The 57,671-nt window shown below is 47.8% G+C and carries 49 protein-coding genes and 1 pseudogene (2 of these 50 cut by a window edge); 7 read left to right on the forward strand and 43 right to left on the reverse strand.

Annotated features, from left to right (window positions below; all coding sequences use genetic code 11):
* Positions 1–446 carry the 3' portion of an ABC transporter permease gene (locus ACFPYJ_RS14055; RefSeq protein ID WP_379188780.1) on the forward strand. Its footprint begins 1,519 nt before the window's first position, so only the last 446 of its 1,965 coding nucleotides appear in the window; its start codon lies beyond the left edge, outside the window; it ends in the stop codon at positions 444–446.
* A 34-nt stretch (positions 447–480) separates the two neighbouring features.
* Here the strand turns inward: ACFPYJ_RS14055 and ACFPYJ_RS14060 are convergent, their stop codons facing one another.
* The 6 genes from ACFPYJ_RS14060 to ACFPYJ_RS14085 all read right to left on the reverse strand — a co-directional run bounded on the left by ACFPYJ_RS14060 (position 481) and on the right by ACFPYJ_RS14085 (position 8,975).
* Positions 481–1,482 carry a sensor histidine kinase gene (locus ACFPYJ_RS14060; protein ID WP_379188781.1) on the reverse strand — a complete coding sequence of 334 codons (1,002 nt, stop codon included), beginning with the start codon at positions 1,480–1,482 and terminating at the stop codon, positions 481–483.
* Positions 1,479–2,138 (reverse strand): response regulator transcription factor, encoded by a 660-nt coding sequence (locus tag ACFPYJ_RS14065; protein ID WP_379188873.1) that lies wholly within the window; start codon positions 2,136–2,138, stop codon positions 1,479–1,481. Before ACFPYJ_RS14065 ends, ACFPYJ_RS14060 begins: the two co-directional genes overlap by 4 nt.
* Before the next feature lie 176 nt (positions 2,139–2,314).
* On the reverse strand, positions 2,315–4,537 hold the full coding sequence (locus tag ACFPYJ_RS14070; protein WP_379188782.1) for an ABC transporter ATP-binding protein: 2,223 nt from the start codon (positions 4,535–4,537) through the stop codon (positions 2,315–2,317).
* A 37-nt stretch (positions 4,538–4,574) separates the two neighbouring features.
* Entirely contained in the window at positions 4,575–5,132 is a 558-nt protein-coding gene (locus ACFPYJ_RS14075; protein WP_379188783.1) for a DUF1854 domain-containing protein, read from the reverse strand.
* Entirely contained in the window at positions 5,129–7,402 is a 2,274-nt protein-coding gene (locus ACFPYJ_RS14080) for an ABC transporter ATP-binding protein (RefSeq protein ID WP_379188784.1), read from the reverse strand. The genes ACFPYJ_RS14075 and ACFPYJ_RS14080 overlap by 4 nt, the downstream gene beginning before the upstream one ends.
* A gap of 943 nt (positions 7,403–8,345) precedes the next feature.
* Positions 8,346–8,975 (reverse strand): thioredoxin family protein, encoded by a 630-nt coding sequence (locus ACFPYJ_RS14085; RefSeq protein WP_379188785.1) that lies wholly within the window; start codon positions 8,973–8,975, stop codon positions 8,346–8,348.
* 489 nt (positions 8,976–9,464) lie between these two features.
* On the opposite strand from ACFPYJ_RS14085, the gene ACFPYJ_RS14090 reads away from it, so the two are divergent.
* The gene (locus tag ACFPYJ_RS14090) at positions 9,465–10,583 is read left to right on the forward strand and encodes an NADH:flavin oxidoreductase (RefSeq protein ID WP_379188786.1); all 1,119 of its coding nucleotides are present in this window, start codon (positions 9,465–9,467) and stop codon (positions 10,581–10,583) included.
* Positions 10,584–10,674: 91 nt separating this feature from the next.
* Here the strand turns inward: ACFPYJ_RS14090 and ACFPYJ_RS14095 are convergent, their stop codons facing one another.
* The 13 genes from ACFPYJ_RS14095 to ACFPYJ_RS14155 form a co-directional block, all read right to left on the reverse strand.
* Positions 10,675–11,235, reverse strand: a complete 561-nt coding sequence (locus ACFPYJ_RS14095) for a GNAT family N-acetyltransferase (protein ID WP_379188787.1) — start codon at positions 11,233–11,235, stop codon at positions 10,675–10,677.
* A gap of 37 nt (positions 11,236–11,272) precedes the next feature.
* Entirely contained in the window at positions 11,273–12,889 is a 1,617-nt protein-coding gene (locus tag ACFPYJ_RS14100; protein ID WP_379188788.1) for a family 10 glycosylhydrolase, read from the reverse strand.
* A 207-nt stretch (positions 12,890–13,096) separates the two neighbouring features.
* Positions 13,097–14,503, reverse strand: coding sequence for a sulfatase-like hydrolase/transferase (locus ACFPYJ_RS14105; protein ID WP_379188789.1), 1,407 nt, complete (start codon positions 14,501–14,503; stop codon positions 13,097–13,099).
* Between the two features lie 30 nt (positions 14,504–14,533).
* A complete protein-coding gene (locus ACFPYJ_RS14110) occupies positions 14,534–15,415 on the reverse strand; it encodes a helix-turn-helix domain-containing protein (RefSeq protein ID WP_379188790.1) in 882 nt (293 codons plus the stop codon).
* 81 nt (positions 15,416–15,496) lie between these two features.
* A complete protein-coding gene (locus ACFPYJ_RS14115; RefSeq protein WP_379188791.1) occupies positions 15,497–16,927 on the reverse strand; it encodes a sulfatase family protein in 1,431 nt (476 codons plus the stop codon).
* Position 16,928: 1 nt separating this feature from the next.
* Positions 16,929–17,489: an adenylyl-sulfate kinase gene (gene cysC / locus ACFPYJ_RS14120; protein ID WP_379188792.1), complete on the reverse strand. Its 561-nt coding sequence runs from the start codon at positions 17,487–17,489 to the stop codon at positions 16,929–16,931.
* Between the two features lie 28 nt (positions 17,490–17,517).
* Positions 17,518–18,522 carry a Gfo/Idh/MocA family protein gene (locus tag ACFPYJ_RS14125; protein ID WP_379188793.1) on the reverse strand — a complete coding sequence of 335 codons (1,005 nt, stop codon included), beginning with the start codon at positions 18,520–18,522 and terminating at the stop codon, positions 17,518–17,520.
* Positions 18,515–19,930 (reverse strand): sulfatase family protein, encoded by a 1,416-nt coding sequence (locus ACFPYJ_RS14130; protein WP_379188794.1) that lies wholly within the window; start codon positions 19,928–19,930, stop codon positions 18,515–18,517. The genes ACFPYJ_RS14125 and ACFPYJ_RS14130 overlap by 8 nt, the downstream gene beginning before the upstream one ends.
* A gap of 132 nt (positions 19,931–20,062) precedes the next feature.
* A complete protein-coding gene (locus ACFPYJ_RS14135; protein ID WP_379188795.1) occupies positions 20,063–20,866 on the reverse strand; it encodes a sugar phosphate isomerase/epimerase family protein in 804 nt (267 codons plus the stop codon).
* Positions 20,867–20,965: 99 nt separating this feature from the next.
* The gene (locus ACFPYJ_RS14140) at positions 20,966–22,072 is read right to left on the reverse strand and encodes a Gfo/Idh/MocA family protein (protein ID WP_379188796.1); all 1,107 of its coding nucleotides are present in this window, start codon (positions 22,070–22,072) and stop codon (positions 20,966–20,968) included.
* Positions 22,073–22,196: 124 nt separating this feature from the next.
* Complete coding sequence (locus ACFPYJ_RS14145) at positions 22,197–23,261, reverse strand: Gfo/Idh/MocA family protein (protein WP_379188797.1); 1,065 nt, start codon at positions 23,259–23,261, stop codon at positions 22,197–22,199.
* Positions 23,262–23,420: 159 nt separating this feature from the next.
* Positions 23,421–23,714: an ABC transporter permease family protein gene (locus ACFPYJ_RS14150; protein WP_379188798.1), complete on the reverse strand. Its 294-nt coding sequence runs from the start codon at positions 23,712–23,714 to the stop codon at positions 23,421–23,423.
* Between the two features lie 6 nt (positions 23,715–23,720).
* Positions 23,721–23,873, reverse strand: a complete 153-nt coding sequence (locus ACFPYJ_RS14155; RefSeq protein WP_379188799.1) for a hypothetical protein — start codon at positions 23,871–23,873, stop codon at positions 23,721–23,723.
* A 487-nt stretch (positions 23,874–24,360) separates the two neighbouring features.
* Between ACFPYJ_RS14155 and ACFPYJ_RS14160 the strand changes: the two genes are divergently transcribed.
* Positions 24,361–25,308, forward strand: coding sequence for a ribose-phosphate diphosphokinase (locus tag ACFPYJ_RS14160; RefSeq protein WP_379188800.1), 948 nt, complete (start codon positions 24,361–24,363; stop codon positions 25,306–25,308).
* Between the two features lie 59 nt (positions 25,309–25,367).
* Here ACFPYJ_RS14160 and ACFPYJ_RS14165 read toward each other — a convergent pair whose 3' ends face one another.
* From ACFPYJ_RS14165 to ACFPYJ_RS14185, 5 genes are all read right to left on the reverse strand, one after another.
* The gene (locus ACFPYJ_RS14165) at positions 25,368–25,766 is read right to left on the reverse strand and encodes a VOC family protein (RefSeq protein WP_379188801.1); all 399 of its coding nucleotides are present in this window, start codon (positions 25,764–25,766) and stop codon (positions 25,368–25,370) included.
* A gap of 178 nt (positions 25,767–25,944) precedes the next feature.
* A complete protein-coding gene (locus ACFPYJ_RS14170; RefSeq protein ID WP_379188802.1) occupies positions 25,945–27,162 on the reverse strand; it encodes a GTP-binding protein in 1,218 nt (405 codons plus the stop codon).
* 68 nt (positions 27,163–27,230) lie between these two features.
* Positions 27,231–28,223, reverse strand: a complete 993-nt coding sequence (locus ACFPYJ_RS14175; RefSeq protein ID WP_379188803.1) for a metal ABC transporter substrate-binding protein — start codon at positions 28,221–28,223, stop codon at positions 27,231–27,233.
* A 24-nt stretch (positions 28,224–28,247) separates the two neighbouring features.
* On the reverse strand, positions 28,248–29,153 hold the full coding sequence (locus ACFPYJ_RS14180; RefSeq protein ID WP_379188804.1) for a metal ABC transporter permease: 906 nt from the start codon (positions 29,151–29,153) through the stop codon (positions 28,248–28,250).
* Positions 29,099–29,806, reverse strand: coding sequence for a metal ABC transporter ATP-binding protein (locus ACFPYJ_RS14185; RefSeq protein ID WP_379188805.1), 708 nt, complete (start codon positions 29,804–29,806; stop codon positions 29,099–29,101). Before ACFPYJ_RS14185 ends, ACFPYJ_RS14180 begins: the two co-directional genes overlap by 55 nt.
* A gap of 209 nt (positions 29,807–30,015) precedes the next feature.
* Here ACFPYJ_RS14185 and ACFPYJ_RS14190 point away from each other — a divergent pair, with 209 nt between their 5' ends.
* Positions 30,016–31,056: a CobW family GTP-binding protein gene (locus tag ACFPYJ_RS14190; RefSeq protein ID WP_379188806.1), complete on the forward strand. Its 1,041-nt coding sequence runs from the start codon at positions 30,016–30,018 to the stop codon at positions 31,054–31,056.
* Here the strand turns inward: ACFPYJ_RS14190 and ACFPYJ_RS14195 are convergent.
* From ACFPYJ_RS14195 to thrS, 11 genes are all read right to left on the reverse strand, one after another.
* On the reverse strand, positions 31,040–32,077 hold the full coding sequence (locus ACFPYJ_RS14195; protein ID WP_379188807.1) for a TIGR03943 family putative permease subunit: 1,038 nt from the start codon (positions 32,075–32,077) through the stop codon (positions 31,040–31,042). The genes ACFPYJ_RS14190 and ACFPYJ_RS14195 overlap by 17 nt on opposite strands.
* A gap of 41 nt (positions 32,078–32,118) precedes the next feature.
* Positions 32,119–33,144: a permease gene (locus ACFPYJ_RS14200; protein WP_379188808.1), complete on the reverse strand. Its 1,026-nt coding sequence runs from the start codon at positions 33,142–33,144 to the stop codon at positions 32,119–32,121.
* Positions 33,145–33,197: 53 nt separating this feature from the next.
* Positions 33,198–34,124 carry an endo-alpha-N-acetylgalactosaminidase family protein gene (locus ACFPYJ_RS14205; RefSeq protein WP_379188809.1) on the reverse strand — a complete coding sequence of 309 codons (927 nt, stop codon included), beginning with the start codon at positions 34,122–34,124 and terminating at the stop codon, positions 33,198–33,200.
* Between the two features lie 48 nt (positions 34,125–34,172).
* Positions 34,173–36,548, reverse strand: a complete 2,376-nt coding sequence (locus ACFPYJ_RS14210) for a hypothetical protein (protein WP_379188810.1) — start codon at positions 36,546–36,548, stop codon at positions 34,173–34,175.
* Between the two features lie 105 nt (positions 36,549–36,653).
* A complete protein-coding gene (locus ACFPYJ_RS14215) occupies positions 36,654–38,309 on the reverse strand; it encodes an extracellular solute-binding protein (RefSeq protein ID WP_379188811.1) in 1,656 nt (551 codons plus the stop codon).
* A gap of 46 nt (positions 38,310–38,355) precedes the next feature.
* Complete coding sequence (locus ACFPYJ_RS14220) at positions 38,356–39,252, reverse strand: carbohydrate ABC transporter permease (protein ID WP_379188812.1); 897 nt, start codon at positions 39,250–39,252, stop codon at positions 38,356–38,358.
* A 24-nt stretch (positions 39,253–39,276) separates the two neighbouring features.
* A complete protein-coding gene (locus ACFPYJ_RS14225; RefSeq protein ID WP_379188813.1) occupies positions 39,277–40,227 on the reverse strand; it encodes an ABC transporter permease in 951 nt (316 codons plus the stop codon).
* A 180-nt stretch (positions 40,228–40,407) separates the two neighbouring features.
* The gene (locus ACFPYJ_RS14230; RefSeq protein ID WP_379188814.1) at positions 40,408–42,108 is read right to left on the reverse strand and encodes a cache domain-containing sensor histidine kinase; all 1,701 of its coding nucleotides are present in this window, start codon (positions 42,106–42,108) and stop codon (positions 40,408–40,410) included.
* A complete protein-coding gene (locus ACFPYJ_RS14235) occupies positions 42,105–43,154 on the reverse strand; it encodes a helix-turn-helix transcriptional regulator (protein WP_379188815.1) in 1,050 nt (349 codons plus the stop codon). The genes ACFPYJ_RS14230 and ACFPYJ_RS14235 overlap by 4 nt, the downstream gene beginning before the upstream one ends.
* A gap of 33 nt (positions 43,155–43,187) precedes the next feature.
* Complete coding sequence (locus ACFPYJ_RS14240) at positions 43,188–43,661, reverse strand: response regulator (protein ID WP_379188816.1); 474 nt, start codon at positions 43,659–43,661, stop codon at positions 43,188–43,190.
* A gap of 438 nt (positions 43,662–44,099) precedes the next feature.
* Positions 44,100–46,016: a threonine--tRNA ligase gene (gene thrS, locus ACFPYJ_RS14245; RefSeq protein WP_379188817.1), complete on the reverse strand. Its 1,917-nt coding sequence runs from the start codon at positions 46,014–46,016 to the stop codon at positions 44,100–44,102.
* A gap of 470 nt (positions 46,017–46,486) precedes the next feature.
* Between thrS and ACFPYJ_RS14250 the strand changes: the two genes are divergently transcribed.
* Positions 46,487–47,596 (forward strand): ParB/RepB/Spo0J family partition protein, encoded by a 1,110-nt coding sequence (locus ACFPYJ_RS14250; protein ID WP_379188818.1) that lies wholly within the window; start codon positions 46,487–46,489, stop codon positions 47,594–47,596.
* A 189-nt stretch (positions 47,597–47,785) separates the two neighbouring features.
* Here ACFPYJ_RS14250 and ACFPYJ_RS14255 read toward each other — a convergent pair whose 3' ends face one another.
* Both ACFPYJ_RS14255 and ACFPYJ_RS14260 read right to left on the reverse strand, forming a co-directional pair.
* Positions 47,786–48,601 (reverse strand): hypothetical protein, encoded by an 816-nt coding sequence (locus tag ACFPYJ_RS14255; RefSeq protein WP_379188819.1) that lies wholly within the window; start codon positions 48,599–48,601, stop codon positions 47,786–47,788.
* Between the two features lie 200 nt (positions 48,602–48,801).
* Positions 48,802–49,170 carry an ArsR/SmtB family transcription factor gene (locus ACFPYJ_RS14260; RefSeq protein ID WP_379188874.1) on the reverse strand — a complete coding sequence of 123 codons (369 nt, stop codon included), beginning with the start codon at positions 49,168–49,170 and terminating at the stop codon, positions 48,802–48,804.
* A gap of 219 nt (positions 49,171–49,389) precedes the next feature.
* Between ACFPYJ_RS14260 and ACFPYJ_RS14265 the strand changes: the two genes are divergently transcribed.
* Positions 49,390–51,612 (forward strand): heavy metal translocating P-type ATPase, encoded by a 2,223-nt coding sequence (locus ACFPYJ_RS14265; protein WP_379188820.1) that lies wholly within the window; start codon positions 49,390–49,392, stop codon positions 51,610–51,612.
* A gap of 77 nt (positions 51,613–51,689) precedes the next feature.
* Here ACFPYJ_RS14265 and ACFPYJ_RS14270 read toward each other — a convergent pair whose 3' ends face one another.
* The 4 genes and pseudogenes from ACFPYJ_RS14270 to ACFPYJ_RS14285 form a co-directional block, all read right to left on the reverse strand.
* Positions 51,690–52,376 carry an HAD family hydrolase gene (locus ACFPYJ_RS14270; protein ID WP_379188821.1) on the reverse strand — a complete coding sequence of 229 codons (687 nt, stop codon included), beginning with the start codon at positions 52,374–52,376 and terminating at the stop codon, positions 51,690–51,692.
* A 161-nt stretch (positions 52,377–52,537) separates the two neighbouring features.
* A complete protein-coding gene (locus ACFPYJ_RS14275; RefSeq protein ID WP_379188822.1) occupies positions 52,538–53,095 on the reverse strand; it encodes a GNAT family N-acetyltransferase in 558 nt (185 codons plus the stop codon).
* A 182-nt stretch (positions 53,096–53,277) separates the two neighbouring features.
* Positions 53,278–53,837: pseudogene (locus ACFPYJ_RS14280) on the reverse strand (hypothetical protein).
* A gap of 35 nt (positions 53,838–53,872) precedes the next feature.
* Positions 53,873–54,253, reverse strand: coding sequence for a hypothetical protein (locus ACFPYJ_RS14285; RefSeq protein ID WP_379188823.1), 381 nt, complete (start codon positions 54,251–54,253; stop codon positions 53,873–53,875).
* A 162-nt stretch (positions 54,254–54,415) separates the two neighbouring features.
* On the opposite strand from ACFPYJ_RS14285, the gene ACFPYJ_RS14290 reads away from it, so the two are divergent.
* Positions 54,416–54,616 carry a hypothetical protein gene (locus ACFPYJ_RS14290; RefSeq protein WP_379188824.1) on the forward strand — a complete coding sequence of 67 codons (201 nt, stop codon included), beginning with the start codon at positions 54,416–54,418 and terminating at the stop codon, positions 54,614–54,616.
* Here ACFPYJ_RS14290 and ACFPYJ_RS14295 read toward each other — a convergent pair.
* Positions 54,599–56,362, reverse strand: coding sequence for an ABC transporter ATP-binding protein (locus ACFPYJ_RS14295; protein WP_379188875.1), 1,764 nt, complete (start codon positions 56,360–56,362; stop codon positions 54,599–54,601). The genes ACFPYJ_RS14290 and ACFPYJ_RS14295 overlap by 18 nt on opposite strands.
* An 82-nt stretch (positions 56,363–56,444) precedes the next feature.
* On the reverse strand, positions 56,445–57,671 hold the 3' portion of the coding sequence (locus tag ACFPYJ_RS14300) for an ATP-binding cassette domain-containing protein (RefSeq protein ID WP_379188825.1). Its footprint extends 525 nt past the window's final position; only the last 1,227 of its 1,752 coding nucleotides appear in the window; the start codon falls outside the window, past its right edge; the stop codon is at positions 56,445–56,447.

Below are 57,671 nucleotides of genomic sequence, written 5' to 3' on the forward strand. Positions count from 1 at the left end.
TAAGTGCGGTATCCGGCGCCTACTACTCCTCATTCGCGGATGTGTACGCCATCCAAATTGAGAGCTCTTCGCTCCTGTTATTCGCAAGTTCTTTTCTCGCTCTCATTGCTCTATTCGCTATGGCTAGCGTCATATACTTTAAGCAATTGCGGGAAGCCACAGATGAGCAGCAGCAGTATGCCATACTGCGAAAAATCGGTGTCGATCACGTCCAGATGAAAAGCGTCATTCGCAAACAGCTGCTGTTCGTCTTCGCCCCGCCGCTCGTGCTCGGGATTCTCAACAGCTGGTTTATTATCAAAACCTACATTTTGGATTCGGTACAGGATTTTCCAAATTTAACAAGCATGGTATGGGCCATCATGCTGCTATACTTCCTCATCTACTTGTTGTTCTATGTATCTTCTACGAATCTCTACTACAAAATCGTCAATCAGCACCGTTAATGATCACGCAAATGCGCTATGATTCATCTGAGAATCATTGCGTTTTTGCGTTTTGCCGAACCGTTTGCTGATAGGGATCATGATTCTTCGGGAAATGGATGACCATCTCTGTGAAATTTCCGAGCTCCGAGACACATATGATATAATGCCCGAGCTTATAAGACAGCTCTTGAGCAAGGAAGAGCCCCATCCCCGTGGATTTGATCAATTGGCGACCGTTTGTACCCGTGAAACCCCGATTAAAAATGCGCGGAAGATCCTTGCTGTCGATACCGATTCCATTATCCCGAATGAGGAGAAGCTTCTCTTCCACTGTTATTTTTGTAGAAATGGAGATTTCCCCTTGATCGGCGGTGTACTTCAAGCTGTTGGTTACTAACTGATTGATGATGAATTGCAGCCATTTGGAATCGCTTTGCACGATTGTAGACTCCAACTGCAGAGCGATGCGGATTTTGCGGGAAATAAAATTTTTCGAATGCGTCTTGATCACTTCTTTAACTAAAGGAGCCAAGTCACAGTTTATGATCTCATAATCTTGATTGAAGCTGTCCAGCCTGGCATAATACAGGGCTTGGTCCACGTACTGCTCGATTCGTGAAAGCTCTTCCTCAAGACTCTTAGGATCGACTTCCGTCTGCTGCATCAATCGCATCACTGCAATAGGCGTCTTAATCTCATGAAACCAGGACACGATAAAATTATAATGCTCCTTCTGCCTCGATTGAACTTCATTCAGCTCACGGATATGCTCTTTTCTCATCCTCTCCATTGTCAGGTGGTAGGATTCGGACAGCAGCGATAAATGCTCCGTATCATCATCATGCATATGCTCAGAAGCATGAACATTCTTCAAATATCGATGCACGAAGAAGCCGCATAGCAGCAATAGAATCAGTGCGGAAGCGTAAAGAAATGTATCCCAATGCCAGCTCATCCGGGGGTCTATGAAGAAGATGCCCATCACAAGAAGAAATGACCCTATATATACAAAGAGATACGGCTTCTCATATTTAATAAACCGCCAGAATCTCATTCCACGATGTACCCCATTCCCTTGCGTGTCGCGATGAAGTCTTCCAGGCCAAGCAGTGCAATTTTGCGTCTTAACCGATTGACGTTGACGGTCAATGTATTATCATCGATAAACTGTTCATCATTCCAGAGCACCTGCATCAATTCATCCCTGGAGACGATTTTCCCAACATTGCGCATCATGAACTGGAGAATGATAAATTCATTTCGTGACAAATCCGTCGATTGCTCCTTGAACTGGATGGATGAGTTCGATAAGTTTAGAATCAGTTCCCGGTGTGCGGTCTGCAAACTCTCATCCTGATAAGCATGATTTCGGCGCAGCAGCGCGCTTACTTTCGCGACAAGCACGCCCAAATCGAAAGGCTTCTGAACAAAATCATCGCCGCCCATGTTAATGGCCATGATAACATCCATATTTTGATTTCTCGATGACAGGAAGATGATCGGCACCTTCGATATGGCTCTGATTTGTTGACACCAATAGAAACCGTCAAATACCGGCAAATTAACATCGAGAAGCACCAGATGAGGCCTGACCTGGTTAAATTCTTCTATTACTTGTTCGAATGCTGTGACCTCATGAACCGCGTATTTCCACTTTCGCAGCGTGTCCGCTACGATCGCTCTGATTTTGTCATCATCTTCAACAATCATGATATGAAACAAGCGAAATCCTCCATTCGGCGGTAACCAAAGTCTATCACCCATTATAACATTTGGGTGGATCATCAGGTTATATCTCCGGAAAATGACAAACAAGCCGTCAACGCGGCCTGTTTGTGAAAATCCTATTCCATGCAATAAACCGTATGATTCGACTAGCTCCCGCACTACGCAATAATCTCTTCTGTTTGTTCCGTCTTAGGCTTTGTCATATCACGCTGAGCATGAATGAGGTTATAGTAGATGCCTTTCTTCTCCAGAAGTTCCGTATGTGTACCGACCTCGGCCACTTCCCCCTTCTCTAATACGAGAAGCCGGTCAGCATGGCGCAGTGTAGATAACCGGTGGGCAATGGCAATTGTCGTGCGGTTCTTGGTCACCCGCTGAAGCGCTTCTTGAATCGCCGTCTCGGTGTCGATATCCAGTGAAGCCGTTGCTTCATCCAGAATAAGAATACGCGGGTTATTCAGAACGGCTCTGGCAATTGCAAGCCGCTGCCGCTCACCGCCGGATAAGTTATTGCCGTTCTCATCGAGCATGGTATCGTAACCATCCGGGAAGTTAATGATGAAGTTGTGTGCATTGGCGATCCGGGCCGCCTGGATAATCTCCTCATGCGTAGCATCCGGTTTGGAATACTGGATATTCTCCATAATCGTCCCGGTGAAGAGGAAGGTTTCCTGCAGCACGACACCGATTTGGGAGCGCAAATCCTCTTGTTTGATCGAGCGGATATCAACACCATCAATTTGAATCTCTCCGTCTGTCACATCGTAGAAGCGGGACACCAAGTTAATTAACGTTGATTTACCGGATCCCGAATGGCCAACAAGTCCGATCATCTCACCCTGCTTCACTTCGAAGTTAAGCTGTTTCAGAACAGGCTCATAGGTTTTGTAACCGAATATAACATCCCGAAAGGCAATTTCGCCTTGAATCGGGTGCTTCTCGCTAGCCTCAGAATCCAAGACCTCCGGCTGTTCGTCAATGACTGAGAACACACGGTCAATGGAGATCACCGCATTCGCAACCCACCTGGGCATGAACATCAACCATGCGATTGGACCGAAGATCATCGAAGCGTAAGCACTGAACTGAATGAGTTCGCCGATGTTCATCTGCTTATTCAGAATCATGCCGCAGCCAATCATAAGCACAAGATACTGTCCCATTTCAATGAGATAATTTGTGATTGGCGATAAGATACTGAAGAGCTTCTCACTTTGAATCGTCGCAGCCGCAAATTCACTGTTATAGGTCCGGAAGCGTTTGATTTCGCGCTCCTCTTTACCGAAAGCCTTCACGACCCGAATGCCGCTGAGCACATCATGCAGGAAGGAATTGGCTTTATCGTTCACCCGCCACTGTTTATGGAACAGCTTCCATAAGACAGTCTTCCAAATATAACGATGCAGGTAAGCCACAATCGGTGCAGGGATCAGAACAACGACTGCCAGCCGCCAATCTGCATGAAACAACAGATAACTGGCAGAAATCAGCATGAGTAGCTGGAAGATAGCCGTCGTGCATAACTCCTGAATCAGATGTCTAATCCGATCCGTATCGGAAGTAATGCGGTTCATGATATCTCCTGCCCGTTGAGAGGTAAGAAAGCCCAGTGACAGCTGCTGCGTCTTGTCAAACACCATTTTTCGAAGATCAGCAGCAATACCAGAGCTTACGCTTGCCATAATACGGCCTCGAAATATGACAAGCAGTTCACCTACGACAAGCACGAGAAGCATACCGGCAATGGCCCAATAAAACATGTTCCGGTCTGCGCTCTGACCATCCGGCGGCTGTAAGGAAGAATTCACTAATAATTTCTGGAAAAATGGCCCTGTCAGCGAAATGCCTGAAGAAGCAAACAATACGACCAGCCCTAAAGCAAGCTTCTTCCAGTGAGCCTGAGAAACGACGAATAGTCTTTTGAATGCAGCAGCCTTACTCATGCATTTTGGGCATACCCGAGTCCCGTGAACGAGCGGCCCTCCGCATTTCACACAAACGGCATCATCTTCGTTGTTAAATATTCGAATTTGCCGTTTAGCAGCCATATCGTTCAGAATCTGTGCAATGAAGCCGTATCTTGCTGCATGCTGCATGGTGACTCTCACAATTATCCGTTTGGTATGATTTACTTCAGCTTCCAGTACCGCATTACCGATTAAAGGAACGATTTTATAGGAATTGGCTTCAGCGATAGGCCGGCTTTCCAGAACCGAACCATTCTCTACATAAGCCCATTTATCTTGACCAATGACAAGAAAACCCTGCATTCTTCCTCCGGATAATGATAGATCAGCTGGTACACAATAGGCAATTGACTCTCCGACAGCTTGCTGAGCTGCGATTAAATCTTGCTCGGCAAGCTTGAAATTCAGATTCATTTAAACCTTCATCCCCTTTATTCAAGCCCTGTGCAGGCTACATGCACATTTCAACCATCCGGTATTCCTTCTCGCTGATCCTGTTGATGTCGGCGATTACAAAACGGTTCCCATCTACATCGGTGATCAATAACCGGCTTGCCGAGATCAGCTTCGTATTCCCTCCTCCGCCGCGAACCGTGAAGCGGCACAGACCGGCAGTCGTCTCTGCTTCCCAATACGCGTAGCCGAATTCTTCCTTCACATTCACAACCTTCGTGATCTCGGGAGCAAAATAGCGGATTTGCACCTGCTCTTCAAGCAGCTCAACAGTTTCCGCTGAGAAATCATCCAAAGAGCGGATCATCCCGATTTCCTTATTCTCAATTGTCCTAATCGATAAATAAATCCGTCTGTTCGTATGCGGGAAGGAGCAGTGCACATAAACGGATGGATGCTCTTCCCCATCGACTTCAACTGCAAGCATTTGCCCGGCTGTCTTCATAAACGTCGTATTCGATTGCGTTAAGTACCTAATATTAGCTGCATCAGCAAGATCAGATTCATGCTGCGGTGCCTCTGTCTCCTGGTTAAGAGAAGATATTAGTGCTGTCATGCCGGTATCACCTCATTCATTTTAAGAGCTTCATCATGCTTCTTCACTAAGCTGTGATAAGCGCCTTCTTGAGCCATCAGTTCTTCATGTGTGCCTCTCTCGACGACTTTCCCGTTATCCATGACTACCAAATAATCTGCATTTCGAAGTGTGGACAGCCGATGTGCAATCGCAATCGTTGTTCTTCCTTTTATTAATGAATCAAGTGCAGCTTGAATTTGCAGTTCCGTTTCGGTATCCAATGATGCCGTTGCCTCATCCAGGATCAGGATGCGCGGATTATGCAGGATCGCACGCGCGATCGACAGCCGCTGCTTCTCGCCGCCGGACAGGTTGTGACCGCCAGTGCCGACAATCGTGTCAAATCCATCCGGCAGCTTCTCGATGAAATCATGCGCATACGCGATCTTAGCCGCATAAATAATATCATCCAGACTGCATTCCGGATTCGCATAAGCTATATTCTCCGCTATGCTTCCGGAGAAAACATACACATCTTGAGAAACGATTCCGATGTTATTACGCAAGGATGCAGTTGTCAGCTCCTTGACATTAATGCCGTCAATACGAATTTCGCCTTCAGAGACGTCATACAGACGTGAAATAATATTCACAAGCGTCGATTTACCCGCACCGGAATGACCGACAACCCCAATCATCTGCCCTGGCTTGGCGTGAAGCGACACATCTTTGAGAATGGCTTTATTCGGCTCATAGCCGAAGACGATGTTGGACACCTGAATATCGCCTTTCATCTGGACAAGCTCGATCGCGTCGTGTTTCTCCGTAACGTCCGGCACGGAATCCTGAATTTCAAATATACGCTGTGCGGCAGCCATACAGTACGACCACCAGCCCACAATATTATTCATGAACTGAATCGGTCCATACAAAAGATGCATGTAGTTGACAAAAGTCAGCACCTTACCGAAAGAAATTTCGCCTCTCATAATCATCCATCCGCCAAAAGCCCAGATCAGAAGTCCCCCGGTTTGAGTCAAAATATTCAGCACCGGAAATACAGTACCGCTCATCTTCGTGAACGACTGTTCGGCAAAGGAAAAAGACGTGTTGGCATTATGGAACCGCTCAATTTCCTTTTGTTCTTTACCAAACGCCTTCACCACTCGCGTGCCTCGTATGGTGTCGCTGATGATCGCATTCATTTTGCTCACCGTCCGATGCCTTCTCCATGACAGCCGCCACAGCTTCGGAAACACTTTGCGAACAAGGATGATCACAATCGGCAGCGGAATAAAGCACAGCAAGGTCAGCTTCCAATCCATCACCAGCAGGATCGTTGTGATTCCAATAATATTCATGGCGTTAACTATGAAGTAGGACAAGCCGTCGACGAAGAAATATTGAAGCTCAGTCGCATCATTATTAACTCTTGTCATCAGCTGTCCTGTTTGCTTCCGCTGGAAGAAGCTGAGCGACAAACGCTGCATCGATGAGAATACGCTCGATTTCAGGTTGAAGGCAATGTTGGCCGACATCTTGGCATTAATGACACCGAACAATACACCGAATAGCAGAGACAGCGTCCGGAAACCGATTATCAATAGAATGATTAAACCTATCTTATGAGCAAAAGCGCCTTTGCCGCCCAGCCCTTGGTCAATCAGCACTGAACCCTGCAAATAGGGGATCACAAGACCGGTTCCTGAATTCAAGAGCATGAAAAGAATGATCAGAAACATCGACTTCTTGTACTGGCCTGCAAAAGATAGCAATCTGCCGAAAATGGCATGCTTCTTCATGCATTTGGGACATATCTGTCTGCCTTCCTCCGGATAGACCATGCCGCATTTGGGACAAGCTGCATGCCCGTGATCTTCATGCAGCAGATGATCATCAATTGCTTCTTGTTTCTTGAGCTTGGAGAATGCGGCAGCAAATTTCGATGCTCTGCCCATCTCCCCATTGGTAAAGGCTGCAACAACCCGTTCTTCTTCTTCCTTAATAACAACCATACCGGATGCAACAAGGTTGACTATGGAAACGGATTCAATTTTGTCGATCTCGATCGCTTCAATCGTCCAATGTGAAGCGGTTTCAATTGGCTTTGAACGGAGTTGGCCGTTCTTGCCAGGTACCGAATATCCTTTAAACAATTTCTCTTGCGAAGGCTCAGCTTGGCTTGCCACGATAAATAGCCGATCTTTGCTAAGAATCAAGAATGTATCGATAAATCCGCCATCCGTTGTCCGGTCGCAGACCATGGAGTATACAATCTCTTCTTCCGACACATGGTTCTGCTTCAGCAAAGTCTTGATCTCATTAGTAAGGATAATTATCATCTCTTTCGAAAATATTTGATCAAGAAAGCGATTTCAATTTATACAATTAGTACCCTCCATTAGGGGCAGATTTCATGCGATACCATCATAAGCGCATCCCAATCAATCTCCTTATTTTTAGTTTTACATGCAGATTCTACCATGAAGAACGTGTGTTCTCAAGCCTAAATTTTGAGGTGAATTATTCCTTTAATAATCAGTCTTCATCATTCAAGATTTGTTATCTTCATAGGCTATCATTAATAATACCTGCATCGTATGACCTCCTTCTAAATTTGTCAACAATTAACTTCATACACCGACCCTCAAATTTGAATTTATGTTAATTTTTACATAAAACCATTCAAACCAAGCCATTTATGATCACTGGATTCATTTTTCCGGATGCTGAGCGCTTGATAATATATCCGCTGCTTTGGTCTCCTTCCTTACCTATCAAAAGGATTCCTTCAACGAACAGGCCAATACGACTTATGGGCCCCGGGTCAAAAACAATGGAACTTTTTACACAAGTACTCCTTACTATATTGACGTAGTCCAGCCAATTATTACAGAAAGGCCTCGTTTCGCTTAAATGGCGAAACAAGGCCTTTCTGTTTGATGGCTATAGTTTGTCAGTCGACAATTAATCACATTAATAATTAATTAATCCAGTTTTTACGCCGTTTTCCGACATTCATCCGCATACTTAGAGCCAAACTAATTAACCTCATAAAATATATCAGTAAATAAAAAATCAGCTCTTCTGCCGCAGAAAAAGAGCTTGATCTTTCACGCTCTCTGCTAACTATTATGAATATATATCGGATCTGATATTTGGCTTCTTGCTGAATAAAAGCAAAGCTCGGAATCTCTCCCATTTAGAATCCGTCCAGCTTTCCTTTGCTGGATCGGCTCGTCTTCACCATTATTAGGAAACAATTTCATGAATGACCTTGATTATCGCTTCTTTCTCCTGCTCCAGAACTTGAGCCCGCTGTTCTTTGAAATAACCAAGTAGTGATTCCTTCACGTAATCCTCAAGCTCTCCGATAGCTTTGCCCCGTCCTTCATAATCAGGATGCGCATTCCAAAAATTGTCGACCCATTGGTTGAACAGCTCTGTAATTGTCGATGGCCGTTCTATGAATACACCTAATTCTTCGCCTGCTTGATTAAAGAAGATATACGTTGGAAGATGATTGCGGCCATCAGCATGCAGATAAAGCTCGGCTATATCCTGATTATCCGGATCGCGCGGGAGAATATGAAGCTTTAATTTATCCGTCCTGCTGGAAATCTTGCCGAATAAAGGAAGATTAGCCACAACATCTCCGCACCAGTCATGAGCAAGAACGAGCACCTCAACCGGTTCAGGCAGGCTGTCAAAACCAGCCAATTCCTGCTCGCTTAATTGATAAGCTTCAAAATTAGATTTCATGGCATCCTGGTTGACCAATGCTTCACCGATAAACTGGTCAAATGTCAGCGCCTCACGGAATGCCTGCTCCCGCCGTTCGTTTGTCAACCTTGTATCATTTGTATAATTAGAAATGCTCATGTGGCAGCCTCCTTTATATAAAACCTACTATTCTCATCGTTATTATCGTATTAATACTATATCGTTCCCTTTCCATTTGGTCTAATCAACTATTTCTATAACTAAATTAATAATTTCGATTGAACATTTTCTTACTTATATGCTCCAATTGTTTGAGAAGGATTAACTTGTGCAATCAGTCTTTATTGTGAGATAATTAAGTAATGTAATAAACTCACTTTAATTAAGCTTAATGAGCTCGCAAAACTTAAGCTTATGCTTTCGATGCGAGTTTTTGCTTCTTGGTACCGTAATTCGGTACCGCCGCAGAGCTCGCAAAAACTTAGGCTTATGCTTTCGATGTGAGTTTTTGCTTCTTGGTACCGTAATTCGGTACCGCCGCAGAGCTCGCAAAAACTTAAGCTTATGCTTTCGATGCGAGTTTTTGACTCCAGGTACCGTAATTCGGTACCGCCGCAGAGCTCGCAAAAACTTTTAGGAGGCTAAATAATGTCCAACCAAGCATCTACTCACTCTGTTGATTTGCTGTTTGCTCCATTCGAGACCGGAAAATGGTCCCTGAAGAATCGAATCGTGATGGCACCGATGACGCGGGGATTTTCTCCGGACGGTGTACCGGGACAGGATGTAGCGGATTATTATCGGCGCCGGGCGGAGAACGGTGTCGGCCTGATTGTTACGGAAGGAACGCTGATTAACCATCCCGCAGCAGCCGGAAGCCCGAATTGGCCGAATTTTCACGGGGAAGCCGCGCTGAATGGTTGGGCTAAGGTGGCTGACGCTGTACATGAGGCTGGAGGTAAGATTATACCTCAGCTGTGGCATGTCGGGATGGCGCGCAACATCGGTGATTTACCCAATCCCGAAGCACTTCCTGTAGGTCCGTCAGGACTTAGTCTGACCGGTGAGAAAGTCACGGAGCCTTTGTCAGTCGAGGAAATATCGAAGCTCGTTCAAGCTTTCGCACAGGCTGCTGCAGATGCCAAACGGATTGGATTTGACGGAATCGAGCTTCATGGTGCGCATGGTTATCTGATTGATCAGTTTTTCTGGAAAAAAACAAATCAGCGCACGGACCGTTATGGCGGTGATCTGGTCAATCGGACGCAGTTTGCAGTCGAGGTCATTGAAGCTTGCCGTGCGGCTGTAGGGCCTGATTTCCCAATCGTACTGCGCTTCTCGCAATGGAAGAGCTCGGAATTTTCAGCTAAATTAGCGGAAACGCCCGATGAACTCGCTCAATTCTTAGCTCCTCTAGTCAAGGCTGGTGTGGATATCTTCCACTGCTCCACCCGCCGTTTCTGGGAGCCTGAGTTTGAAGGGTCCTCGCTTAATCTTGCGGGATGGACCAAGAAATTAACCGGCAAACCAACCATTACGGTCGGTTCTGTCGGTCTCGACGCTGATTTTACGAGTTTTTTCCAAGGCAAAGGTGCCGATACAGCTAGTCTTGATGGACTGCTTGAAAGACTTGAAAAAGATGAGTTTGACTTAGTTGCGGTCGGCCGGGCTCTATTAAACGACTCTGCATGGCTGGATAAAATACGCAGCGGCAGACTTGAAGAGATCATCCCTTTCACTCCGGAATCGACCAAAACTTTACTTTAATCTTAATAAGCTTCAACCAATCACATAAAAAAGAGCTGTTCAACGGAGTCATAGACGACTCCGAGGAACAGCTCCTTTTATAAATACGCCTTTATTTGCGAAATGCTTGGTTATGAAAGGAAGTAATATGCTTGAACAGCGATTCACCGTCCGTGTGAAAAGCCGGCCCTCCGCCCTCCAGCTTCATATACATTGCCCGGTAAGGCTCGGGAACCCAGATATACGTATGAACGTAGTCGGTGACGGTAAACCCGCATTTTTCCCAGAAAAGGATCCGTTTGCGGTTTTCCGGGGTTTCTTCGGATTCAACTTCGACGATCATCCCCGACAAGCTATGCCCTCTCTTCGCTTCCGCCCATAGCTTAATCTCCTCAACCAGATCCTTGCCCAATCCTTGACCCCTGCAATCCTCACGAACCGCTAAGTAGTCGATGAGCAGCAGACTCTTGGACGGTCCTGTCCGTCCCGTTATGGCCATCGCAATAACGATTTCACCTTGGACGATGAGGTGAAGATAACTCATTTTGCGTTCAAACATGGCGGCTATGATGCTGTCTGGCTTTCGCCCGTGCGGGAAAGCTTCATGATACAGCCCGCGCGCCTTTGGCCACCACATTTCATCCAAAACGTCCATCGTGATCATTTGCGCCATCCCTCATTCACCTGCTTACACCCGCTTGCTTGGCATGTTATGGTTGCCCGTAATAAGCGCGAAGCGCCGGGATCAGACCAAGCGGGTTCTTCCGTAGATCCTTGGCACTGAAGAACACATCGCCGCTTACTTCGGGATGCTGTTTATTATAATCCAATTGATTGATAATTTCCTGCGCACTCTGCCAACCCGCTTCAGCGGTTCCCAGCTTATAAGGGGAATGACCGATATAGAGCTTCACATTCGTGCCGCCTACTACATTCGACCACCAATCGACCAACGTATCATACCGGGCAGCGGAGTTAGATAAACTCCAGTAGATTTGCGGAACAACATAATCAATCCAGCCTTGCGAAATCCACGTCCGTACATCCGCGTACATATTGTCATAGGCGGTAACGCTGGCTTTTGTGTCCGAACCGAGCTCATCCATCGACTTGTTGCGCCATACGCCAAACGGACTGATGCCATAGCTGACCTGAGGCTTGGATCTATGAATCGTTTCGCCAAGCTGTCTTACAAACTCATTAATATTATCGCGGCGCCAATCGGCCAGTAATGGAATTTGCTTGCTGTTGTACATTCGAAAGGTAACATCATCATTGAAAACACCGCTCGACGGGTAGAAATAATCATCTAAATGGACACCGTCAATATCATAATTGTCTACGACTTCCATAATGGTGTCGATAATATGCTGCCTGGCATCCGGAATACCCGGATTAATATACTGCATTTTATTCGCATTCACGATCCACTCGGGATGCTCCTTCACGACATGCGAAGGTGCAAGCTGATCTATCTTCTGATCCGTATTCGCCCGAAAAGGATTAAACCATGCATGGAAGGTCATACCTCGTCTATGCGTTTCTTCGATCATGAAAGCAAGAGGATCATAATCCGGTGCTTTGCCATTCGTACCAGTCAGATATTTGGACCAAGGAACAAGAGTTGACCTATATAGAGCGTCAGCAGAAGGACGAACCTGTACAAACACGGTGTTCAGCCCCATATTCTGAAGTTCGCCCAGCAGGTTCAGAAACTCCTCTTGCTGTTTGACCGAATTGCCGGCAGAAGCCGCTGATGGCCAATCGAGGTTGAATACTGTGGATACCCAAGCTGCTCTGAGTCCGCTTGTGCCGCTCCCTGTACCTGGTTCTTCGCCATTCCCCTCATTTGGATTACCGGTGAGTCCGCCGGTGAGAAGTGATATTGTATAAGCCTTCTGATTCCAAATAACTTGAAGTCCAAGCTGTTCACCGATAAACCGGAGCGGAACCATCACTCTGCCAAGCTTGGAATCTACAGATGCATCCAAGCCAACTTGATTCCCGTTCACAAGCGCATATTTCTTTCCAATCGTCATCTGAATCACCGCATCCGGCCAACTGATCGCAGCGGTCTTGGCAGACTGATCCCATGTAACATTAGCGCCGAGTCCCTCACTAATCACACGCAGCGGCACGAGCGTTATATTCAATTTGGGCAGTACATAGGGGGACACATCACTATTTATTGCCTGACCATCGAGAAAAATCCGGATGCTTTGCGTGATCGGGGCTTTCTGGGAACTTAGAGCCGCGGCAGGCTGGACAAGCGCCATTGAACAAATCCATACTAGTAGAAACAGGGTCATCCATTTGCTTGCTTTCATGTTGTAAAATCCTCCATCATCTTAGCGTCATAATGATTAGACGCTGGAAAATGAAATTAGTTACTGTTACTTAAGCATTAACTGTGCATTCAAATACGGATGCAGATATTATTTTAGACTTCGACACAAAGAACATCCCTATCGAACACGAGTCATTCACTCGTAAACTCGATTAGGGATGCTCTAATTTCAGAGCTTCTTGTATTCTCATAGCTTTGCCCCATGTAGCAGCTGGTGGCGCGTCCATTCGTTGCTGACGACCGGATCGCTGTCCATCGACAGCTGTTCATATAGCTTCGTACGAAGCTCGGTTACTACTCCCCGATGTGCAGGGTTGTTAATCTCATTGGTCAGCTCGCCTGAATCCGCACGAAGTTGATACAATTCATCCGTATCGGTTAAATTCCAAATATATTTCCAATCCGCCGTGCGAATCATCCGCTGTGTATACAGTCCGAATTGCTGCCCGTTATAGCTGGCAACAACCGACTCCCGCCACTGTGAATCCTCTGCAATTCCTGTAAGCAGAGGCACTAATGACCGGCCCTGCAGGCTTCCAGGATCAAATTCACTTAGCTCAAGCAGCTCTAACAGCGTTGGTGCAAAATCAAGCATGTTATAGACAAACTGATGACAGGCCTTCCCTGCTGATAGCTTGCCGGGCAGCCGGAACATAAGGGGCACACGAACGACATCGTCATAGAGAATATAATGCTTATCCATCATCCGATGGGATCCGCACATATCGCCATGATCTGCTGTGAAGATGACAATCGTGTCCTCTGCTGCACCCATCTGTTCAAGCGCCGTCAGCACTTTGCCGATCGCCTCATCGAGCTGGCTGATTATTCCGTAATATCTTGCAACGATAGGCGCCCAATCTTCCCAGGTAAACTGCTCAATCCCCCAGCTGACAAGCTGCTGCTTCTGAATGTAAGGTTTTCCTTCAAATGTCTCCCGGAAACCTTCCCACTCCTTAATAGAGGCCGGATCATACATCTCAGCGAAGCTGCCTGATGGACGACAAGGCAAATGAGGCTCCGAAAAGTGAAGGGCTGCATGCCATGGTCCGTTATCAGCTGCTTGCAGCCGTCCAATTGCTTCAATCGCCCGGTCTGCAAACCAGTGAGTCGCCGAATCCTCTACCGGAACAGGATTGGTCTCCCCGAAGAACCCGTTCGTGTATGACACATTTGGATAACGATCAGCCATGAAGGAACGGTATTCAGCTTCTCCCACATAAGCGTCATAACCGAATGCAGTCGGATCATGCAGCGGATTCACGCCCCATTTTCCAAGAAAAACGGAGCGGTACCCGTTCTGGGCAAGTGTCTTGGGCCAGGCATAATCCTCTGGCTGCAGCGCAGCAACCGGCAAGAATGCATGATAGTTCCATAATGCGCCAAAAGTCTCCGCCCTTCTCCCATTCAAGAGCGATTGCCTTGCGGGACTGCACACAGGAATATGAGAATAGGCATGATGAAAAATCGTACTTTGCCCAGCAAGTAGATCCAAATTCGGAGTCTGAACGGGATATCGTCCACTGGAGCCCACACAGTCGTAACGCAGCTGATCAGCCGTAATTAACAGCACATTCGGTGCAGCTTTACTCAAAGCCATCTTGCCCCTTTCGTACAGCTAACCTTAACCTGTCGAACGATATTGGCTGGGAGAGCAGCCGACATGCCGCAGAAATAACCGATTAAAGAACGATTGATCCTCGTAGCCGACCATGGTCGCCACAACGATAACCTTCTCATCCGTTTCAATCAGCAGATGTTTGGCCCGTTCCATCCGGATTTCATGCAAAGCCTCGAATACACTGCGGTTATACTCTTCCCTCATCAGCCGATTGAGCTGACGCATACTGGAGTTAAAGAGATCCGAAAGTACCTGAAGCGTTATTTTTTTATCAAAATTACGTTCCAAATATCCATATATCCTTCTTGCCGTCATTTCACGATCCAGCTGCCTCGGAGAAGGAGCCGAACGATGATGCTGCATCAGCGTGTAATACCGCGACAGCAGTACAAGGAGCTCAATCATCTGCAGCCGGATCAGCGTCGTATGTCCGAGTCCTCTCGTGCCAAGCTCGCGAATCATACTCTCCAGCAGAGTCAGTACCGAAGCGGCTTCCTGCCCATGCAAATTAAGCCTATGGTTGAACCTCACATCAGTCTTCAGAAAAGGATGCACGTAAAAGTAATCCATCGAGCTTGTAATTTCGAGTTCCTTGAGCAGCGCATCGGGAATGAAGGATGGCATAAACAAGCAGTTGATGATCTCAATCTGCTCTCCTTCCTCCACGAAATAAGCATGTGTTTCCCCCGGGTTGATAATGAATACGTCGCCGGCTTGAACCTCATAGCTTGAGCCTTGGAAGATATGAACGCCTTTTCCCCGTACAACATAAACAAGTTCAACAAACTCATGGCCATGTTCATCGATTGAACCCTGCACCGTACGTGTGATCCAGAATGGAAACTCAACCTTCATATATCCGTTGCTGCTCAAAAAATCCTTCATCTCTGCTTCACCCTCTGTCAAAAGACTACCATGCGTAGGTTCGTAATTTGATTGGTGCGAACTCAAAATCGTTTATGAAAATTATATCACGGTTGTGCTCTTGCTGCGGACAGCATGATCAAATCGTTCACGCTGAGGATTCAGGCTCCATTCCTCCCAAGTCATACCGGCTGCATTCAAAATTTGCTCAATCCGTCTTCGAAATGGCAGACCTTTAACCGCGAGCTGGTGCATCATCGGATCCGGATTGCCGGACAGCTTGCCTGCCACCCACTCATCCAGCTGCTTCTCGAAGCGGTCTGCAAGGTCAGGCAGCAGATCAGCCAGATTATTCTTCTCTCCCGGATCGGCCGCCAAATCATAAAGCTCTCTTGGCTCGCGGGTGAAGGGTCCTGAATCATGCGTACGAATAAATTTATACCGTTCTGTTCGTATGCCTCTTGCAGCCTGCCAAGCACATTCGCTCAGAAATACATGGTCATGTGTCCCTTCTGTCTCCCTTGTAATCGCTTTCCATAAGCTTCGCCCATCCAGCCCCGCCGGATCATGCAGACGTGCCAGGTTAATGCCTTTCGGCTCTTCGATCCTTACCGAATCCAGCAAAGTGGGGAGCAGATCAACCTGCTGCACAAGACCCTTGACTCTGCGGCCGACAGGGATCCTGCCGGGCCAGCGCATAATTAGCGGAATATGAACGGTCGGTTCATATAATCCGCAATGATCCCAATAGATATCATGCTCGGTGAGGCTCTCTCCGTGATCGCCGAACAGAACAATCAGCGTATCCTCTTTGATGCCTAGCTTCTCCAAATGATTATCCAGTTCCTTCAAGCAATCGTCCAAATAGCGGATTTCCGCATCATACAGGGCATCATAATAATTACTGTCCGTAACCGGACCGACCAGATCGTAATGGTGATGCTTGAAGAAAGGATACGCTGTGTGATTATACGCCGGTTCCATGCTTTTGTTGCGCGAATCATAAGCGTCTTTGTCCGGACTATAAAATTCCGGGATATAGGATTCCGGCGGCAAATACGGCGTATGCGCATCCCAATAATGCAGAAATAAGAAAAAATCCTCATCCTTATGCTGCTCAATCCAAGGAAGCGCCATATCATTAACGGTACGTCCATCTATCCAGCGGTTGCCGCCGACGCTGTTCAGGTAATACGTATACCCTCTTGCGAACCATTCCTTCAGCTGGTATAAATTATCAACTGCTCCCGTCGTGAATCCAGCGCTGCGGAGCAGAGCAGGCAGCCACTCGACGGATTTGGGAAGATGCGTCAGTTCCGAGCCATGAGAGACAACGCCTGTCGTAAGTCCGACTTTACCCGTAAATACACCCGTATGTGCTACCTCCGTCGGAATATCCGCCGCGAATGCCTGCTCGAACAGAACTCCCTCTCTGGCAATCTGGTCCATATGCGGGCTTGTCGCTTTACCATATCCATAACTGCTCAGTCTGGACGCTCGCAGGGTGTCTAATGAAATCAGAATGATCTTCATATTACACGGTATCCTTCCATGAAACAGACTGCGTGTAAGGCGATGATTGATTCAGCCATTCCAGAACGATTTGACCGTTTTGTTCCAAGGTCGAAGTTGAGGTGCTCAAGGTAATGCTCGGAGATCCGGGTTCTTCAAAAGGATCGGATACCCCTGTAAAATGGTTGATTTCGCCAGCGCGCGCTTTGGCATACAGCCCTTTAACATCGCGCATCTCGCAAACATGCAGTGGACATTTGACATAGATCTCCACATACCTTGACAGCTGCTGCCTTGCATACTCCCTCATCTCGTTGTAGGGAGTGATTGCAGATACCAGCACATCAACTCCGTTGCGGGATAATAATTGCGATAGATAAGTAATTCGTTTCACATTCTCCAAACGGTCTTCTCTACTGAAGCTGAGTCCTTTGCAAATCGTGTGCCGCAGCTCATCACCGTCCAGCAGCTCGACTCGCCTGCCCTGTTCACGAAGCTTCTTCTCGATGTATTGCGCAGTTGTTGTCTTCCCGGCGCCGGAAAGTCCGGTAAACCATAAGACGGAACCTTGATAGCTGTTCATGCAGTCTTCCCCTCCGCTTTCTCCTATCTCATCCTTGTGTAGGGAGTGATACAGGCATGCCTCCAAGCTGATGGGAACGAATCGCTGCTTCTATGACCTCCTGCGCAGCAAGCGCGTCGGCCCCGGAGGCAGTGATCTCATCTTGCTTGGTCCCCGATTTAATCTCTGTAATAAATTGATTGATGCGCTGTTCAAACGTATCGTCAAAGCCTTTCATCCCGCCGAACAACGGGTTGCGAACAACGGTCAGCTCATCCGAATGATGCGGATAATAAGTCATGCTCTCGTATACATTGTCAATTACAATGCGCCCTTCATTGCCTGCAACCTCGCAGTATTCGATCGGATGGCGCATCGACATATCATAGCTTCCTGTCAGATGTCCAACTGCTCCTGAGGCGAACTCCATATTCACAGATACAGTAGACCAGGAATTACGGCCCGGCGCCTTGGTCATAAATGACTGGACCCGCCGCACATCGCCTGCAAAATACCGCATAACATCAATGGAATGAGGATGGAGCGCCCGCATATGGAGCCACTCCGTATCCTCTTGCGGATTTTGAATCGTCAGCCTCATATTAAGAAACAGCAGCGAGCCGAGTTTCCCCTGTGTCACCAGTTCTTTTGCCTTATAGGCAGCCGGAGTAAACCGGTGATTCAAGTTGCATGCAAGCCGAATCCCCTTTTCCCGGGCAAAATGGACCATCTCCCGCGCTTCCTCCACCCGATTGGAGATCGGCTTCTCCACAAATACATTTTTGCCTGCTCCAATTGCAATCATGGCCGGCTCGAAATGATGACTGCCTTTCTCCACGCCGGCTGTCGCGATGACGACAACATCAATCTGTTCTTTACTCAGCAGCTCTCTCAAATCCGTGTAATAAGGGACCTGATGTTCTTGTCCCGCTGCCTCTGCGCGTTCCGGCATCAGATCACATACAGCAGCAAGCATCGTATCGGGATGCCGCCGGTAAGCGTGACAGTGAATTTTGCCGATATGATTGACACCGACAACAGCCACTTTAATCATTGCTGGTGACCTCTTCTTTTTTCTTCTCTTTTGATTTAGCCTGCAGAGACCTCGCATTCCCGATCGAACCGATATGCAGCGAATCATAAGCTTCTTGGGAGGAAGTGAAGATCTTATTGCGGCCATGCCAGTTGACATTGGTGTAGATCGGATTTTGCCGGTTGACCTGCTCTTCACGTCTTGCGATATGTTCATTCATCCGGTTCTGCAGAAAGGCAACAACCTCCGGCTCCTGATCGGCAAGATTTATGTTCTCCTCCGGATCTTGAATGAGGTTATACAGCTCCACTTCCGGCTTGAAATGGAAGTCCGGCTCCAGCGCGCAAATGAGCTTCCATTCCGGCGTCCGCCAACCATGCTTGCGCATCCAGGTACATTCTGTAATGTAGAATTCACTGATCTGATTTGTCTTCTCACCATCAATCAGAGAGGTAAGACTGCGACCGTCGTAGGCAGCACCCGTCTTAATGTCCAAATATTCCAGTACCGTCGGCATAATATCAGAGATCAAGGATACATCCTTAACTCTGGTTCCGGCCGGGAGACGTCCCGGGAACTTCAGAATAAGCGGAACGACCAGCGTACAATCATAGAGCCCATGGTGGTCAAAATAACAGTCATGCTCATAGAGCGTTTCCCCGTGATCCGAGGTAATAACGATTAATGTCTCTTCCTCAAGCCCCATTGCTTCGAGCTTCGTGAATAAATTATGAATGCAGACATCCATATATGCAATGGCCCCGTCATATTGAGCCGTAACATATTCGTGATCGGTAACGCCTTCGGGAATCCAGGATTTCAAATAGTCCGCGAACGGCTTGAATTGATAAACCGGTTCCATCGAAGTCAGGCTCTCATCATACTCGTCTTTGCCATAGAACAGCCGTTCATACGGCGCCGGCGGCAAATAAGGAGAATGCGGATCCATATGACGGAGAAATAAGAAGAACGGTTTATCTTCTGCAGCGAGGCGCTCCAGCTCAGGAATCGCCACATGATTGAGCTTCTCAGCCTTCGGCGAGCGGCCGAGCTCCGCGTCAGGCTGCCATGATTCATAGTCCAGGTAAGTCTGGAAACCGCGGGATGACGGATTTCCTGTGAATCCAATGCAGGTCGTATTATAGCCGTTCTCCCCGAGAACCTCGGCTAAAGTCTGAACATGCCCGCCCAGCGGACCTTCATGGCGAAGAGCTACAACATCCGTACCGAACACATCCATTCCCGTAAGCATAGATGCATAAGCAGGCGTTGTCGGAATACTCGGGCTGAAGTGCTGCTCGAACAATACACCGTCTGAAGCTACTTTATCCAAAAAAGGCGTCGTTAAATGCTTATAACCATAAGCACTCATATGATCACGCCTCAAGCTATCAATTCCAAAAATAATGACATTCGGTTGTTTGGACATGGGAAACCCTCCTAAAAGTTTTTGCGGGGCTGTGCCTGTTAGATCGATAAGCGATCTAACAAGCAAAAACTCGCTTCGGAAGCATAATCTTTGTTTTTGCGAGGCTGTGCCTCAAAGCATGGAAACCGGCGCTTATCGGGCATTCAATTTCTTCAGGCAAGCGTTTAAATAGCCATAGGATTCCGCCGCAACGATGGATATCTGTTCAATCGTATGATCGGGCTGTGCGCCAATAACCTCCAGCACGACTGGACCGTCATAGCCTCCTTCGACCATCGCTTGGCAGTAGCCATAGAGATCAATATCACCCCGGCCGCATGCTTGCAGCTGTATCGTTCCAGGACCCTGTTCGCGTCCTTTGCAATCCCGGATGTGGATATGCTTGACTCGGCTAAGGACGGCGGGCAGAGCCTCCTCCGCATTTTCGCCTGCTCTATGAATGTGGCTTGGATCCATATCGATGCCAAAGGCGGGAGAGGATATGAGCTTCATAGCTTCCAGCGTTGTAGGCGTATTGTAAACGGAGCTGCCGACATGCGCTTTTACGCATAGCGTTACGCCATACGAGGCCGCTTTCTCAGAGAGCTTAGCTAGCTTCTCAATCGATGCCGTCAAATCTTCCTGAACTCCCGACTTTCCGCCAGGACCGACATTAATTACCGGAATGCCAATCTCAGCTGCCGCTTCGAAAGCGGCAAGCAGCCGTTCCTCGTCTAGTGAAGCAACCTCGACAGATAGAAAACGAAGCCCGTTTTCTGCTGCAATCGCCTTCAACTCGTCTTTTTGATCCCGCCAGCGGCTCAGATCGAGATGCTCGCACATCCCTTGAATAGCCGCGATTTCTACGCCATCATAACCGCATGCCGCAATGATTCTAGCCGCCTCGGCAAAGCTATACTGCTTGAACAACACAGAATTGACACCTAATTGAATCATGAATGAGTTCCTCCTAAAAGTTTTACGAAGCAGAAACTGCTTCGTAAGCATTTGCTAAGTTTATGCGTGGGTTTCCGCCTAATGGGAACGGCGACAATTTTATTTCATGAATAATGGATCCCCATGAAGAGCCGGCAGAGCATGCGGCCTCACAAGCTCACCGCCGCGCTCATAGGATTCGATAACAGCAAAGGTATATTCCAAGACAGCGAGCGCATCCCGGCCGCTTGCCCGAAGCTGATCCTGAGATACACGATTAGAAACATCCTCTAAGAAAGCATGCAGACGATTGTTGAATGTCCGGTTGAAATCGGTGGTACCGTAATCCGTTACCTCAGGCACAATAGGAACACTAATGGCCGGAACCCCTTTTTCAGCCCGCCAATAAGAAATCTTCTCCACACAGTTCTCAATGCAGAAGGTTCCGCGCGTTCCAGCCATCTCAAGACTCCACCAGCCCCCGAGACCATACACCGCATCTCCCCTCTGACTGATCAGGTAACCTACGCCGCCATTGGCAAATTTCAGATGAATGCTGTTAATGGATACCATGACATCTCCGGCGCTGCGGCGGACGCCCGGCCGGTCAGAGAACGTCTGAACATGCGTAATGTCACCGCAGAAATGGCGCATTACGCTAAGCGGATGAGTCAGAAAGGCTTTCATATGAAAATACGGATGGCCTTTCACCTTCGGCGATCCCGCCAGCCCGTAGTTGGCATCACCGCCGTTGAAGCCCATTTTGGCCAAGCAATACACCAGTTCTCCAATATCTCCATTGTCTACATACTGCTTTCCTTTTTCCGCAGGCTCGGTGAAATAATGATTCAAATTACAGCCGAGATAGACCTTCTGCTTCTCTGCGAAAGCTACGAGCTCTCTTGCTTCACGGATATCGTGGCAAAGCGGCTTCTCAACGAGCACATGCTTCCCGTAACCGACCGCCTCCATCGCCGGTTCGAAATGCCAGCTCCCATTGTCGATCCCGCCGGTTGTAATATCAACGACTTCGATATCCGGTTCATTCTCGATCATATCCTTCAGACTGTAATACGCTCTCACGCCGTATTTCTCAGCGGCAGCATCTGCACGCTCTTTCACGACATCACAGACGGCAACCAGATTGGCCAGCTCATCCTCCTTATAACAGGCAGCGTGATTATTCCCAATGCCATTCAAACCTACAATCCCGATCTTTACGCTCATTACTGTATCCTCCCAAAAGTTTTGTGGAGCATGGCTCCCCTGAGATCACTTTCACTTTGCAGCAAAACTAACTTCGTAGTCATAACCTTGTTCATCCAAGCTGCATGCACCTTCGAACTGGGACCTAAACCTCGGCAATACCGGGATCGTTTAACGGAACCCGTCTGCCTTCTCTTGCCGATACATATGCGGCTAAAACCATGCGAAGCGAGGTCCTGCCTTCTTCGGCTGTTGCTAGAGGGCCCCTTGTACCGCGGATAAACTCGGCCAGCGGTTTCGCTAACCCCCGAATCCGGTGGAAGTGATTCGGAGGCGATAAGATATCACTCTCTTCCCACACTCCGGCTGCGGCGATGTACTTCTTGAGTCCGGCAGCACCCTCTGGCCTTGGTACATTGCAGCTGGGCACATCTCCATAATTTTGGATAATGGAACCCTTTTCACCGATGATCTCCGTCGTATTCTCAGCTGCCGTGCATGTAAAAGAACAGCTCACTTCAACAATCGGTCCATTGGCGAAACGGTAAATGGCAATCCCGTTATCCATTGGGATTCGCGGATTATAAAGAGATTCGATCTCAGCGGTTACACTCTCCGGCACGCCAAGCAGCCAGTGGATAAAATCGATCGGATGAGAAGAATCATCCGCCCAGATATCACGGTTATAAGCAGGGTCTGCATGCCAGCTATCAGCAAAATCAGCCTGTAAACCAACAGGGAGACCATGTCTGCGCCGAACCATGAATAGTTGGCCAAGCTCGCCGCTCGCAATCCATTGCTTCAACTGGATGTTCTGCGGATCCACCCTCATTTGCCATGCTAAGGTGAATGGCACTTCATGCTTTTGTACCGCCTCAACGATCCGATCCGCTTCCGACATGGTGAGCGCCATCGGTTTCTGCAAAATTATCGCCTTTCCATACGCAGCCGCAAGCTCCACAAGTTCCGCATGCATTGAGGTTTCCGCGGCAATGACAACAGCGCGAATATCGGTTCTTGCAAGCAGCTCTGCAGCATCGCTATAAGCGGTTAATCCGTACTGTGTTCCAGCACTCTCCAGCCGCCCTAGATCATGGTCCCAGCCTGCCAGCACTTGAACCTCCAATTCGGCATGACCCCATTCTTGGCAGTAAGCATGGACATGTCCGTGCGCAAAACCAAGAATTCCAATTCCAACAGTTTCCTTCATACATCTCCTCCATTAACGGACTGACAAGTATTTGTAAACGGTTTCTACCCTCATCATAATCATCCTGCCGGTCCGTTTCATGGCGTATCGGGACAATAACTATTGCGATTGGGACCATTTGTTTTAGATAAGAATTCCGAGGTTAATACTCCGCTATTACTACCCTTTAACTGCACCTGCCGTCATGCCTGCCACAATCTTCTTATTGAAGAACAGGAACAGAATCAGCGGTGGAATAGAGATCAGCACTATATCCGCAAAGAGCAGGTTCCATGACGTTGTGAAACGGCTGGTAAAGTTATACAAGGTCAGCTGCACGGTTGCATTGTCCGCACCGGGGAAAAAGTACAGCGGATGTACGAAATCATTGAACACATTGATGGAGGTCAATACGACTACCGTCGAAGTAACGGGCTTCAAGAGAGGGAAAATAATGCTGACAAACAGCCTCATACCCCCTCAGCCGTCAATGAATGCACTCTCGTCCAGCTCGCGCGGCAGCGTCGCTACGAATGCCTTGTACAGGATTGCGGAGAAAGGGAACAACAGCGCTACCTCAACCAGGGTGATACCCGTCAACGTGCGGATTGCCCAGTCAATCTGGAGATTCAATACCCATCGCAGACAGCGTCACATTGACGATCCCCTGCGAGGGATGCATCATGGGATTCTGCGGATAGCAGCGCCTGCATTAATGCCCTTTCAGCTTGCTCAAGTTTTGAGTCCTCTTAAGGAGACTGTTATCCTTGGGCCGCCTCCCACAGCCATGCCGCTTCATACTTATAAGAGGTACATGAATCCAACCCCGCAGCCCGGCTCTATATAATAGCGAAAAGGCTATTCACCTGAGGAACCTGCAGGCTAGCGGCTAAACAGATGAATGACAAACAATATAAAGAAAATCAGACTGAATTTCCCGTTTTTCACCGGATATTCGGTCTTTTTCTTATTTTGTGAGGATTTTATGACGTGTATGATAATCTGTTATGGGGATAATAGGTGATAGAAGTTTACAAGCGGCTATTATTGCTATACCATTGAGAAAGTAGGTTACGTGCGTCAATCCTAAGAATACAAACAATAAAGGAGAATTATGATTGTGAATGAGCAAATCGCTCTCTTCTCTGGATCATCGAATCCACAGCTTGCCGAGCTTATCGGGCAGCACCTGAATCAACCTTTGGGGAAAATCAAGATATCCAGATTCAAAAGCGGAGAAATTTACGTGAACTACCTAGAAGGCCTGCGTAACCGCCATGTTTATTTGGTGCAATCCTTCTCTAATCCCATTAATGATAATTTCGTAGAGCTACTCGTTATGATTGATGCAGCCAAAAGAGCATCAGCCAAAACCATTAACGTGGTCGTTCCTTATTTTGGTTATGCGAGGCAGGAACGGAAGAGCAATCCGCGTGAACCGATTTCGGCGAAAATGCTTTCGGATGTATTGACCACTGTCGGTGCGAACCGGGTCATTACGCTTGATTTACATTCACCGGCCATTCAAGGGTTCTTCAATATTCCCGTCGATCATCTAACGGCTCTTGATCTTATTTGCAAATATATTAAATCCAAAACCATCGTGAATCCAATCATTGTCTCACCGGATGCCGGCCGTGCGGAAACAGCTGAGAAGCTGGCGAACTATCTGGATTATCCGTTTGCAATTATGGTAAAGAAACGTCCTGCGCATAATGAATCGGTCATCACCCACATCATTGGTGAGGTTGAAGGTTATACTCCGATTATTATTGAGGATTTGATCGATACGGGCTCGACGATTCAGAAGGTTGTCGAAGGACTTAAGGAACGCGGCGCGAATGATTCTTATGTGTGTGCAACCCACGCCGTATTCTCTGGACCCGCGCTTCAAATCCTGGATCACCCGAACATCAAAGAAGTCATCATAACGGACTCCATCGCACTGCCTGAGAATTACCCTTCTTACATAAAGGTAATTTCCGTCTCATCGCTTCTGGCAGAAGCAATCAGCACGAATATCTACGGCGGCTCCATCAGCGAGCTGTTCAAAATTAAAAGCGTTTAAAGACATTGTGAGCAGGCTGAACCAGCCTGCTCTTCTTATATCTTGCAGCAATCCGCGTGTTAAAACTTCGGTCCGTCTGTCCCGCCAAATGCGAAGTGATATCCATCTAGATCGCGCACCACAAATTCTTTCCAAGGTCCGCCTTCTTCATAAATAATCGGTTCTACGGCAATAACAGCACCTTTACTGCGAAATTCTTCATATAAACGATCCAGCTGTGCCCAGGTTTCCGTATATACTTGAACATCGACCGGATATCCGCCGCCTTGCGGCGCTGGATTTGGCCTTACCGCCGCAGGATCCGCTGCCTGAAACAGCTTCAAAGCTACGCCTTCAAGCCCGCCGCGCTCTGCCCACCATTCATTCACATCAAAACCGAATACCTCCCGGTAAAATTGCTGGGACTTGGCCAAATCCGAAACCATCAGCACAGTCAATGAACTTAATTTCTCAGTCATATTAGCAACCTCTCCTCAATCAGAAATATACGAATGCATGTTCCCTTATCCATTCTGCGCTGACCCATTACTTCCCTTCCAGGATAGAAAATAAATATTCAAAAAAAATGACCGCAGTTGACAAAAAGTCGTTGTTTTGCTGCCGGATGCAGCATAACAACGACGTTGCGGCTCACCTCTAGGATTGAATGGAAGCAAGCGGTTCAATATCTGCATTTGGAAGCAGATCAACAAACAGCGACCAATCCTCCAGCATTTCTTCGTCTGTAAGCAGGCATTGGTCCAGGCTGTCTATGATGCCGCCCTGATCCATATCGATGCCGATAAACACAACCTTGTTGATTCGGTCGCCGTATTTCTCATCCCAGTTCGAAGCAAGTTCAGGATCATCCTCCAAATAAGCATTTCGCTCGGCTTCCGGAAGTGACGCCAGCCAGTAGCCGGATGGCCCGAAGGAAATAGAAGGTCCTGCCTGGCTCAGACTTTGACCAACCGCATGCCGGGTGGCAAGCCACATCATGCCTTTTGCCCGAACAACCTCGGCTGGCCAATCTTTCATCCATTCCAGCAGCCGCTGTGGATGAAGCGGTCTAATCCGCTCATAGACAAAGGATGTAATTCCGTATTCATCCGTCTCCGGGATGTGCACCGGCTTGGCCAGCTCCTTCATCCAACCGGCTGATACGCTGGCTTCATCGAAGTTGAATAAGCCTGTATGCAGGATCTCGTGCGGATCAACCTGTCCATTTTGGATACGAATCAGCTTCGCCCTCGGCTGCAGCTTGCGCAGAACATGTTCAAGCTCGGCCAGCTCCTTCTCTTCAACCAGATCGCATTTGTTAAGAAGCAGCACATCGCAAAACTCAATTTGATCGAGCAGAAGATCCACAACCTCTCGGGTGTCATCCTCCCAGGCAGCCTGGCTTCGTTCAAGCAGCGTTTCTCCGGAGGAGTAATCATGCCAGAAGCGATAGGCATCTACTACGGTAACCATTGTATCTAAGCTGCAAAATTGCGTCAGATCAATATTCTGCTCTTCATCCAGATAAGTGAAGGTTTGCGCTACCGGGACAGGTTCACCGACACCGGTCGATTCAATCAGAATATAGTCGAATCGATCCTCTCTGGCGAGCCGCTCCACTTCCTTGAGCAAATCCTCGCGAAGGGTACAGCAGATACAGCCATTGGACATTTCAACTAAAGTCTCATTCGTTCTCGATAGGCCGCCGCCGTCTTTGATGAGCTCCGCATCGATATTAACCTCACTCAGATCATTGACGATAACGGCAACCTTTAATCCATTGCGATTGTTTAAGACATGATTAAGTACAGTTGTTTTGCCTGCGCCCAGATAACCGCTTAATACCGTTACGGGAAGTTTGTTAATTGGAGTCATTTCATCACCTTTTATATGTAATATTTACGAACTAAAACAAGGAAAGAGCCGTCCTGACACCTCTGCGACTATTCGTTCAATGCTTGCTTCAACGCTTCAAGATTACTCTTCATGATTCCGATATAATCCAAATTGTTCTTCTTATCTTCATCCGTCAAGCCCTCAATGGGATTCAATACATCCGTTTTGGCGCCGATTTCGTTCGCTACAGTCTCAGCAACTTTCGGATCCGCCAGGGTTTCGAAGAAAATGGTTTTCACTTGATTGGCCTTCGCAAATTTGATGATTTCAGCCATTTCATCCGGTGAAGGCTCTTGTTCAGGCGACAAGCCTGCAATCGGAACTTGAATGATACCATACTCTTTGGCCAAATAACCAAACGCTGCGTGCTGAGTTACGAAGTCTCTATGCTTAACGTCTCGAAGACCTGATTGGTAGGCTTCGTCCAGCTCTTTCAATTTGGCGATATAGGCTTCTGCATTTTTCTTATAGTCTTCTTTGTTAGCGGGATCTGCTTGCTCGAATGCCGCTTGAATCGACGCGACTTCTTGCTCAGCGAGAACGGGATCAAGCCACACATGAGGATCTAGAACAGCTTCATCCGCTTCCCCGTGATGCTCACCTCCCTCCTCTTCTTCCGGCAGCCCTTCCATCAACTGGATACCCTTGCTTGCTTCAACGACGACGCGATTATCGTTAGCCGCACTCTCAAGCGCTTTATCTACCCAGCCCTCAACAATTCCGTTATAGACAAAAATATCGGCTTCCTTCACCATTCCCATATCTTTAGCGCTAGGCTCCCAATCATGAGGCTCCGCGCCCGGAGGAATTAAGGCAATCACATCCGCATGATCACCGGCCACCTGCTTGCTGAATTCATACATCGGATAAAATGTGGTGACGACATTCAGCTTCTTGGCCGAATTCTGAGTATCAATTGGCGCTGTTGATGCTTGATTGGAATTGCTGGCATTACTTCCGCAGCCGGCTAATAATACGAGTGCAAGTCCTGCTGCTGCGGCCAAAGCCTGTTTCTTACGCAATACCTTCTTCGATTTCACCTTGTTGTACCTCCTGCGATTCATTTACATAACTTCTTCTTCAAATACTTCTTTCTTTAAACGGGATCGATGACTAAGCAGCAAGGCGTTATCCGCTTCCTTCAAACTTCTTGCGTTTCTTTTTCCAAGCTTCGCAGCGAGCTTCTTGACACTAATGCCAGCAATAAGGACAACCAGCAGTATTAGTGCAATCGTTCCTCCCGGCGGCGTACTGAGCTGATAAGATGCGGTTAAGCCTGAGCATACACCGGATACTCCTATTAGCATTGAAATGTACAAAGCGGCAGTAAAGCTTGGCGCAATTCGAATGGCGAGCGCGGCCGGCAGAATAATTAAAGAAGATACCAGCAGAACACCTACAATTGGCATCGCCGCAGCGACGATCATGCCAGTCAATACGCTGAAGCTGAGCGAAATCCATTTGACCGGCAATCCATTCGTGCCTGCTGTTTCTTCGTCGAAGGAGATTTGGTATAACGGACGGCGAAAGAGATAGAAATAGGCCAGGCCAACGACTGCGACAACGATCATTAAGATTAGCTCTGTACGGTTAACGGCAACAACTGAACCGAATAGATAAGAGGAGAAGCCCTTATTGATGCTCTGATTCAGGCTCATCAGCACAACAGCCGTAGACAGACCTCCAACCATAATGATGGCAACGGATATTTCACTATAGGTTTTGTAAGCTCTTCGAACATACTCTACAGCAATGGCTCCAATGACAGCGACTGCAAAGCCGGTCAAGGTTGGATTGAGATGAAGATAAGCGCCGCCTGCAATGCCTGCAAGGGATACATGAGACAGCATGTCGGCCATTAATGCCTGCCGCCGGAGCATGAGGTATACACCAAGTATTGAAGCCAGCAGGGCAATTATCCCACCGGCGCAAAATGCCCGCTGCATGAAGTCGTAGTGCAGCATTTCCATCCCCCCTCCTCCTTCCGCTTCAGCTCAATCATGCGATCCAAGTAAGGCTGTACCTCCGATAATCCATGTGTCACCATTACAACGGTTCTTCCATGTTTCTTCACCTGCCGGTTCATAAGCTCATAGAAATCCATGCGGCTTGCTTGGTCCATTCCTGTTGTCGGCTCGTCAAGAATGAGCAAATCCGGCTGCTGAGCCAGCGCTCTTGCCATGCAAATCCGCTGTTTTTGGCCGCCTGAGAGCTCACCGATTCTACGATTGCGCAGCTCCCACATCCCTACCTGCCGCAGTGCCTGCTCCGTCAGCTCATGATCGGCAGCCTTCAGTCTTCGAAGCCAAGAGCTTCTTACAAATCTACCTGAGCGGACAAATTCCAGGATCGTGCTGGGAAAGCCGCCATTAAAGGCTGCGATCTGCTGCGGGACATAACCGACGACGAGCTTCTTTCCTTCTGAATTGTAAGGAGAGAGCTGCACGGTTCCTTTCCACGGCTTTAGCAGGCCAAGCGCCAATTTGAGTAAGGTTGTCTTGGAGGCGCCGTTGGGGCCCGTAACAGCAACGAACTCACCGGCATAAATATCTATGCTTGCATCCTGCAAACAAGGAACATCGCGATAGCCAAACTCAACATCCTTTAGAGATGCCAATAACATGAACATACACATCCTAATTTTCGATATCAATTATGTAAAATTTACGATTTAGCTATAAACGTAATATTTACGCTTAACCAATTTATCATTATTTTCGATTCTCGTCAAATTGTTATTTTTACGCTTTATCTGCAGCAATACGATTTGCCCCCTTCCAGCATAATTGATTATAATCATGACAGCTCACTATTATGTCAACTTTCCGGAGGGTGTTAACATTGAGAACTCCTGTACTCGTATTAAGCGGTTTTCTAGGAAGCGGCAAAACGACATTGCTCCTACGGTTATTGGAAGAAGCCTCGCTTCGCGGGCTGAAACCCGGCATTTTAATGAACGAATTGGGAAAGCAGGACGTTGACGGGAACATTCTGAAAGAACACAGCAGTGCTTCGCTTGAGAAACTATTAGATGGCTGCATATGCTGCAGCAAGAAAAGCGAGATAACCGGCAGCCTCAATCTTCTTCTTAAGAAACAGCCGGATATGGTAATCATTGAGCTCACCGGCGTAGCGAATCCGGAGGAAATCGCCGATGCCTTAACCGAGCCTGCACTGCTCGGAAAGCTGCGTCTGCAGCATATTGTGACTCTATTGGACGCTGAGCATTCGCTCGAATATAACAGTATCTTTGCCTCAGACAAGAAGCTGGTTCATACGCTTCGCAGACAGATTGAAACTGCCGATTATGTGATCGTTAACAAAACCGACCTCGTCAAGCCTGCTCAGCTGAGCAAGCTTGAGAAAGTGATCCGCAAACACAACGAAACCGCTCAAATTGCTTATACAACTTACAGCTCGCTGGACCTGTCTCCATTTCTGGCTGGTGTATCGGCAAGGACGGATGCGAAACAACCAGCCGTTAAGCGGCCTCAGGCAGGAAAGCCGGTACCGATGAGACAGCCGGCAGCTCAGCATGAGTTTCAATCCCATTACCATGATCATGATCCGATCGAGGAAGTTCGCTCTTATTCTCGTGTTCAAACACTGACACTGCCTTGTTCTCTCACGGTGACGATCCATCGCGGGCAGCTTGAACGGTTTCTCTCCTCATGGAGAGATCAGCTCATTCGGGCCAAAGGCTATCTCTTCTTCAAGGATACAGGTCAAATGTATCTCATGCAGCATGCAGGAAAACGAACTAACTGGGAATCAGCAGCCTATGCTGGAGAGCCCTATCTCGTTGTGATCGGCATTAACCTCGATGTGCAGCGTTTCGAGCAGGAATGGCAGCGCCTTACTTTATCAAATTAGAGAAATCATCGAAATAGGGATACACATACGGTGTTTTGGAAGCTTTGATTTTCTCGATCTTCACCGCATCCAGCTTCATAATTGTATTCTTGTTATACGTCGTCTTCCCGATGGTTCCGGTTACCGTCACCCATGTATCCTTCGGGAAGTCCTTGCTTCTTGAGGACTCCACCATCACTCCGTAGGGAGAAGCATCGGCCGAACAGCACTGCATCGCCAGCCTTGAAACGGCAAACTGATTCGGCGCCATATCATCCTCCCGGTAAATAAACCCGCTGATGACCATTTTCTTTCCCGCAAAATTATCCTTATACAAATCAACAGCCGTCAGTAATTCCATGAAGCCGACCTCTTTGATCGTAATCGTATCCTTCCGATACAGCTTCATCCCAAGCTTGGCATAGTCCTCCGTATATTCATCCGCAGGGAACAGCTTTTGAAGTTTGGCATCCTCTGAAGGCAGCTTAGCGCTTCCGGATTTTGTCGAGACCGAGCCGGAATCAGTTGATTGATTGGAAGCTTGATCTTCAGCCGCTGGTGCTTGGGCCGCTGGTGCTTGGGCCGCTGGTGCTTGGGCCGCTGGTGGTTGGGCCGCCGCTGCCTTAGCAGATACAGGCTCCGACGATGAGGCTTTGATCATTTCATCAGCGCTCAGATTCATACCTTTGATTGCAGCCACATCGCTACCCATAACGGTATCCGGCAGGAAAAATCCTAACAAGAGCGGCAGAAGAAACATCGAATAAATAACCATATTGAGCAGTACAGACCGCGGCGGGACATGATCGCACCCGCAATCCTCCCCATCCGGCTTCATTCTTACAACCATATAGATTTGATAGACGGCAACAATGAATAGGAGCAGCGCAGCGATTTTCACAAATGGCATCATTCGAGGAGCTATGTAATAAAGCAGCCGGTCGGTTTTAACCAGATGCACAATCAAGTATGTCATGCCCAGCATGATAGCCGCTCGGAGTATGTAATGAGGCGTATAAGAACGTTCCTCTTCCTCTCTCATCGTAATCTTCCCCCTCTCATCTTCAACCATATCGCTGTCGATCATAAATAGATCTGTTCGATTAGTAAGGAACCCGTAAGAACCGTAACTATGATTAACAAGGCCAGCAGCAGCACGAATCGGGTTTTGAATACCGACAGCAGCATGAGCGAGCCTTTGAAATCCAGCATTGGACCAAACACCATGAAGGTCAGCAGCGATCCTGCCGAGAACGTGTTCAAGAATGAGGAAGCCACGAATGCGTCCGAGGTGGAGCATAAGGATAATACAAAGGCGAATCCCATCATGAATAGATGGGAAGTAAACGCGCCTTGCCCGATATCAACCAAGTCCCCCCGCGGGACGAAGGCTTGAATTGCCGCGGTAACGATCGAGCCGAACATTAAATATTTTCCCATCTCAAAAAACTCGCTGCCCGCATGTTCCAGCATCTGCGAGATTTTGCCGCCGCGCCCCGCATGCCGATGCTCGCCGGCATTACCAGAAGAATCGGAATACAGCGTCTGCGAACTGTTCTTCAATTGATTCTTCCTGACAAATAGATAGATTGCCAAGCCGGCAGCGAAGCCAACCAGCAGAGCAAGTCCCATTCGGGCAGCCAGCATCTCCGGTCTCGTCCGGAAGGCGACATACGTTGCTGCATATACGACCGGATTGACGATGGGTCCGACCAGAATGAACACAACACCGGCATATAAAGGCATGCCCTTCGCAATCAGCCGCCTGACGACAGGGATCAAGCCGCATTCACATACCGGAAAGATAATACCGAGCAGGCAGGCGAACAAGATGCCAAGCAGAGGGTTGCGGGGGATCATCCTGCGGATCCATTTCTCCGACACGAATATTTGCAGGAAGGACGATACCAGAACCCCGAACAGAATAAAGGGAAGCGCTTCAAGAATGATGCTGATGAACATCGTTTTGAAGGAACGCAGGATAACCAGATCCGGCAATGGCAAGCTATGGAAGAAGCCGGGATGCAGGAAAAGGACAACCAAACAGCTCAACAAGGAAATAAAGAATAGATTGATGCCCCATTGCGATGCAATCAAACGCACGAGCATGCCTCCTAAGACGATTAAGAATGATAGCTTCACCCTTATACTAACAGTAATAATTACATATTACTATAAATAAAAAATTTCAAAATTGGATTTATAACGACAAAAAAAAGGAGGTCTCCCTCCTTAGCTGCTCCGTCTTCCTGCTTGCATTGTACATTGCCTTCAAGAATGACCTCTGTGTCCGTCCATTTCATGACAGCGAAATGCATGAGATACCGATAAGGAAGCTGCTTGGTCAGCAACGATTCAATAACGGCTGTGAGATCCCTCTCGCGCTGCCACCCCATGAATCCGTTATTACCCGAACGCGCATATCCGCCCTTTAATAAGAGGTCCTCCTCATATACATCCTTATTCTGATGATGAACAAATCTGGAGATGCGGCTGTCTCCGGTTGAATCATACGTCCAAACCGCCTGCTGATCCAGCATATCCGCTTCCTCGGTCGCGACCGTCCAGCCGTTGCCGCGAAGCCTCTTCGTAAGCCGATAGGCTGCCCATTGCTCATCCCGATACGTCCATGCGCGAAAGGCTAATCTTCCCGCTTCCCGCTTGAGTTCCGGCAGATACCCGTAATAAACCTGATAACCATCCAGCCAAATGGTGACGATTAAGCCGATAAACCGGATTTTCACGCGGTATTCTCTGCCTTCGTACAGCGGATCCGCTTTAAATAAAACGCCGTTCATACCGCTTGGCAGCGACCAGACCCAAGTACTTCTTCCAAAAGGGTCCATCGGTGTATCACAGCCAATGAATACCCAGCAATCATGTGAAACATAACTAATTACCGCTCCCAGCCTGCCATGCGGATTCTGCGGAACAATCGTGAATTCAAGTACCCCGTCAGCGGTCTTCGGACTGCTTTCATAAATGACTAAAGTATCCGCTACGTTTGCATGGAGGAGGAACGAATCCGCGTCCGGCATCCACTCCCCATTACGGATGACGAAATGCCTATACTTGTCGTTTCCGGCCATTGAACCCGTGCTCCTTATCGGTTAATTGCTGCGTAAGGCGAGGTATGATCATCCGTCAACTTGCACCAATTCGGGTTCTCCCCAAGTGTAAATTTTCACGCTTACCGAAGGCTTCGGATCCCCTTCAAACTTGCAGCTGAACGAAATCGTTTGTCCCCCTGCCCGAACTGCAGGCGCTTCTGCGGAAGCATGGACCGTTCGAAGCAGATTCCAGTTGACATCATAAATTTTGCCGGTCCGGCTCCCGTCGCAGACCAGGCACTCGCCTGCGAGCACCTCCGTTTCGAATGTCATGTACACGCCGCTCGTATAGAATGTCGGCCGTTTAACCCGTGCATCTTCGTTGCCGTAAGCAGGTATTACGCGCATGCAGAACCGTAACGGCTGCTCCGGGTATTTATTGTAAAAGGACCAATCCGCACCTCCGGGCTGACCGGGCTGAAGCTCCTCCGGATTGCAATCCAGCGGCTTGGAGATGCTGATAGGAATTAAGTTCCAGCGTCCTTCCCCCAACGTTTCCAGATGCCAGTCACTTCGGGGTTCTCTCAAACGTTCACGCTGTTCCAGTGAAAATGCGCCCGCCCGCCTTGCGGTCTCCCAATTTCGCACCGATTCAAGGAGTGTGCCGATATTGCCGTTGCGCTGCAGCACCGCCATATCGGCGGCCAGAGCAAAGCCAGCGTTAAAGCCTGCCGCTTTCGACAGAACCCATTCGATCTCGTCCTGCGTCGTCGCTTCGAAACGATCGGATGCAGAGCGGATCAGAAACCATCCGAGCATCGGAGGAATAAAGTTTCTTTCGAAATACCGCTGGTTGCTGAGCCGCCATTCAAGCTGTCCTTCGCGGGTCGACACACCCCAAGGCTCACCCCAATTAAAGCGGGTAAAAATATGCCATAAGTAGTTCGGAACGACAATACTCGCGTCGTTGATCACTTCCTTGTCCCAGCCGTCATAGCATAGCTTGACGAAGCGGTTGACCCCGTAACCGTCATGACCGGCTGCAAAACAGCCTTCCAGACCGTCGAATGAAATCTGCTGCAGACCCGTCTCCCGCATAAGCTCTGCAATCCGCAGGCTATATTCGTCCTGCAGCTCGATGTTCGGAAAGAAGACGTCATATGGGTGATCCCATACCCGGCCGATTTCCAAGCCGCGTTCATGCCGGGATGCGGCCGTACCGTTTGCGCCCCTTTTCACCCCAAGCAGCTTCCACGGAGCGCCTGCAGAAACGTTTTCGTACTCGACCAATTCCGTGCCAATCCTCGCCGTCTTTCGAAACAGACTCGCGGCAAACGGGAGGGGATCATCGATTGAAATCTCTTTCGCTTCCGCATCGGTCGACTCCGACAAATGCGAAATACCGGCACACTGCAATCTATTGTCCGGGACCGGTGTTACGTAGGGATCATTTAATGTTGTAAAATTGGAAAGGGTATGAATGCCGACCTTAACGCCTTCATTCCCAGCCGTCTCCACACATGCCCGCATACCTTCATCGCCGCCCGGAAAACTGCCCGGCTTCAGCACGAAATGTCCCCATTGCGCAAACGGATCAGGATGATAGACATACTTCAGCCCCGCCTGATTCGTGAACTCTACCGCTTTTGTCATCGTCTCTTCACTGAAATCAGTAATCAAATAGGACTGGTTCGCAGCAGGCGACACCTTGCCCCAAACGCCTTCGATCATGGGATGAGGCAGGTCCTCGCCAAGTTCAATCGTTTCGATCGTATCCAGCACAAGATCTGCAGAGCAGCCGAACAGCGCGATTCTCGTTCCGATGATTTCCGCATCTTCACCGGGCATCGGCGGCACTTCAATATCGGTTAAGTTCCAGACCGGCCTCCGGCCGCCCTTCGTTCGATTCCTCGCATATGCCTGCAGCAGGCTGCCTTCGATGATCGGCCATGCCGTGCTCGCTTCGTATTCGAATTTACTGTCCATATATGGCTGGCTGGCGAATTCTAATTTATTCAACTCGGCAGGCCAGCCGCCGATTGTTTTCATATTTAAGGCCAGCAAGCCGATTGCAAACTCGCCATTGTGAACGACCCCGACTGATTCGCCGATCGAACCGGCAGCCGATGCTGCATACGGTCCCCATATGACTGCATCTATTGCCGAATGACCACCTTCTTGTGCAATTCTTGTTACTTCAAATGCAGCGTACTTCTCCTTCATGACGATCTCTACTTCTACCTGCGCCCTGCAGCCATCGAAATGAAGCTGCAGCTTCCCTTCCTTATCGTTGTAAACAGCGTAAGCCGGCTCCTCGGAATGTTTCCCTATGACGACCCTCAGCAGTGGTGAACGATGAGCCTCAGCATCATAGCTCCTGCCGCTTACGACATCCGTCAGCCCAATGAGATCCCCTTGATCGCTTATTCGAAACGCCAAATTTCCAGCATGAAATTGCGTCATCATTCGCAGCTCCTTTGTACTATAAAATGGATGCCCTCCCCAAAATAAACATTTCGGAAAGGACATCGCAATGAACAGCCGTTCCTATTATTGGATCAACCCCGGTTATTGCTTCAAATTGTTAGCGTACACCTGCTGAGCTTCTTCAAGCACTTTGTCCCCGCCCATGCTCTTCCAATCTGCGACGAAGGCTTCAAAATCGTTCAGTGATTTGCGTCCGGTAATGAAGTCGATGTAGTTTTGTGTCGTAAACTGCTTCAGTTTATCCTGCGTTTCGTTATAAACCGGTTTATTGAACGGCGCGAGAATATCGATCACTCTCGTTCCTTTCGCTCTTGTATCCTTAGCCAATTGACGCAGGCTGCTTTCAGACGTATACGACGTTTGGAAATCATAATCGTTGAATGAACCGCTCATCGAGTAGCTGCCGAGCCCCAATTTTTGACGCTCTTTCTCATCGGTGTAAGGGGCAAGGTATTCAACGGTCTCTTTGCCGCTAAGTTTCCACTGTTTATCTTTCTCCCCGAAATTCAATTTCTCATAGATTTCCGGATCGAATTGAGAGGCTTCAAATATCTGCATATACTTGATCATTTTATCTTGATCCTTCTCCAGCTGTTTGCCGAATACGACTCCGGAAGCATAAGCCGGATTATACTGTGAAATCCCATACTTGCCTCCCGGACCCTTCACACCGCCGGTAATCGCAAAGTTAAACTCCGGATGTTTCTTCAGCAGCTTATCATACCATTGTTCACCGCCAAGGAATGCGTTGCCCGGCAGGAACGACCACCAGTAGAACTCAACAGCTCCTGTTTTGTCGGTCAGTACCTTATCTTCCACGTTATTCCCTCTATTGACGACAAATTCAGGGTCGATCAGCTCGTTCTTATACCAGCGGTTCAGCACTTCAAGCGCTTGCTTTGCGCCCGGCTCGATTTCACCGCGCACGATTTTGCCGTCTTTCTCGCGGAAAATATTCGGATAGGCGTCAAAGGCCCCAAACACGGAGCTGAACATGCTTTCGATATTCTCACTCGAAGCAGTCATGCCGTAGGTGTCCTTCTTACCGTTTCCGTCAGGGTCGCCGTTTCGGAACTTCGTCAATGCAGCTTCCATTTCTTCAATCGTTTCCGGCGTTTTCGTGATGCCTACTTTTTTCAGCCAGTCTTCGCGGAAAGCGAGCTCCATACCGTCGATACCGATATCCCAGATGACCGGCAGCGCATATATTTTGCCGTCTCTTCTGACATATTTGAACGGATCCTCGCCAAGGAAACGCTTCAGCCAGCTTATATACTTCGGCATGTACTGCTCGATCAGCTCTTGCGGAATTTCGGAGATGATGCCTTGCTGAAGATACTTATCATAGTCGGTGAAGGACGGCTCTTTCATCCAATCCGGAATATCGCCCGATGAAATCATCAGGTTTACTTTCTCTTTAAACCCTTCCCCACCCGTTGGAACGAATTCGACGTCGACCCCAAATTTATCACGGATTGCTTTTACACCCGGGGCATCGACCTTTGCAATCTCAGGCGAGCTGGTCCAAAATTTCAGCAGCTTTTTCTCCGCCGGAGCTTTTTCCGGTTCGTCTCCGTTGGAGTTTTGCGAGTTTGGGCCCCCATTTGAACCTGTCTCCGCCGGCTCATTGGCTTGATCGGTTTCCGTTGAATCCTCATTCCCGCACGCCGCCAATACAGAAAGCAGAAGAAAGATTGCTAGAGTTCCTGACAACCAACGCATTTTGCTAATTCCCACAATGAACCAACCCTCTCCAGTGATTTGCTATATCTATTATCAGGCGTTACCCCTTAATAGCACCTATCATGACGCCCTTGACAAAATACTTCTGGATAAACGGATAAACGATAAGCATCGGAAGTATCGAGAACATCACGATGGTCGCCTGCAGCTGACGGCCGGTATATTCCGTATTTTTCCCTATATTTTGAATGAGCAGGCTGATGTCGGCCGTATCGTTCTGGATGATGATTTTTCGCAATACTACCTGCAGCACCTGCTTATCCGGATCGGTGATATAGATCAGTGAATCGAACCAAGCATTCCAATGGCCGACTCCGACCCATAATGCAACCGTTGCGAGCACCGGCTTCGAAAGCGGCAGTACGATTTGGGTGAAAATCAGGACATAACCGGCACCATCGACACGCGCCGACTCTTCGAGCTCATCCGGAATTGACCGGAAAAAGTTTCTCATAATCAAGACGTTAAAGGCTCCGATCATTCCCGGTACAACGAGGGCCCAAATCGTATTCATCATATGGAGCTCTTTGATAAGCAGGTAGGACGGAATCGTACCGCCGCCAAAGAGCATCGTGAATAAAATCATGCTTGTGAAGAACCGATTCAGCGGCAAAGCTTTTTTCGAGAGCGGGTACGCCGTCATCGCCGTAAAAAAGAGGGATAACATAACGCCAAGAACGGTTCGCAGAATCGTATAGGTGTAACCGGACCATAATGCATCGTATTGAAATGCCAGCTTGTAGCTTCCAAAGGTCAATTTGGATGGAAAAATCACAATTCCGGACGAATATGCGGAGCTGTCCACACCAGCGCCGTCCAGAGATATCACAACCTGCGTCCAAAATGGATACAGCGTAATGAACATAATGACGGCCAGGATCATATAGATACCGGCGTCGATCAGCTTGTCTGCCGCCGATTTTTTCACATTAATCATCGCCTGCACCCTCCCCGCTTTGAGCTACCATAATGCATGATCTTTGCCGCCGATAATCTTCACCAATCGATTGACGGCAAAGATGAGGATCAGCGCGACGACCGACTTGAAGAGTCCGACCGCCGTTGCGTAGCTATAGTTCATCTCCACGATACCTTTGCGATATACGTACGTGTCTATAATATCAGCGACGTTATAGACTTGCGTATTGTACAGATTGAAAATTTGATCAAAGCCCGCATCCAGAATGCCGGACATCGATAAAATGAGCATTATGGCGATGACCGGAACGAGCATCGGTATCGAGATGTAGAACATCCGCTTAAATCGTCCCGCTCCGTCGATAACAGCCGCTTCATACATTTGCGGGTCAATGCTGGAAATTGCCGCAAAGTAGATAATGGAGCCCCAGCCGAATCCTTGAAAAATACTTGTAATGACAAGAATGGAGCGGAAGTAACGATCGTCTGCCAGGAACAGCACCGGGTCTCCCCCGAACCATCTGATCATCGTATTAACCGGGCCATCCAGTGAAAATAAAGTAAAGAAGATGCCGGCGAGCACGACCCACGAAATAAAATGCGGAAGGTACGAGACGGTTTGGACGAGTTTTTTGTATTTGGGATTCATAATTTCACTTAGCAGCAGGGCGAAAAAGATCGGTACGGGAAAACCAAATATAAGTTTATAAAAACTGATGAGGAGCGTATTTCTCATTACGGTGTAAAAGTAATCATCATGAAAGATTTTTTGGAATAGATCGAATCCCACCCAAGGACTGTCCAAGATGCCCTGCAGAATTTTAAAATCTTTAAAAGCCAGCAGCACGCCATACATCGGCAAATAGTGGAAAACGATGTAGCAAATCATCGCAGGTATCATCATGAGCAGCAGCACACGATATTGCTTATATTTTTTAAACTTCTCTTTTCTTAGCGCTGCTTTCGCTGTGCTGACGATTACGGTGTCATTCATTACGGCACTCCCTTCTGCTTGAAGACGTTATCATTTCTTAATCAAACTATAGCAAAGGCTGCTTCAAAATAAATTATCAAATATTTATGAAACCATCAGTTTTTTACGAAGATTAAAATATCCCGGGTGCCGCCCAAAATGATCTTCCGAAAAAAAGCCTGTCCGCATGACGGACAGACTTCACGATTGAATGTTTTGGGGGATAATGATTTTCATAAGGGTACAGCTGCCTGCGATACTTTCGACTGCGATGCTGTAATCGGAACCAAATCTAAGCTGGAGCCGTTCGTTGACGTTTTTCAGCCCATAGCCGGAACACTGATTTTGCATGATCGTTTTGGCTGTTTCCGGCGGCATCCCTTCCCCATTGTCTTCGACAGTAAATTCAACGGTACGATCGCCCAGCTTGGCTTTAATCCGCAGCATCCCGCGCCCTGTCGTTTTCCGGTTAATGCCGTGTTTGATCGCATTTTCGGCAAGCGGCTGCAAGATAAAGTTTATCGTCGTATAGTCGAACACGGCTTCATCGATTTCATAAGTGACATCAAAGCTGTAGTCCTTCATGATCTGAATGATTTCGATATATGACTTGATATGTTCAAGCTCATCCCGCACAGGAATAATATTGTCCCCCCGGTTGAGCCCGGTCCGGTAAAACTTGGATAACGTCGTAACGATATGGCTGATGTCGTACGCCTCGCTCTTAAGCGCCTTCCAGTTAATGAACGACAAGGTGTTATATAAGAAATGAGGATTCATTTGCCACTGCAGCGCTTTAAATTCGGCTTCCTTCTGCACAATTTTATTGCGGTATAATTCATCAATCAGTTCGTTCAACCGAATGAGCATCGTGCCGAACCGGTTCGTCAGTTCGCCGATTTCATCCTTAGAATCGCTCCGGATCCTCATTCGAAGATCGCCGATCTCAACCCGTTTCATCCATACGTTCAGTGAGTAAATTCGCCGGATCATCGTTTTGGAGAAAATCCAAATAATGATCAGCACGCCTAACATACAAGCTCCAATGATGATCAGCGTAGCGTTGATGATCGATCCCACATTTGGAGACACTTGTACAGCTGGCACGATACAGTAAATCGTCCATCCCGTTTGCCTTACCGCCTTTTTCACTAAAAACGACTCTGCTCCGCCGACCATCAAGGCTCCTTCATTCATTCGTATTAACGCATCTGCATCAAGAGTGTTTTTGGAAGCGCTTTGATTCGAATAAATAACCCGGCCTTGCTCGTCAGCTATAGCCACGCTGTAGTCCTTGGCCAGATCAGTGACATTTTTAAATAAGCTGTCATCATTGACGCGCATATAAACTAGATTTGTAGCCTTGTCGGCAAAGAAACGCGGAAATTTGCTTACAACAAACAAACCGTCTTCGAAGAACCATTGGCTGCCTGTTTTGTTCATCGCGTCCTTGTACCATTGTTCATTTTCGACCCGTGCAGCTGACAATACCGAATCACCGTATTCCGGGACATAGGTTTGCGTGTAGAACGTAACTTGATCAATTTCTTTGTCGAGCATCACCATCATGTTGAGATAAGGCGTCAAATATTCTTTCAGGTCATAGGAGAGATTGACTAGATCGAGATAGTCGTTGGTGACGATCTTCTGAAATGTTTTATTGTATACGATGGACTGAATCGTATGATTGTATCGTTCGACGGAGCCATCGATGCTCTCCGAAATGGTATCCACATTTTTCTCGATTCCCTGTATCGCCTGCATGTTAAGCATTTGCTCTGACTGCTTGTACGAGTAAACTCCGAGCACCATAATCGGAATAAAAATGACGAGCAAATAAGACAAGAACAGCTTATGCTTAAATCGCAGCCGGTTGAACAATCCATAGATGACCCGCTTCATTGAGCCGCCTCTTCGCGAAATTGCGACGGCGTTTTGCCGTAATGGTTTTTAAAAAGAGCGCTGAAATAGGGGAAGTTGCTGTATCCCACCTCTTTGCCGATATCGATGATTTTCCGATTCGTCTTCAGCAGCAGCTCTTTCGTTTTCTCCATCCGGTATAACGTCAAATATTTGTTGAAGCTCACTCCCATTTCCTTCTTGAACAGATGGCTTAGATAACTGGGTGATAGATATACCCGCTCCGCCAATGATTCAAGCGACAAATCGGCTTTATATTCATGCTTGATGATTTGTACGACATTGTCGATCACTTTGCGCATCGATTCGGACGAGCCGGTCCCAGCGGGTTCATTTTCTTCCAATATGCTGAGAACGACCCTGCGCAGATCGCTTAACTTTGTCGTTCGGTATATCTTCTCTAAATGATGTTTGAATGAGCCGGCATTCTTCTTTACCGATGCATCGAACAAGGCTTTGGCGATTTCAGTACACGTATATTTAATATAAATAACGGATTGCTCACTGTTCTGAAGTTCATTAAACAACTGCTGAAATCGAAGCTTAACGATATCATAGCGTGAACGTGATAGGTGATGTCTTAGCTCGTTTAATGCTTTGTCAACGGCAACAGTCACTTCGCTTGTGCCAAATGAGGCGTGGTGAGCAAGCAGCACCGTTCCTTCGTCGTAAAAAAACTTGTTTTCCAGCATCGTCTCTATCGCTTGAAATTGGTTGTAGAGCTGCTTGATATCATCGACCAAGCCGCCAATTACGACACTCACGTCCCCGCCGTATGTTTCCCGGAACCAGCGAATAAGATTTTGACCAAGTGTAATCAACTGGTCTTTCGTTTCTTCGGTAAATGCCTCTACTACGAGCAGGCTTTGGAATTCGTTCAAATGAACGACATCAAAGCCGCCGTGGATAATTTCGGTAATCCGACGTTCAAAATCATGATCGAGCAGGTCGAAAAACCGGCTGCGAGAATCCAGCATCATCAGACGCAAATAGGAATAACCGTCTAAGCTTGCGATGGGCAGCGACAATATTTCGGAGCCTGAGCCGTCAAGCAGATCGGTTTAGCCTAAAATAAGTTTGGATAGCAGTTTCTGCTTCTCGTAATGAACCTCATTGCGGTATGCCACTTCCATCCGTTCTTGCTGCGCTTTCGCTTTTCGTTCTTCCTCACACAATTGGATGACCTGCGACACGACGATTAGAAATTCTTCGACCTGCACCGGCTTTAGAATATATCGGATGGCCTTCAAATCTATCGCACGCTGCGCATATTCGAATTCCCCATAGGCGCTCATGAATATCACCTTCATAGGAAGCTGCATCTCCCGTACCTTCTCAGCCAGCTGCAGCCCGTCCATTCCTTTCATGCGGATATCCGTAAACAAAATATCCACCTGATTGTGTTTCAGAAACTCTAACGCGTTCTCCCCGCTATCCGCTTCGTAAGTCACCAGCTCCAGATTATATTTTTCTATTAAAAACTTGACTCCGTCTCTTTCGAATGGTTCGTCGTCGATGATTAACATCGTTAACATCCAGCAGCCCCATCTCTGAGTGAATTTTTCTGAAGTGTTTCTGCTTCGCTAAAACTTAATAAAAGTTTTAATTATTCACATTATACTCGCTTCGAACAGGATCAAATAGAGGTGAAATTCATGTTTTATACCGATTTTGTCGAAATCCAACAAGCTGTACAGTCAACAAAACGCTTTTAATCCCAGGATTTTCACAATGAAAATCGTGTTGGAGCCGGCATGCATCTGACAGGCACCTCTGTACTTGATAACGCTTACAATTGGATTCAAAAAAGCTTCCCCATCTTCTTCCAATTTGAGCTGCTTCCATGGGAGAAATATACGCTTTATAATCGTTACGCAAATAAGAGCTGCCTGAGTTCCAGGCAGCTCCTTCTGCCAACATTCAACTATCGTTAACTGTCCAGCTATATCTATTGCGGAGGCTTCAACAGCCTCCTATCCATGCTTCGTCTGAATTTCCCCGATTAGTCTCTCCATCAGTTCCTCCGGACGCTGCACCCCAAGATCGCCTTCTCCCCGCTTACGAACTGCCATCGTACCGGAGTTCCTCTCATTCTCACCCAGAATAATCATGTAAGGCACCTTCTCCAGCTGCGCCTGCCTGATCCTGTAGCCAAGCTTTTCCTCCCGAATGTCTGCATCGACACGAATGCCCGCCTGCTCGAAGGCCTGTTTGACTTGAAAGGCATAATCGATATCATTCTTCGAGACCGGTATTATCTTCGCCTGAATCGGCGCAAGCCATAACGGAAATGAACCTGAATAATGCTCAGTTAGAATACCGATAAACCGATCGATGGATCCATATACAGCGCGGTGAATGACGACAGGCCGATGCTTACAGCTGTCCTCACCAATGTACTGCAGATCAAATTTCTCCGGCATTTGGAAGTCAAGCTGGATCGTGCCGCACTGCCAGCTTCGCTTGAGCGCATCGAGGATATGAAAATCAATTTTCGGTCCGTAGAATGCGCCGTCTCCGGCATTTAGACGATAGTCAATCCCGCGCTTCTCCAATACATGCTTCAAGGACTGCTCCGCCTGATTCCACAGCTCCTCAGAGCCCATCGAATCCTCAGGCCGCGTGGATAACTCAATCTTGTATTCAAAGCCGAACACTTGATAAATGTGATCGATCAGCGAAATCACATCATTGATCTCCTTCTCAATCTGCTCAGGAAGAACGAACAGATGCGCATCATCCTGGCAGAAAGTGCGCACCCGCATCATGCCGTTCAGCGCTCCCGAATACTCATGTCTGTGAACCTGACCAAATTCGGCAATTCGGATCGGCAGCTCCCGGTAAGAGCGAAGACTGTTCTTATAAATCAGCATGTGACCCGGACAATTCATCGGCTTGAGCGCAAATTTATTGTCGTCGACATTAGTGAAATACATGTTTTCCTTGTAATGGTCCCAGTGGCCGGATTGCTCCCAGAGCCGATTATTAAGCATAAGCGGAGTCCGTACCTCAAGATAACCCCGCTGTCTTTGCAGACCTCGGGCAAAATCCTCAAGCTCTGTCCGGATAATCATTCCTTTAGGCAAATAAAACGGCATTCCAGGCGCTTCCTCAGAGAACATGAACAATTCAAGCTCCTTGCCAAGCTTACGATGATCCCGTTTCTTCGCTTCTTCCAGGAGATGCAGATGCTCATCCAGCTGCGATTTCTTCGGAAAAGCTGTCCCGTAAATGCGCTGCAGCATTTTATTATCCGAGTCACCGCGCCAATACGCGCCTGCCACACTGAGCAGTTTAAAGGCTTTGATCCGTCCAGTCGACGGTAAATGGGGGCCCCGGCACAAATCAACAAATTCTCCCTGCCTGTATATCGTTAATACAGAATCCGGAGGCAGCGCATCAATCAGCTCCAGTTTATACGGATCTTCCAGCTGATCGAATAACGCAATCGCTTCTTCCCGGCTGACTTCCTGCCGGTTAATCGGCAAATTCTCAGCAATGACTTTCTCCATCTCTCTTTCAATGGCTGCCAGATCATCACTGGACAATGAACGCTCCAGATCGATGTCATAATAGAATCCACCTGCGATAACAGGGCCAATGCCAAGCTTGACGGCTTTACTGCCATACAACCGTTTAATCGCTTGAGCCATCACATGCGCAGTGCTGTGGCGGTACACATTCAGGCCATCCTCGGTATCCGGCGTTACCAGCTCAACCTCACTGTCCTGCTCGATTGAACGGCTCAAATCCACAAGTTTGCCATTGATTTTTCCCGCAACTGCATGCTTTTTAAGTGCGGTACTGATAGACTCCCCCACCTGCCCGATCGTCGTTCCTTGCTGAACCCTCTTCACTGTTCCATCCGGTAATCGTACGCTGATCTCCATTTACGCTTCCTCCTTCTTCTGAAAATCGTTTTTTTTGAACGCAAAAAAAACGCATCTCCCCCTAAGAAGGGACGAGTGCGTTTACGCTCGTGGTTCCACCCTAATTCGACCTGCGCCCGGAATGAATTTGATCAGTCCAGCTTACCTGCAGGGTCCTCATAGTATCCGGTAACGAGGATAATTCGGTTACGCTTACTCACCTTAAAAGACTGCTTAAGGGTTCAACGTTACGGCTGCAAAGGGGTAATCTCACTACCGGGATCGGAGAAGCTTTCAGCTGGAACTTCTCTCTCTGAACAGTCCGTGAAGGAAATCATGTCTTTGGTTATCGCCTTATATTAGAGCTTGCTACCATATTAATCATTCTCAGGCGGGATAGTCAAGTGTTTTCACGATATGACCCTTGTTGTATAATACAAATGACCATTACAGCGGATACAGTAATTATCTTTAGCGACAGGAGCGGACAAATGGACATTATTGAACTTCCGATGAATTTGGTTGATGAAGACACAGATCAGCCCAGATATCAATTTGATGAAGAAGCGCTGCAGGAACTAATGAACAGCATCGAGGAGCTCGGTTTGCTCTCTCCAATCAAAGTACGCACAACGCCAGACGGACGTTACAAAATCATCTACGGGAACCGGCGGTACAAAGCGAGTAAAATGCTCGGGCGCCCGACAATACCTTGCATTGTATCTACCGTGACGGATGAAATGGAAATCTATTTGGAGCAAATCGCAGAGAATTTAACCCGTGAAGGTTTCTCGCCAATTGAGGAGGCTGAAGCTTTCCATAAGCTGCTCCATGATTCGAAATTCAGCAGTTCGACCAAATTTCTCTCCAGCAAGCTCGGTAAACCTGAAGCTTATATCAAGAATAAGCTGGAATTGTTAAAATTCAGCAATGCCGTCAAGAAGCTCATTATCAGCGGTACGGAAATCAAGGCGGGTAAGCTTACGGAGGATCAGCTTCTTCCTCTCAAGGATTTGCCTATCGAATATAGGGACCCGCTCGCTTTAATCATAGCAAGAGACGAGATGCCGGTCAGCGATGCGAAGAAGATCAGCCAGCTGTTCAAGGATAAGGAGATCTCCGCTTCCACCAAGGACAAGCTGCTTTATAAATCAGGCAGCGACCTGATCGAAACCTGGTCGGTTTATCGCCAGAATCGGGCAGAGCGGGCGAAGCCGGTTGAACCGAAGACTGCTCCGGTGAAGAATGAGAAAGCGGCTAAAGCTGCTGCTGCCGAAGCAGCCCAAGAAGCATCAACACCAATAACAGCAAGCCCTGCGGCAGAAAATGCGCAAGCACAAGCAGCCGCTGATGTGCCGCTTTCTACATCGCTGACACCGATTGAAATTCAATTGGAGCGAATGCTTTCCGCTCTTCCGGCGCCTCATTCGCTAACAGCTGAAGTCATCCGTTCGCAGGCCGATATTTTGCCAGGCGATAGAGAAAGCTTCTTCAATGACATCGATAAAGTCATCGATAACCTGGAGAAGCATCTTCAAGAGTGGAAGAGCATTAAGGAACAAGCGAAAACTTCCATCCAGCCTTCTGAAGTGTCCATCTAGCACAAACGTGACTTAGCCCTAGACAGAGGCAGGCCATAAAGTCAATTTGACTTTATGGCCTGCCTCTTCTTAGCTTCATTTGCTATGGATCCCCGCTCTGATCGATATCCGTCAATTGCCTTGATATTCGAACCAGTCGAAAGCCGCAAGTGTAACTACCAATAAACAATATCATCCTCTGCACTGGTCTTAACGGACAATGCGAATCATTTGAACAACCGGCCGGTTATCGCCGTTTAATCCTATTTCCGCAGCCTGCATTTGGGAGGAACCATCCCCATCCAGAAAGATTCCATCCGCCAACCGGCCTCCTCCAACCGTTTCCAGAATTGCTGAGCGAAAATCATCAAGTTTCCCTTCTGTGCTGCTCACCACGAGATAAATAGCGCCCGAATGATCATAAACAATCGCTGATCTTAGATGGTTATCATCGGGATATGGGACATTTTGCTGTATCGCAATGGACTTCCAGAGCGCATCTTGTCCAACTGACATGCTGATGCCGCCTTGTGCCCAGAAATGATGCGGATCGGATACTTTTAATTCGGATAACGCGGATACAATTTGAACACTTAACGTATTGGCCGCCCCGTCCCACACAAGCGTTCCTCGGCGGTATTTGACATTTTCACTGCCTGCCCCGTATTGCCCCTCTGCCCCCCCGATGGGAATTCCGTTCACAATCGCCATACTCAGCAAACTTTGATTATAAAAGAACCCGCCGTTGATCCCGTAATAATCACTCAACGTTACATTCTGACGAGGAAGCTCAAGCGTAATATTAGATGGATCGCTCTTGAGCACATGCAATTGAAACCCATTGGAAGCTTTTATCCTTGAATATTCATACTCCGAAGCCGGATATGCGGCAGGTCTGCTGCTATTACTGGATCGCAAGGGTTGGAAGAGCAGTCCAACCATGACAGCTGTTAGGAGAATAAACAGTCCGGCGGCTATTGTTGTTATCCTCACTCTTCGCTTCGTTGATCTTGACAGGTTTACCATAACTGCGATATCTCCTCTAAATCGACAACTGTGTCATTTAATCTAACTATCATTTTAAATGATAACTGCGTACAAATAAATCGCCTCCCATTCTGCAGCCAAGGCAAAAAGAAAGACGATTAGCGTTGTTAGTTAAGTTAAGCTAATACAAAAGAGCTTAGTCTGTACATGACATACAGGCTAAGCTCCCTTCATAAGGACTAATGATGTTTCAGATGCTCCAAGGTTTGCACAAATATTTGTTCAACATGATCATCATCCAAGGAATAATAAACCGTTTTTCCGACTTTTCGGCGTTTGACAATGCGCATATTCCGCAAGAAACGGAGCTGATGAGAAACTGCCGATTGACCCATATCGAGCACTTGAGTCAGATCATGAACACATAACTCGCTCTGCAACAGCGCATGAATGATTTTCACCCTAGTCGGATCTCCTAATGTTTTGAATAAATCCGCAATCTCAACCGCCCCGGAGTCATTAATCAGGTTCGCTTTTACGTGATCGACATCCGCTTCTGTTCCCAAGCAAGCTTCATCGCAGGCATCTTGGATGATTTTGTCCGTCAAAGTTCCCACCAACCAACTCTCTAATTTTGTTACCCATTATACCATGATCGTTAATTCAATACGATAATTGGTGAATCCTTGTACATTGTTGTGAAACATACAGGATAAACAAGGCTCAGGTGCATATTCTAAGGTTAAATTGGGTTTGACACTTCCACAAAATAGTTATAACATATGAGCAAGTATTCATATGTATTCTTATAGAGAGAAGGTTGACTAATGAAGGAATATCGGGTAAAAGGTCTCTCTTGTGGTAACTGCACCCTAGATCTGGAACGCCAGCTCCAGAAGCTGGATTATGGAGATTCGACAACTTTAAGCTATACAACGGGCAAATTAAAGCTCGATCCGCGTGTCTCCTTATCCTCCGTGGAGCGTATTTTGAAGATCGAGCATGCTTTTATCGATAAAAGCTTTGGAATGGCTGCTCCATCATCTGAAGGTGACCATCATACATGTTCAACTTCAGATCGCCATACACATAATCACGATCATGGACATGCACATGATCATGCGCATGATCCCGGACATGATCACGCCCATTCCCACGACAATAGCGATCACGATCATTCGCATAGTCATGCGCATGGAAATGCTGCAATGATGACGCTGCTGCTGATTTCAGCGATTATCTATAGTGTTACATTTATCGCTGGAGATTATTTTCGCAATGAGGTTTCTGTGAGTTTGTATCTGATTGCTACGGTCATGAGCGGTTATTCTACTTTCTTCCGGGGACTTCGAAACCTCAGTAAGCTTCGGTTTAATATCGATACTCTTATGACTATAGCACTGATTGGCGCCGTTGCGATTGAAGAATGGAAGGAAGCAGCGCTCGTTGCCATTCTGTTCGGCCTTAATGAATGGCTGGAAGGACTTGGAATGGAGAAGGCCAGGCGTTCGATGGAAGCCTTACTTAAAGTCGCGCCCAGTGAAGCTATTAAACTCGAAGATGGCGTTGAACTCATCGTCCCCATCGCAGCTCTGCAGCCGGGAGATTTAGTTATCGTTAAGCCAGGTGGAAAAATACCTTCAGATGGCATTGTCGAGGAAGGACGGAGTTCTGTCAACGAAGCAGCAATCACAGGGGAATCGATGCCCGTTGAGAAATCACCCGGTGAAGCTGTTTTTGGCGGGACCTTGAATAATGATGGCATTATACGCGTGCGGATTCTTAAAGCCTATACAGATTCATCACTTGCAGCAATCCTGCATTTGGTTGAAGAAGCTCAGGAAACGAAAACGCCTACAGAGCTGTTCATTAACCGGTTCGCCCGGTACTATACACCAATTATTATGGCTGTATCCGCACTTGTGATCGTTATCCCTCCCCTGTTCTTCAGCGGAGATTGGAATAAATGGCTGTATCAAGGGCTAGCCGTCCTGATTGTCGGATGCCCTTGCGCTCTTATTTTATCTTCGCCAATCGCGATCGTGTCCGGCATTACACGCAATGCACGTCATGGCATTCTCGTTAAAGGCGGCGTATTTCTCGAGCAGCTCGGCCGAATCGACACCTTGGCTTTTGACAAAACCGGCACGCTTACGAAAGGCGAGCCTCATGTCGTAAAATCAGTTGTTTATGATAAGGAGCAATTCCTTGCCTTTGCCGGAGCTATTGAGAAGACTTCCTCTCATCCGTTAGCCAAAGCGATCATGAAGGAAATCTCCCTGCATCCCGTCCAGCTTCCGGAAGTAGATGAAATGCAGACCATTTCTGGATGTGGAATCATGGCCCGTATTCATGGCAAATCATACTCCTTAGGAAATGAAGAGAGCGTATCCCATATCAACCTCTCATCCGAAAATCAAGCCGCCATTAACAGCCTCAAAGAAGAGGGACTCACACTGGTGCTGCTGGCAGATAACGAACGTCTGTTAGGGATTTTCGGCATCCAAGATGAAATACGCGCAGAGAGTAAAGCCGTTATCGGGCGGCTTCACCATATCGGCATCCGCAGGACGGTCATGCTGACCGGCGACCATCAGAAGACTGCTGAAAAGGTAGCGGCAATCGTTGGTGTAACCGACTTCTACAGCAATCTGCTGCCTGAGGACAAAGTGAATAAAATCAAAGAACTCTCCCGGCAAGGACACCAAGTCGCAATGATTGGTGACGGTATTAACGATTCGCCTGCACTTGCTTCCGCTAAATTAGGGATCGCTATGGGAAAAGGAACCGACAGCGCTATAGAAACAGCGGACATCGTACTTATGCAGGACCATCTGGGCAAGCTGCCGGAAGCAATTACTGTCGCCAAAAAGGTTAATCGGACCATTCGCTTCAATATATCGATTGCGCTGGCCTTGAAAATTATTGCCCTGCTTCTAACCATTCCCGGTTGGCTTACCCTCTGGATTGCGATTCTCTCCGACATGGGCGCAACCGTACTCGTGACGCTGATTAGTTTAACGATATTGATTGATCCTCGAAGAAATTAAGCTTCTTCCTCTTGAACAGCCTCTTGAGATGAGCTTCATCTTTAGGAGGCTGTTCGTTTTTAATCGTCCGATTCTTATTACTCGAACAAGGCTGGAATGTCCTCAAGCCGTTCGACGGTTTGATCAGGTAAATCGCCGTGACAGCTCAGATTCTGGTTCCGGGCATATCCTTGTCTCACCCATAAAGTCTGCATGCCGAGTGAATGCGCTGGAAGAATGTCATTATCGATTCGATCGCCTACCATAATGGCTTGTTCAGGCTGGCAGCCTGCTTCCTCCAATGCCTTTTGGTATAAACGAATATCCGGTTTGGCAAATCCGGCTTCAGCTGAAGCGCAAATGAGCGACAAAAAAGGAAGCAGCCCATACTGCTCGAGTCTGGCTTCTGTTCCAAGGCTTTGATTGGCGATAATTCCAATTTTATAATGCTGCGAGAGTTTCTCGAGTACAGAACGCGCTGCAGGGAAAGGCTCATCCAGATCCTTTCTGTATTTCATCCGGCTTCTGATAAATTCGCGATCCGTCTCTGATTCAACCAGCCTCTCCATAACGGTCCTCATCGGATGCTGATCAAGCTGCTGATACTGATCAATAAATCCAGCGGAAACTTGATCGAATGTGATGAAGTAGCCGAGCTCGTTCGCGAATTGAACGAATTGATTGATACTGTTATGTATGGGCAGCGTTTCATCAACCAAAGTCTCTCCTACGTCAAAAAAGATCCATTTTATTTTCCTGGGTGTCCAATTTCGAATAGCTGCCATCTCATTTGGCTCCTCTCTACTGACTGTAAGAAGTAACGAAAAAAAGACCTTCCCTTGGTGATTACGAGAAAGTCTCCGTTTGTACGGACGATTGAAAATTACTGCTGTCTGGAAATCGAAAAAGCTGATCCCAGCCGTGCCGCTGAGGATCAGCCCATCCTCTATAAGCTCGTAATCAATTTCTCATACTTACAAAACTCTCCAAGCGGATTCGAAGCCATCCCCATATAGGAATAGCCGCAGCTCCGATAGAATGCGTTTAGCTTCGGATTGTTGGCGATGCAATCGAGGCGGATACGGTCCTTGCCCGGGAAATGGATACCGGAACCAGCCCACCGGACGATGTGTTCGCCGAGTTTTGTCCCCGCTGCTGCACGGTTTATGTTGAGCCGATGGAGGTAAATCGAGGAACCGTGACCCTCATCCCCCCATAATTCCCGGTCCCATGCGCTCTCGCGCTGCATCAGCATAACCATTCCCATCAGAATGTTGTCTTGCATGAAAATATAAACCTCGCCGCGTTTGATCGCTTCAGGTGTGTTATGGGAATCTTCACCCTTCAAAAGTCCGTTCCACTGGGTAGAACCTGTGCTCTTAAGCCATTCAGCAGTGCTTATCAGAAGCTGCAATACAGCTTGGGTGTCCTCCGGCTTTGCTTGGAAAGCTTTGGTCGTCGCGTTTAACTGGCCAAGATGATCGGTGCGGGTAAAGGTTGACATGCGAGCAGCCTCCTACTAGATGGAATGATTCTCTTATTATACCCTTTTACAATTGGCTATGTTAAATCTTATTGTTGATTTTAGGTCAAAAGCAAACCACCTTCCTAAAAAAGGCGGTTAATTGAACTATCATGTTCGTTAGATGAATCGTTTAAGTGCATCATAAACTTATGTAGTGAATATTAGCGGTAACCAGAAGCATTGGCTGGTTTGCCTGCATCCTGCACTTCTACGAGATACCGCCAGCAGTCTGGCTGTGAGCCGTCAAGATCATAAAAACCATACACCTGTGCGAGCTTACCGCTTGAAACAGAGTGACCGTTCCACCTTGCAGCTTCCAGATCTCCTGCCAGCGCGGCAATGGCTCGCCCTACAAAACGGGGCGATTCCGAGATGATGAAATGAGGTTCCTTCGCAGTGGCATCACGCCAGGTTTCTTCCTTAACACCATAGTGATCAAGCATAATTTCAGAACGCATCCAACCTGGTGTCACTGCTACTGCGGTGCATTTGTATGGTGAAAGTTCATGGGATAAAGACTGAGCCATACGAATGACAGACGTCTTGGCTAAATCGTAGAACAGTGATAAACGGTAGTTTTTATCGTTGTATTCTGCCGTGCCGTCGTGCGTCCTGTCACATAAACAGTGGCCCCAGCCGCTCCTAATTCGATAGCTATTCCTCTACCAGCGCCGCGTGTTGCACCTGCCACCAAGGCCACTTTTCCATTTAGAGGTTTCATGATCTGTTACTCCTTTCGTTGATCCCCTTATACAATTAGGAGTCTCTCTTATGCAGCAGAATAATTTCTTTAGCCGTGATATCCCGCTTCTCCTCTGTAATATATTGACGTTTCTTCAGAATTACCCGGATGGAATCACCTGACTTGAAATGCTGCACGCCCAGGGGATTCCCGGCTTCATCCTGAAATTTCGTTTCTTCTGTGAGCAGCACGCTGCAAATATAACCGATATCATTTATTGCTCCACTTTTGTTCTTGTTGACTTCTTCTGAGCAATCCACTTGAAATCGGTTCGATTCCACGCTGTCAATATTTGTGTCAAATGACTCAATAGGATTGCAGCCCCGAATGTACAAGGCAACAATGACAAGCACGAATGCCAAAGCGAGCAGCAGAACCAATCTCTTTTTATTCAATGTAAGAATCCCCCTTCGCCATCTATCTAATTTCATGGACGTTCGATAAAGGCAAAAGTTGCATTCCCTAATAAAATCTCTCTTGATTATCATGGGACAAATTAATCGGTAAATAGAATAGTTCATAAGTATTATCAGTATCTGTCAGGAGGCTTCATTCTAATGTCAAATAGTCAGACGTTTGTTATGGTAGTTATCCCGCTTTCCGAAGTAAAGAAATTTGTTATCATTGATCTTGCAGCAGGAACCGCCATTTATTATCTGCTCAAGCTGCCGCTTCATTCCTTCCTTGCCGCATCTGCCGGAAGCATGGTCGGGCCTCTGCTTATCCGGCAAACGTTAAAGCTAAGACGTACTAAGTAAGTTATCCTCGCGGTACCATTCTGCTTGCGTACGGAACATGGCTGCGTAGACACCGTTTGCCGCAAGCAGGGTATCATGTGAACCTTCCTCTGCCAGAACGCCATCCCGAAGGACAAGAATTCGGTCGGAGAATCGCGCCCAGCCAAGTCGATGAGATACGAACAGCACCGTTCTTCCTTGAGCGATATCACGAAGTGATTGGTACAAATCCGTCTCGTGCTGGGGATCAATAGCTGCCGTAGGTTCATCGAGAACAAGCAATTGAGCATCTCGCAGCGCTGCCCTAGCTATAGCCAGACGCTGCCACTGTCCGCCGCTTAGCTCGCGACCGCCCCCGGACAGCTGCCCGACCCTGGCATCCAATCCGCCGACTAAGACTGCCAATTCAGCTGCACCTCCATTGCGGAGTGCTTCCAGCAGCCTCGTTTCATTAAGAATTTCATCAGGCAATCCGAATGCTATATTATCACGCAGCGAAGTCTCATACCGGATGAAATCCTGGAACGCGGCAGACATGCGGCGCCGCAGCAGTACGGGGTCCAGCTCTGTAAGATCAACTCCATCCCAAGTAATACGGCCCTTTGTCGGCCGATACAGACCAAGCAGCAGCTTGACGAGTGTACTCTTCCCCGCTCCATTTTCTCCAACTAACGCAACCGTTTCACCAGGCTTCAAAGTAAAAGAAAGCTGCTGCAGCACCGCTTCCTCTGCGCCATCATACTGATAGGAGACATTTTCAAATGTAACCGCTCCTTCGGATCCGGGGACTTTGAGCTTCAATTTCTTCGATTCACTCTCGCAAGCCTGCTTGTTCTCTTGAAGAAAGTCGACTAAATCGATGATTTTCATGCTTTGAATATAGATCTTGCCGATTGGAAAAGCCATTCTGGAAGAGATCGCATAAGCCTGCCGCATCGCCTGAATGATAACTACGACAGCTCCAGCTGATATTCCGCCTGATTTTAACGACAGCACGAGCCAAGTAATTCCACCAAAGAGACCACATATTTGCAGGGATGATGCAAGAATGCCGCGACGAATCTCACTTCGATTGGCATTCATTCGCATGGACAGTGATTCCTTCATCCCTTCGCTCCATTTGTGAATCAAATAGTCCATGGAGCCCGAAAGGCGCATATCTCTTATCGTATTCGGCCTGATAATCATATCCCGCAGATAATCAGACTCTCTTCCGGGTCTCGTTAATTCCCGGTTAAGCCTTCGTTTCACTAGGTCAGATTCAAGCCTGATGAGGAAGGAAAACATGAACACAACAGCGAGAATTCCGCTAACGAGGGGAGCAGACATCCAGACAAACGTCAGAAGCCCGACTAACTCAAACAACAAACGCAGAATATCAATGATATGCTGCAGGATACCGAGCAAATCAGTACCGGCAGCAAGCTGCGCTCTTTGCAAACGGTCGTAATAATCGGCTTGATCCATTCTCGCAAGCGGAACCTGAACCGCACTCTTATGTACTTCTGACTGAATAAATTGCGAGGCTCGAGCTCGAAGCCTGGAATCAGCGAGGTTCTGCAGCGAACCAAGCACGACTCTGAGTACCGCATACCCGATAAATAGAGTAATCGGTACCCAAGCTTGCAGGAATAAGGCTACCCATCGCCTCTCTCCTGCTCCTTCTATGAATAGATCGATAAGATTTCTTTGAGCGGAGCAGCTTCCAATGACCAACAATCCAAGCAGGAAAGGTATTCCCAGCCATATCGTCGTCGCCAAAGGCATCCTTCGCCAAATTCGGTACAGCAGGTTAAGAACATGACGAATCATCCGCATGCTTGTGCTGTTAATCTTTAATTCCTCCCCTTTACACGTACCAGGATGCTTGCAGTTGAAACATTTTGCTATATTCTCCTTCCTGACTCATCAGCTCAGCATGAGTTCCCCGTTCAACGACACGTCCCTGCTTCAAAACAAAAATAACATCAGCGAGCTTAGCCGCTCCAAGCCTATGAGTGACTAGAAGTGCCGATCGGCCTCGCGTTACCCGCAGAAACAAGTCAAATGCATCCCGCTCTGCCTGCGGATCAAGCGCTGCAGTAGGCTCATCGAAAAAAACGAACGCGGAATCGCGAAGCAAGCTGCGAGCCGTTGCAATACGCTGCCATTCACCGCCTGAGGGTTCAATCCCCCCAAATGCAGTACCCAGCTGCATATCCAAATGACCAAATTTACTTCCCGCCGTATCCAAGCTGCCTTGCAAAATGCTGTCCTGCTCCATTGCGGAGAGCTTACCGAGCGCAAGATTCTCACGCAGAGTAAGATAGAAGCGGGAGAAGTCCTGAAAAACCGCCGATAAGTGTCCTGAAGCAAAAGAATTCTCTGAATGATGCGCCCCGTCCTTGCCCCACTCCATAACTCCACCGGTCGGTTCGTACAAACCGGTCAGCAGCTTAACCAGCGTTGACTTGCCTGAACCATTCTCCCCTACTAATGCCGCACGGCAGCCTGATGGGATCGTTAAACTTACGCCGCATATTGTGTCGCGCTCTGCCCCAGGGTATCGGTAGCTAATATCCCGGACCTGCAGGGCCAAGCCGTTTCCAGCCGCACACTCGCCCGCTACCTCTATCGTTCGATCCTCTTCGAGCTCCATGAAATCGTGGAAATCCTCCCACCTCATGAAGTATTTTCGCATCGATGCACCTTGTCCTATTAAGTTAGGCAGCTGTGAGAATAACATTGTCATCGCTAAGAATAGAAGAGTACAATCGCCAGAAGTCAGTTGATGTGCACCAGGAAAGATAATAATTATAGCTAAGAGCAAACCGCTCAGAAGCGCCATTAATAGTTCAGGCAGCAGCTTGCGAAACTCTGAGGTTTTGACGAAAGACCACTGCTGCTCGGACTGCTCTTCATACAAGGAGGTCCATCGTGAAGTCAGCAAGCGGGCGAGCCCAAACAACCGGATTTCTTTCGCGGCAGCCCGTTTGGTCATTAGATCGGAATAATGATGAAGCACCCGCCGTTCTTCCGTTTGATTTCGTGTAAGCCCTTCAAGCTGCTCAGCGGATTTATTGGAAACATGCATGAA

Source organism: Paenibacillus solisilvae (assembly GCF_042656405.1).
In the GTDB taxonomy this organism is placed as follows: domain Bacteria; phylum Bacillota; class Bacilli; order Paenibacillales; family Paenibacillaceae; genus Paenibacillus_Z; species Paenibacillus_Z solisilvae.

Coding starts and splice junctions, on each gene's coding strand:
- ACFPYJ_RS14070 (WP_379188782.1), bottom strand. CDS start 4,537: ATGAATCTGAATTTCAAGCTTGCCGAGCAAGATTTAATCGCAGCTCAG.
- ACFPYJ_RS14110 (WP_379188790.1), bottom strand. CDS start 15,415: ATGAAGGATTTTTTGAGCAGCAACGGATATATGAAGGTTGAGTTTCCA.
- ACFPYJ_RS14125 (WP_379188793.1), bottom strand. CDS start 18,522: ATGATTAAAGTGGCTGTTGTCGGTGTCAATCATATCGGCAAAATTCAC.
- ACFPYJ_RS14135 (WP_379188795.1), bottom strand. CDS start 20,866: ATGATTCAATTAGGTGTCAATTCTGTGTTGTTCAAGCAGTATAGCTTT.
- thrS (WP_379188817.1), bottom strand. CDS start 46,016: ATGGAGATCAGCGTACGATTACCGGATGGAACAGTGAAGAGGGTTCAG.
- ACFPYJ_RS14225 (WP_379188813.1), bottom strand. CDS start 40,227: ATGAATGACACCGTAATCGTCAGCACAGCGAAAGCAGCGCTAAGAAAA.
- ACFPYJ_RS14290 (WP_379188824.1), top strand. CDS start 54,416: ATGTCAAATAGTCAGACGTTTGTTATGGTAGTTATCCCGCTTTCCGAA.
- ACFPYJ_RS14270 (WP_379188821.1), bottom strand. CDS start 52,376: ATGGCAGCTATTCGAAATTGGACACCCAGGAAAATAAAATGGATCTTT.
- ACFPYJ_RS14130 (WP_379188794.1), bottom strand. CDS start 19,930: ATGTCCAAACAACCGAATGTCATTATTTTTGGAATTGATAGCTTGAGG.
- ACFPYJ_RS14205 (WP_379188809.1), bottom strand. CDS start 34,124: ATGGCCGGAAACGACAAGTATAGGCATTTCGTCATCCGTAATGGGGAG.
- ACFPYJ_RS14265 (WP_379188820.1), top strand. CDS start 49,390: ATGAAGGAATATCGGGTAAAAGGTCTCTCTTGTGGTAACTGCACCCTA.
- ACFPYJ_RS14150 (WP_379188798.1), bottom strand. CDS start 23,714: ATGAGGCTGTTTGTCAGCATTATTTTCCCTCTCTTGAAGCCCGTTACT.
- ACFPYJ_RS14275 (WP_379188822.1), bottom strand. CDS start 53,095: ATGTCAACCTTTACCCGCACCGATCATCTTGGCCAGTTAAACGCGACG.
- ACFPYJ_RS14240 (WP_379188816.1), bottom strand. CDS start 43,661: ATGTTAACGATGTTAATCATCGACGACGAACCATTCGAAAGAGACGGA.
- ACFPYJ_RS14180 (WP_379188804.1), bottom strand. CDS start 29,153: ATGGAAATGCTGCACTACGACTTCATGCAGCGGGCATTTTGCGCCGGT.
- ACFPYJ_RS14095 (WP_379188787.1), bottom strand. CDS start 11,235: ATGGCGCAAATGATCACGATGGACGTTTTGGATGAAATGTGGTGGCCA.
- ACFPYJ_RS14085 (WP_379188785.1), bottom strand. CDS start 8,975: ATGAGCATTTCTAATTATACAAATGATACAAGGTTGACAAACGAACGG.
- ACFPYJ_RS14195 (WP_379188807.1), bottom strand. CDS start 32,077: ATGAGAGAGGAAGAGGAACGTTCTTATACGCCTCATTACATACTCCGA.
- cysC (WP_379188792.1), bottom strand. CDS start 17,489: ATGAACAGCTATCAAGGTTCCGTCTTATGGTTTACCGGACTTTCCGGC.
- ACFPYJ_RS14065 (WP_379188873.1), bottom strand. CDS start 2,138: ATGATTGTTGAAGATGATGACAAAATCAGAGCGATCGTAGCGGACACG.
- ACFPYJ_RS14250 (WP_379188818.1), top strand. CDS start 46,487: ATGGACATTATTGAACTTCCGATGAATTTGGTTGATGAAGACACAGAT.
- ACFPYJ_RS14185 (WP_379188805.1), bottom strand. CDS start 29,806: ATGTTATTGGCATCTCTAAAGGATGTTGAGTTTGGCTATCGCGATGTT.
- ACFPYJ_RS14170 (WP_379188802.1), bottom strand. CDS start 27,162: ATGACTCCAATTAACAAACTTCCCGTAACGGTATTAAGCGGTTATCTG.
- ACFPYJ_RS14220 (WP_379188812.1), bottom strand. CDS start 39,252: ATGATTAATGTGAAAAAATCGGCGGCAGACAAGCTGATCGACGCCGGT.
- ACFPYJ_RS14140 (WP_379188796.1), bottom strand. CDS start 22,072: ATGAGCGTAAAGATCGGGATTGTAGGTTTGAATGGCATTGGGAATAAT.
- ACFPYJ_RS14090 (WP_379188786.1), top strand. CDS start 9,465: ATGTCCAACCAAGCATCTACTCACTCTGTTGATTTGCTGTTTGCTCCA.
- ACFPYJ_RS14200 (WP_379188808.1), bottom strand. CDS start 33,144: ATGCTCGTGCGTTTGATTGCATCGCAATGGGGCATCAATCTATTCTTT.
- ACFPYJ_RS14165 (WP_379188801.1), bottom strand. CDS start 25,766: ATGACTGAGAAATTAAGTTCATTGACTGTGCTGATGGTTTCGGATTTG.
- ACFPYJ_RS14060 (WP_379188781.1), bottom strand. CDS start 1,482: ATGAGATTCTGGCGGTTTATTAAATATGAGAAGCCGTATCTCTTTGTA.
- ACFPYJ_RS14230 (WP_379188814.1), bottom strand. CDS start 42,108: ATGAAGCGGGTCATCTATGGATTGTTCAACCGGCTGCGATTTAAGCAT.
- ACFPYJ_RS14145 (WP_379188797.1), bottom strand. CDS start 23,261: ATGAAGGAAACTGTTGGAATTGGAATTCTTGGTTTTGCGCACGGACAT.
- ACFPYJ_RS14075 (WP_379188783.1), bottom strand. CDS start 5,132: ATGACAGCACTAATATCTTCTCTTAACCAGGAGACAGAGGCACCGCAG.
- ACFPYJ_RS14255 (WP_379188819.1), bottom strand. CDS start 48,601: ATGGTAAACCTGTCAAGATCAACGAAGCGAAGAGTGAGGATAACAACA.
- ACFPYJ_RS14115 (WP_379188791.1), bottom strand. CDS start 16,927: ATGAAGATCATTCTGATTTCATTAGACACCCTGCGAGCGTCCAGACTG.
- ACFPYJ_RS14210 (WP_379188810.1), bottom strand. CDS start 36,548: ATGACGCAATTTCATGCTGGAAATTTGGCGTTTCGAATAAGCGATCAA.
- ACFPYJ_RS14295 (WP_379188875.1), bottom strand. CDS start 56,362: ATGCCTTTGGCGACGACGATATGGCTGGGAATACCTTTCCTGCTTGGA.
- ACFPYJ_RS14100 (WP_379188788.1), bottom strand. CDS start 12,889: ATGAAAGCAAGCAAATGGATGACCCTGTTTCTACTAGTATGGATTTGT.